This window comes from Rhizobium sp. AP16 (genome assembly GCF_000281735.1).
Taxonomy (GTDB): domain Bacteria; phylum Pseudomonadota; class Alphaproteobacteria; order Rhizobiales; family Rhizobiaceae; genus Rhizobium; species Rhizobium rhizogenes.
In genome coordinates this window covers 229724-286188 of sequence record NZ_AJVM01000001.1, presented here as the reverse complement: position 1 = coordinate 286188, position 56465 = coordinate 229724, and the positions used below count along the sequence as shown (strand labels likewise).

The following is a 56465-nucleotide window of genomic DNA, read 5'->3' as shown; positions in this document are numbered from 1 at the left end:
CTTCCCCCAGGGTCCGGAGAGCGCGCGACTTGCGGCGGAAACGGCACGATCGACATCATCAGCCGTAGCCTCCTCGATCAGCGAAACGACCTCGCCGGTTGCCGGGTTGATGTTCTCGAAGGTATTGTGATCGCCGCCCGTCACGGCAGCCCCATCGATAAAGTTTTGGACACGCTTGTGCCTTGTCACGTCGAGTACTTGAGCGCTGGTGGTCATGGTGCAGACCCTTCCCTTCGATTTCAGAGTGTAGCGTTGTGCTCTCGTGGTGCGGCGCCTGCGCCCGGTATCCACCTAGCAGCCTCTATGGTGCGATTTCTTCGAGAGCCCGTTCGCTCGTTTTGAAAACGATCGCCGCCCGCACATGCCAATGGATTATCGGCATCCGCTCGATCTGCTGAATGATGCACTCGTAAGGCAAGGCGTCGGGCGCGCGCTCCCTTGTTCCAGGTCGGTGGGCCGGCGTTGCGATTGTGTTCATTTTTTCCTCCTCATCGAAATGGGCGAGCCCACTTCCTCCTCTCCCATCGGTCACCACCTCCTGACTTCGGTAACCGCGAGTGCTCTTATGGAAGCAAAAATCGGCGATGTTGTAAATATCGATTTTTTATTGACTGTCGATTTAATTGGAATAATCTACACATTATACGAGGGTGACAATCGTCGTAGGGAGGATTCATGAGCATGTTGAAATTGGGCTCGGGTCGTATCGACGGGAGCAAGATGTTGTTGCTTGCCCTCAACGGCCGCATCTACCGGGCGGCCGATCTCCTGGCAGGAGAGCGTTGGCACGACCTAACCCTGGATGAGCTTTTGGAACATTGGGAGGAGTTCTTCCCGGAGCTTCAGAAGGCTTTGGTGCACTTGCCTGACCCGCAGGTCCGGCCGGTGGAAGAGGCTGCTATCGACTGGCTGCCACCGATCGAGCGCCCGGGAAAGGTCGTCTGTATCGGCACCAACTACCGCGACCATCTTGCCGAGATGCGCGTGGCGGAATTGCCAGCCTTTCCCTATGCCTTCATGCGCCCGGCGGGCAGCCTTAACGGCCATGGCAAGGCCGTGCCCGTGCCGGATTGGCCGCAAATGATCGACTGGGAAGCAGAACTTGGATTCGTTGTCGGGCGACGTGCCCGGAATGTCCCGCAAGAGACGGCGCTTGACATCATCGCCGGTTACACGGTGATCAATGATATTTCCGCTAGGGACTGGATCGAAAGCCGACCATTCGTGGGCGTCGATTGGGTGATGCAGAAGGGCTGGGACGGCTTTCAGCCGACGGGGCCCTGGCTGACGCCGGCATCTCTGGTACCGGATCCGCAGAATCTTGCGATCCGCTGCCTGGTGAACGGCGTCGTCAAACAGGATTCCAATACCAACCAGATGATCTTCGGTGTGCGTGAGATCATCGCTCATCTGACAAAAATCATGACGCTGGAGCCCGGGGACGTGATCGCAACCGGCACGCCGGCAGGCGTCGGCTTCGGCCGGCAACCGCGCGAGGCTCTCCGCACGGGCGACATCGTCCGTGTGGAGATCGAGGGGCTTGGCGCCATCGAAAACCACATGAAGTGACAATCGCAAGACGGAGGAGATGAACCGTGATTGGTGTAAAGAAAATTGGACATGCTACTTTTGAGACACCTGACCTTGAGCGTCAGATTGCCTATTATACCGAGGTCCTGGGCCTCACATTGACCGACCGCGAGAAGGATCGCGCTTATCTGGCGAGCACGCTGGACCACCACTCCGTCGTGCTCACACGAGGCGATGAGGCCCGGTGCAGCAAACTGTCGTTCCAAGTCGCTCCAGGAACCGATCTCAAGGATTATGCCCGCCAGCTCGCCGGGCATGATGTTTCGGCGGAATTGCGCTCCGATCCGGAGCCCGGCATCAGATCACTCCTCTCCTTCTCGGATCCAAAAGGCACCACCATTGAAGCCTATGCCGAGCGGGATTTCGCGCAGCAGAATTATGCCGAGCGCGGGGTCGCTCCGCTGAAGCTTGGCCATCTGGCGTTCAATGTGGACGACGTCCAGCAGATCGTTAATTGGTACGTGAAGGTTCTCGGATTCCGGGAATCGGACTGGATGGGTGATTTCTTCGCCTTCCTGCGCTGCGGACCCGATCATCATACCGTGAACTTTGTCCGGGGCGCTCGGGTGAAGATGCACCACATCGCCTTCGAGCTGCGTGACTGGAGCCACATACAGTCGGCCAGCGATATCCTCGGCCGGAGCGGTCATCCTTTGATCTGGGGACCGGGCCGGCACGGGATGGGCCATAACATCTACACCTATCATCGCGATCCGGACGGGCAGATCGTCGAGCTGTTCACCGAACTGGATCAGATCAACGACGAGGAACTCGGCTACTTCGAGCCACGGCCATGGCACGAGGATCGCCCGCAGCGGCCGAAGGTCTGGAAGCCAGGCGTCTACGCAGCCAACTTGTGGGGTGTCGCACCGCCATCGGATTTCCTCGACTAGAGACTGGTTGGGGAGGAGGAGAATATCATGACTGTTTCTATCGACCGGATGATGAGCCCTCTTAATATCGGGGGAAAAACCATGCGCAATCGGATCGTTCACGCCCCGATGTCGGTTGGTTATGCCGATAGTGCGGGGATCCCCCTGCAGACCATGGTGGAACATTATGGCCGGCGGGCACAAGGCGGTGTCGGGATGGTGATCACCGAGAATGTCGCCATCAGCACTGCCGGACGTCAGATGCCGCATCAACCGATGCTGTCGGACAGGCGTCGGGTTCCGGCCTTTGCGGCGGTTGCAGCGGAGATCAAGCGTCACGGTGCTTTGGCCGTGATGCAAATCGTCCATGCCGGCCGATATGCCGGCCCTTGGGACGTCTACGAAAGTGCCCGCCGGCTGGCCCCCTCGGCCGTGTCTTTCCCGTTGCTTCCAGGCCGAGTGGTCACCCCTGACGAGATCACCGCCGGCGAGATCAAGCAATGCATCGACGAATTCGTCGAGACGGCTTTGTCGGCCGAGCAAGCCGGTTTCGACGGCGTCGAGCTCCATGCCGCGCAAGGCTTCCTGATCTCGTCGTTCCTCTCGCCGCGCTTGAACCGGCGCACGGATCAATGGGGTGGCTCGTTCGAGAACAGGATCCGGCTCCTGATGGAGGTTCTGCGCCGCGTCCGCGCGGTTGTGGCACCAAGCTTCATCGTCGGTGTGCACCTCATCAGTGACGAACTTGCTCCGGGTGGCTGGGCTGTCAGTGAAGCCATTCGGCTATCACCGCTGCTTGAGGATGCGGGAGCCGATTTCATCATGCCGGTGGTCTCCACTTTCGAGACGCTGAAAGCCCCGGAGAACGCCGGCCTCATGAACACACCGTTCTTCCAGCACAGTGCGACCGCCGCCATCAAGAAAGCTGTCGGCATTCCGGTTTTCACGAACGGTCGGATCGATACGCCAGAGGCCATCGATACGGTTCTTGCCGCCGGTGAAGCTGATGCGGTCGGCCTTGCCCGCCCGCTGTTTGCCGATCCGGACTGGGTTGCCAAGGTTATAGCAGGCCGTGTGGCCGATATCCGTGTCTGCGGGTGCCCGACCAGCCTGTGTCTGCGCACGCAGCTGACCGGATCGGTATGCGAATGCTGGCCCGATCCCGCCAAACAGGCCGGATTTCTCGGATACGAGCGGAGCGCGGCGTAGCCATGTCCTCCCTTCTTTCAAAGCCCGCGCTGAGCCTGGTTCTCGCGGAGATGGCGGCCGACCGCGCCCTCGCTGCTGCGACCGGCAGACGGCTTGCAGTAACTGTCGCGGTCGTGGATGACGGCGGCCATCTTCTGGTCCTGAAACGCATGGAGCAGGTCGGGCCAGCAGGTCCGGTTACGGCGACCGCAAAGGCACGCACCGCAGCGTTGTTCCGACGGACAACCGCACAGCTTGCCGAAGCCGTCGCTGCAGGAGCAAGCGGTCTGCTATCGATTTCCGAAGCCTTGCCGCTTGCCGGCGGCATTCCCATCGTTGTCGATGATGTGGTGATTGGCGCGGTCGGCGTCGGTGGCGCGACGCCGGATGAAGACGCGGCGGTGGCGGAGGAGGCCTGCTGCGCGCTCGCAGCATTTTTGCGCCCGTCGGCCGATCGGTAACAAAATCATGGAGAGGACGATGACACCTATCAAGGCAGCAATTATCGGTTCGGGCAACATTGGCACCGACCTTATGATCAAGATCCTGCGGACTGGATCCGGAATCGAAATGGGTGCGCTGGTCGGCGTGGATCCCGCCTCGGACGGGCTGGAACGAGCGCGTCGGCTCGGCGTGTTCACCACACATGAAGGTTTGGACGGTCTACGGCGCAGCCCAATCTACAAAGATATCGGCATCGTCTTCGATGCTACCTCCGCGAAGGCCCACGAGCGCCATGCCGAACAGCTACGGCAGGACGGCAAAAGGGCGATTGATCTCACCCCGGCGGCAGTCGGTCCGTACATCGTGCCGGTCGTTAACCTCGAGGAGAACCTCAATGCGGTGAACGTCAACATGGTGACATGCGGTGGACAGGCAACGATCCCAATCGTTGCGGCAGTCGCTCGGGTCGCTCCGGTACCCTATGCCGAGATTGTCGCCTCGATCGCCTCGCGGTCGGCTGGTCCCGGCACCCGCGCAAACATTGACGAATTCACGGAGACGACCGCCCGGGCCATCGAGGTCGTCGGAGGCGCGCGGCGCGGCAAGGCCATCATCGTTCTCAATCCGGCCGAGCCGCCCCTTATCATGCGCGATACGGTCTATTGCCTCGCGCTGACGCAGGACCAGGACGCGGTGCGTCGATCGATCCATGACATGATCGATCGCGTACGGGGCTATGTTCCCGGCTACCGGCTGAAGCAGGAAGTGCAATTTGAGCCGCTGCGCGATGCCCGCGCTGTTGGCGGCGAGGAGGACGGGCCGGCTCTCAAGGTCTCCGTGTTCCTGGAGGTCGAGGGAGCGGGCCATTATCTGCCCAGCTATGCCGGCAATCTCGACATCATGACCTCGGCCGCTCTTGCGGTGGCCGAGCGCTTCGCCCGTACCCTTATCGAGGAGAATGCCTGATGCCTTCTATCTATGTTCAGGATGTTACGCTTCGCGACGGCATGCATGCCATCAGGCACCAGTACGGGCTCGACGCCATAACGTCGATCGCACGCGCGCTCGATCGGGCGAAGGTCGCCGCCATCGAGATCGGTCATGGCGACGGCCTGTCCGGATCGAGCTTCAACTACGGTATTGGGAGGCACCAGGACGTCGAGTGGATCGCCGCCGTCGCCGATGTTCTTGAACACGCCAAGTGCACCACGCTGCTGTTGCCCGGGATCGGCACGGTTCACGATCTCAAGGCCGCTGCCGCCCTTGGCGTCGCCTCGGTGCGCGTCGCGACCCATTGCACCGAGGCCGATGTGGCCAAGCAGCACATCGAGGCCGCCCGCGCGCTCGACCTCGACGTGGCCGGCTTCCTCATGATGGCGCATATGAATAGCCCTGAGGGGCTGGCGAAGCAGGCGCAGATGATGGAAGCCTATGGTGCCCATTGCGTCTACGTCACGGACTCTGCCGGCGCCCTCACGATGGATGGCGTGCGCGAGCGCGTTCGGGCGCTGCGCCAGGCGCTCAAGCCGGAGACGCAGGTCGGAATACATGTGCATCACAACCTTTCTCTGGGCGTGGCAAATGCCGTCGTTGGAGTGGAGGAAGGCGCTTACCGCGTGGATGCATCACTCGCCGGCATGGGCGCCGGCGCCGGTAATACGCCGATTGAGGTGTTCGCCGCCGTCGCCGATAGGCTCGGATGGCAGCACGGATGCAACCTGTTTGCTTTGATGGATGCGGCCGATGATCTCGTACGCCCACTGCAGGACCGCCCTGTGCGGGTCGACAGGGAAACCCTGTCGATCGGTTATGCCGGTGTCTATTCCAGCTTTCTGCGGCATGCCGAGAACGCATCGAAGACCTATGGCGTCGATGTTCGCGACATCCTTGTCGAACTTGGACGGCGGCGAATGGTCGGTGGACAAGAAGACATGATCGTGGATGTTGCGCTTGATTTGCTGGCCAGCCAACAGCGCGCGTAGGGCGCGCTGTTCCACATTCCGTCGAATGATCAGCCAATCAAATGCATCGAACTTCGGACTTTACCGATATTTGCCAATCAAAATAAAATCTATGAAAAATCGAGAAATATCCTTAATCTCGCAGCTGGAGGTGGCTTCGCAATGCAGGATTCGGGTATGAACACAAAGACAATGTCTGACGTAGCCTATCAAAGAGTACGAGATGATATCATCTCCGGTGCACTTAAGCCTGGCGAGAAGTTGAAGGTTGCAGATCTGGTCGAGCGCTACGATATTGGCGCCAGCCCTCTGCGTGAGGCGTTGGCACGCTTATCCGCCGCCTATCTGGTCAGCTTCGAAGGGCAGCGCGGCTTTACCGTGGCGCCGGTCAGTGCGCAGGAACTCAAGGAGCTATCCGATCTACGTCAAATGATCGAGGCGCTGGCTTTGTCGCGTTCGATCGAGGCAGGCGACGAAGCCTGGGAGTCTCGCATCGTTGCCGCCTATTACCGCCTGCAGAAGGCAGACCACCGTGTCTCCGAGTCTCCGGACGCCTCGTCGCTTTCCGAGTGGGAGGAGCGCAACCGCGACTTTCACGAAGCATTGACCTCGGCTTGCGATTCGGCATGGCTGCTCCGCCTGCAGAAGCTCCTCTACGCTCAACACGAGCGGTATCGACGCCTTGCCGTCATCAACCGCAGGCCCTCGCGCGAAATTGATAAGGAACACAAGGCCCTCCTCGACGCCTGTCTCAGCCGGGATACGGATGTTGCGGCCAAGGTCATGGGCGAACACATCGGCAAGACTGTGTTGTCCCTTTCGCCCCTTCTCGAACAGGGCACACAACAAGAGAGCCCGCGCTCCCGGCGGAAAGTCGGATAACGCCCGTTTGACCAGCCTCGTCGAGCTTAAGGAACCGGTGATGAGGTTCCTTCGAGGCCGAGCCAAATCGGGCCGAGGGGAAACGAGGAGACAGACGATGATCCAGATTCTGCGGGCGAACGCCTCGCGATCCTTCACGCAAGGCCCTTTCACGCTCCGCCGGATCCGGCCGGGCAGTATTATGGGGCCGGACGCGGATCCCGCATTCGGCCCGCTGAGCGTAATCGACCACGCCAATCTGGATGTCGGCACGGTGGTCGGCTTGCACGAACACAAGAACGACGAGATCCTGAGCTATCTATGGCGCGGTTCGATGGTCCATATCGACTCCGCCCGCGGCCGCGTCCCCATCTCAGCCAAGAAGTTGATGCTGATGAATGCCGGGCGCAGCTTTTGGCATGAGGAATCCACCCCCTATGTTGCGGTCGAGATGCTGCAGATCTTCGTCCGGCCATATGAGGCGGATCTGCCTGGCAAGGTACAGTTTTTCGATCGCACAGGGGGGCTTGTTCCCGGTGGATGGCAGTTGATCGCGGGACCTGAGGGAACGGACGCACCGCTCTTGCTCCGTCAGCATGTCAAGGTCTATGACGCGCTTGTTTCCAAAGGTGATGAGCTGCGGGTGCCCACCGCACCGGGCATGGATCCCTGGCTCTATGTCATGGACGGCGCATTGACGATCGACGGCGAGCAACTGGAGACCGGCGACGCCGCCGCGACATCGGGCGAGGATCTTCCAATGATCCGCGTAGAGCGGGATGAAACTACGCTGCTGGCTTTTCTGGTCGACCGGGGTGCTACCGCCTCGACAGCGGGAACCATCAGCGGACAATAGGCGGATGGACGAAGAATTCTTAGGTACCGTCTCATTCGATGGGACCTGAATGAGACGTCGGAGCAAAGGCATGCGCCCGCGATAAGATGTCGTGTACTCAAGCGCTTAAAGCCGGTTTCCTTTAGGCTGCGAACTGATTTCTTATCGCAAAAGCGTACCGCCCGCTTCGCGCTCCGCTCCATAGAGAATTGTCGCAACGAGGTTTGCCGGTCGGCTTGCGCCCGTCGGCGTGTTGTGAATTCGCCTTTGCTCCTGCCGAAATAGAGCCTGAAGCCGTAGGGGGTTGGGGGCAGCCGTCGGCGAGAACACGACAACGGCTGCAAGATAGGCAAACTATCCTTGACCCAAATCAACAGTACCCATCGATGGCAATGGCGGCGCCATTGCAAATGTCAGGACGGGTAATCTTCTTTTCCTGCTGGTGAACCCCGGTCTTCTACCTGTCTTCATTACGGGTTCGGCGACCTCACCGTGGCGTCTGCGATATACGCCATCGCTTGCCAGTGGTTCCGTTCGGAAAAACAATCACTCCGGCTGGAGCGCTTCCATCAAAACCTGGACGAGCTGCCCACCTTCCGGCGTCGCCCAGCTCCCCGCCAGTTCGGCGATCAACTGGTTCGTGCTGGTCAAGGTGACTCCGTTGTGCTCCATGCGTCGCAGGGCAATATCGTCAGCCAGCCTGGTTGGCGAGGCGCCAGCATCGGCCACAACCTGCACTTCAAAACCGTCTCTTACCAGGCTAAGAGCCGGGTAGACCGTGCATACATCATTGGTGACACCGGCTATAATCAGCTTCTTCCGGCCGGTCGCCTTGACCGCTGCGGCAAAGTTCTCGTCATCCATGGCGTTTACAATACCCAGGCGCTGGATGCGCCCAGCAAACTCTTTCGGCAGGATAGTCTCCAGTTCGGCAAGCAGCGGGCCTTGTGCGTATGCTTCCATGCTGGACGTCAAAACAGTGGGTATGCCGAGGATCTTCGCGGTCTTTGCAAGCATCAATGCGTTGCGCTTGAGTTCGTCGAAAGGCAGGGATTTGGCCCAGCTCATAGTGCCGACCTGGTGGTCGATGAGAAGCATGGCAGTATTGTCGGCGGAAAATTTCTCATAAGACATGGTGTTTCTCCTGGTTCTTTGGATAGGATTGATGCAGTGGTCGCCCGCCAAAGAGCGCTACCTTGGCGGGTCGTTGAATAGCCCGAAGAGTGATCCTTTGCGGATCGGCGCGGGCCGGAAAGATCGGAATTTTCAGATCGCCGTGATCAAATCGATTGCCATCCACGTCCACGGCACCGAAGATCGGCATGGCGAAAGCACATTCCCCCGCGGGCACCGGCACAATCAACTCGCTACCTTCGGCGAGAGAGATATCCAGTAATGTCACATCCGTTGACGCCTTCAACGGGGAACGCGCCACTCCGTATCGCCCCAGCAATACGCGTATCCTGGCGCCCGGCAATCGCACAACCGGAACATCCTGCGGCTCGAGACTGGACGTGAATGGAGGCGCGCTCGCGCGCTCATGAGGCGACCGCATCAGGACATGAAATGCGTGTACCGTCTTGTCTGTCTCTAGAGGGACTTCCTCACAGCTTTCGCCGGTGCCGACCATGGACCAAAGAAGGCCACCGGGTCGAATAATGGCGAAGTCATCCGGAGAGCTACCGTGGCGCATACCCGTTTCTGAATCGAGGAACAAATAAGAGGCGGCCTCAAACGAGGCTTGCGGATGTGGCAAGAGCATTCCTGCGCTCACCCATGCATTGTCGAATCCGATGAACGGGTCGATCAATCCCTTCACATCGCCGTCCCGCAAACCGCAAGCGCGAAAATGGCGACCGTGATAGGTTCGTCGAAGAGTGGCAACGACAGACATGGCTAGCGCACCCCTGGCCAATTCGACCTCTACCAAAACGGCATTTTTCAAGATGGCGGCAGACGTGAAAGGCAAGCCTTATCCCGCGCTGCATCTTCCCCGCGCGTTATCGGCGATTTTTCAATCGCGATAAATCCCCACAATACGAAATGACTGATCCATCAATGGGGCAATAGACTTGATACATCTGGCTGGGATGGTGCCGATATCGTGCGTCGGAATTGGCGCATTGCTGCACTGATGGATCAATGTATTCCCGTTTGCCGCCTTTATCTCAAGTGCCGGCGAGTCCATATTTCAGTCAACGCCCAGCGCGGAAGACTGAACTGATTAATGAGCAACGCTCAATGGCAAACTCATCCGCGCGGGTACTCAGCAGCGCCACAATGGCCACCTAAATCCTCGGAGATTTCGTATTCCATGACCCAACAAACAGATCTCACCCACCACACAGCGGTGGTCGATGGCGTGCGCCTTCATTATGTCAGGGCTGGCTCGGGCGACCCCCTTGTCCTGCTACACGGATGGCCGCAAAGCTGGCTCGAATGGCGCCACATAATCCCCACACTGGCTTCACGCTTTACCGTGATTGCCCCCGACATGAGAGGCTTTGGCGACTCGGACAAGCCGACCAGCGGCTATGACAAGCGTACGGTGGCCCAAGATATTCGGAAATTGGTGCAACAGCTCGGCTTCAGTGAAATCAATCTGGTCGGGCATGATATCGGTATGATGGTCGCTTACGAATATGCGGCTTCACATCCGGCTGAAGTTCGCCGGCTCGCTGTGCTTGAAGCTGGCCTTCCAGGATTGGGTCTCGAAGCGCTGTTCGATGCCGCCCTGTTCCCGCAGTTCTGGCACTTCGGCTTCTTCATGGCTCCTGGTGTGGCGGAAACGCTCGTTGCGGGGCATGAGAAGATGTTCCTACGGCATTTCATTCGGCATCTCGCCTACGACACTTATGCCGTGACCGAAGACGACATCAATGAGTATGCGGACCGCATGGGTGCCCCCGGAGCGCTGCGCGCGAGCTTTGAGCATTATCGAGCGTTTCCAATCGATGCACGCAACAACCAGGAAAATGCTCGCACCAAATTGACCATGCCGGTTCTCGCCATCGGTGGCGATCATTGCATGGGCGATCAGGTCGGTCACATCATGCGGCCATTGGCCGACAAGGTCGAGACGGCAGTTATCGAACACAGCGGCCACTGGATTCCTGAAGAACAGCCGAAGCAGCTAGCCGATCTGCTGACCGGGTTTTTCAGCTAGACATTCACCGACACATCACTGTCGGCACAAAGAGGAGACTCAGTATGAGCGCACGAATCGTAAAACCGGGCGAAGGTCAAGCGACCGGCGTTGCAGGGGATATCTACACGATCAAAACCAGCGGGCAGCAGACCGGTGGAGCCTACACCGTCATGGAGGCGATTATTCCGCCCCAGGCCGGACCACCGCCGCACCGGCATACGCATGAAGAGGAATGCTTCTACATTCTCGAAGGCGAGATGGAGCTCTTCGCCGACGGACAGCGGGACGTCGCGGGGCCAGGCACCTGGATCACCCTGCCGAAGGGTTCGCTCCATTACTTCAGGAATATTGGGCAAACGCCGGCCCGGATGCTGATCCTGGCCGTGCCGGCGGGACTTGACGACTTTTTCATCGAAGTCAGCCAGGCGGAAGGAACCTTCTCCGAGAAGAGCCCGCCGGTTGTTACCCCCGAGCAGATCGAAAAAATGGTGGCGACCGCCCCCAAATACGGCCTCGAATTCGCAAAGCCCGATGAATAATCGAGACGCCGGCCGGTTTCGTTGCGTTTAAGTGTGATGTCGGTTCAGGAGAAGGACGCTCATGGTCACTCGTTGGCTTCCGACGGCTCTGATCGGAATATGCAGCGGCTTCTTCTTGATCGGCAGGATCCTGAACATTCTTGAACCAGCGTCGATAGCGGCGGAGTTTCGGCGCTGGGGTTATCCGAGCTGGTTTCACGATTTCGTCGGGACTCTGGAGATTTCGGCTGCCATTCTTTTGCTCATGCCGAGCACCCGCATATTTGGGATTACGATGGCATCCATGGCCATGCTGGGAGCATTGGTCACAGTCATGCTATTCGCTGAGTGGTCGCACACTATTCCTCCCCTCATCGCACTTGGCTTCCTTGCCGGCCTGGCCTTTGTGACCCGCTCCGATTTGCTGCATGTCGGCAGTGTTCGCCCACGGCCCTAGATCGCGACGGCGAAGTCGATGAAAGCCCTGTCGCGCGCCAGAAGAATTCTGCCTTTCTCATAAAGGAGGAGGAGATTTGTTGTCCGGATGCGGGGTTCTCTGCTGAGAGCCAGGAGCCTGCCATCCTGAAGATATTGAGACGCCAGGAATTCATGCAGTTCAAAGGCGCCTGCGCCTAGAAGGGCGGCTTGCAGGCATGCTTCTTCGTCCTCGAGATCCAGTCTTTCAAGCAATTGATGTGCGCCGGACCGACCCGTGAAATTCGGTACCCTTTCCGCATGTTGATCAGTCGATACGCCATCGCTTTCAAATGAAACATCATTGCCTTGGTCAATAAATGAAGGACTTGCGCACACGATTCTCCTCTGCGGCCGCATCGTCAGCATTTCGATATCATCATCCCGCGGAGCTTTAGCGGATATGGCGATATCCAGATTCTCATCACGCGGATCCCTGATATTGTCTCGCAGGATGAGCGCCACCTTCAGCTCCGGGAATAAGCTCAGTAATCTCAGGATCTCTGGCATCAGAACGATTGAGCCAAACGCCTTTGGTGCTCCAATACGCAGGACACCGGAGGGCTCCGGTGGGCGTGTGACGCTCTGCTCGGCTTCCACAACCTGCTCGATCAGGTTCTTGCAGTGCGAATAAAAGAGCTGGCCTCTGGGGGTAAGCTTGACCGAGCGCGTTGTCCGCTCGAGCAATCTGGCGGCGAGGCGATTTTCGAGATCTTGGATATGTTTGCTGACCATTGCAGTCGAGATGCCGCTCGCTTTCGCGGTAGCGGTAAAGCTGCCGAGTTGCGCTACTCTGACGAACATCTCCATTGTCGTTAAGCGATCCATATGCCCGTTATCCAATCACAATGTTCGTGGCTCAATGAGCAGTTCCATGGGCGCGAGAGGCCGCGAATGGGGAGACCGTGACGGCGTGCCTTGGCCGACCGGATCGCGAAATATGTTCGGCACAACGGTGAACCTATTCATCCGATCAAGAATTTCCTGCACGGCTCATGAGATGGGTAGCCGGGTCAGTAACGGTGAAATGCAATTCGTGCTCAGACCGCCTTGGATTGTTCGCGTGTAGCTTTGAGAGCGTTCTGTCTCCCTTGAGGCGTGAAGGGACCGGCAGGCGCCGGACGCATGAAAGCCAGAAGCAGCATTGCGACGATAGCCGCAAAGAACGTGATCCAAAATGCATCGATATAGGAGAGGACATTCGACTGTTTTTGCAGTGCCTGATTGAAGGTCGAAAGTGCCCGTGACGACGCAAGTCCTTGTCCGAATGCCGCGAATTTCCTCGTAAGAAGGAGAATCCTGTCTGTCGTGAGAGCTGCGCCCGTCGGGACATCCATGGTCAGCAGGAAAGAGTGGATCTGCTCCTGCTTGCGCAGGAATGTCGTCATTAAGGTCAGTGCCATTTCCGTCCCGAGCAATCGGATTACCTGTATGTAGGCGGCAAAGGACGTCGATTTCGCGGGATTTGAATTCGCCACCGCAAGCACGATGATCGGCAGAAAGGTGAGGATGTGCCCACATCCCTGAAGGACAGCAAGAAGCCGGAAATTATCCGCCGTCCAATCCGCCGTTACGCGAGTACCAAGCCATCCGGAAAGTGCGAAACAGGTCAGGCCGATCAGGAGAACGATACGTCCGTCGATTCTATTCAAGGCCCAGACGCAAATCGGCGTCATGATAAGCAGTGGAATGCAGGCCCAGACGATCAACATATCGCCCGTCTGTTGCGGCCGCAGCAAGGCAACCGTGGACAGGAAATTGGGAATGAGAGCGGCGTTGGAAAGACTGCTGATCAGATAAAAGAGAGCAATGGTGAGTATGAGAATGAGATTTCTTGAATAGAGTACCGACGCGGAAGCCCAAGGCTGCTTCACAAGACTTTCGTTGATAAAAAACGCAAGCAACAGCACAGCACCGCCAGCCAGGCAGGATTGCACGAAGCCGCTTTCCAGCCAGTCGAGCCGGTTTCCCTGGTCCAGCCCCACGAAAATAAGGGACATGCCGCATCCGAGCAGCAACATTCCTCCCCAATCGGCCTGGGCCAACAGGCCGCGATTCACCTCCTCGCGGGGAGAACCGAGAAGAACGAGTATCGCCATGATCGGGGCCAACAGGACATCCTGCCAATAAACGGCCTTCCATCCCAGGTTCTGGATGTAGAAATCCAGGAGGCCGGTTCCTGCATTGGTCGTGAAGGCAGCGCGAAACGCATAGATCGCAATCGCCGAAGTCCACCATTTGAGCGGCAGGTTGCGAAATATGATCATAAGGGTCGCGGGGACGAATATGCCCAGCAGCAATCCGTGGATGAAATGCAGCACGGCAAGTTCACGAAAATCCGTAACAGTTGGGATGACTGCGGAGACGATGGCGTACAAAAGAGCCGGCGGCACCATAACGCGACGGACGCCGAACGTTGCGGCAAGCCATGCGACGGCGGGAGCAGCCAACATTTGCGGCGCCGTCGAAATCGTATTGAGCCAGGCACCTTCGTCAAAACTCAAGTCGAATGCGCCTCTAAGGTCGGCCAGTCCCGTGCTGAAGAGGCGCGAATGAAATCCCACCATAAAAGGTCCGAGCAGCACTGCGCAGACTGCAAATATGGGATGGTGCGTTTGCGCGCCGAGCGCACGAGCGACGAGTGGAGGAACCTTCGCCGTCATAGCTCAGCCTCCTGTGACGTTATCCACTTGGACCGCCACGACGGATGACATTCCCGGTCGAAGCTTCTCCAACACGGATGCGTCTTCATCAAACGCAATCCGCACCGGAATGCGCTGCGTCACCTTTGTGAAGTTGCCGGTGGCATTATCGGCTGGCAGCAGAGCGAACTGCGATCCCGAGGCCGGTGACAGGCTCTCCACATGGCCCCTGAACACCTGGCCAGGAAAGGTGTCGACCTTGATGATTACCCTTTGCCCGACCGACATCCGTGCGAGCTGTGTCTCCTTGAAGTTTGCGGTGACATAGACGTTCGGAAGCGGCACGACGGTCAGGAGATTGGAGGCCACGGAAATGTAGTCGCCGACATGGACCTGACGTTCACTGACTATTCCGTCGAAGGGAGCCACGACCTTGGTGTAACTCAAGTTCAATTGCGCCGCGTCGAGGTTGGATTTTGCAGCATCGACACTCGCCTGCAGTTGAGCGCGCTGGCCGGAGACGACGTCAAGCTGCGCACGAGCCGACACCACGGATGCTTGCGATGCCTGCGCGGCCGCTGCCGTTTGCTGCTTTTCCGCGTCCGCCTGTTCTTGTTTCTGCTTGGTCCCGCTGCCGCTTTGAAGGAGAGCGGTCTGCCGCACCGCCTCCTGTCGTGCGAGCTCGGCAGTCACGCTTGCCGCCTGGAATTGGGCATTTGCCTGATCGATTGCGGCATGTTGCAATCGCTCTTGATTGGCGAGGTTCTGTAGCTGCGCCACCGCGGAATCCAGCGAAGCTTTTGCCTGGGCAACCTTCACCTCATAGTCCGACGGATCGATCTCCATGAGCAATTGGCCCGCCTTGACATGTTCAAAATCCTGGACCGGTGCACTCTTCAGATTTCCGCTGACGCGCGCACTCAAACGCGTAAGTTCCGCGCGGATATAGGCATTGTCGGTCGACTGAACGCTTGCTTGCGCAGTCCAGCGATCCCAGTTTTCGGTGGCAACAGCGACAAGGGTGCCAACGACGACGATCACCAGGAGGGGCACGAAAAGCCTGCCTAAAGAACTCCAGTCGCGCCGTCGTGGCGACGGGACGCCGCCTATCTCGCCCGCAATTGGACGTTGAGTTTTGGTATCAACGAGATCTGCCGAGGTTCCCTGCTTTTGCACAATCTGCCGCTCCCAGCGCAATTTATAAAATGTGAGTTATCAATGAGCGTCGGAGCGATCATTTTCCAATAGTTTATCTGGTTCGATTAATCACTTTCAATTATAAGTCCAACTATGAACAAGGCCGGCCTAATCATTCGATCACTGGAACTACGTCATGTCCGTTACTTCATCGCGGTGGCGGAGGAATTGCATTTCGGCAGGGCAGCTTTGCGTTTGAATCTCGTTCAACCTGCCCTGAGTGCCCAGATAAAGGCGCTCGAAACTATTCTAGGGGTCATTCTCCTATCCCGTACCCGCCGGCGCGTCGAATTGACGCCGGCGGGAGAGGGATTTCTGAAAGATTGTTACGAGACACTGGCGCATCTGGAAAATGCCGTAACGTCGGTCGTCGATATGGCCAACGGCCGAAGAGGCGAAGTCCGAATTGGCTATGGAGCCAATGCGACGATAGCAGGTTTGCTCGTGCCGACCATCCAGCGGTTCCGCTCCGACGCACCCGACGTCGAGATCAAGCTGACGGAGATGTCGACGCGAAGTGTGCTGGAATCCATCATGCGAGGCGAGATCGATATTGGATATGCATCGCTGTCCCTAGATGCTCTCCCCGAAGGCATCGTGGGACGATACGTTGGCGAATGGCCATGGATGCTTGCGGTTTCCTCGACGCATCCCCTTGCCGGCCGCAAGCACCTGCGCCTGGCCGATCTTGCGAATGAAGCCTTTGTGGTCTACGGCGATAGCGGTGAACATTTTGACCCCGCCGACGTCCAAAGGATCCACGAAAGCATTGAAAGCAGCTTCTTGCGCCGCAGCGGAAATCTCATCAACCTGGCGACGTACGTCGCGGCGGGCCTTGGTGTGGCACTGATGCCCAAGCCGATCACCGAACTTTCACTCCCCGGCATTTGCTACTTGTCCGTCGATGATCTGGTCACGCCGATGACCATGAGCCTGCTTTGGAGCCGCACGACCACCTCTACCGCCGTGAAGAACTACATCGCCGCCGCCGTTGGCGAGGCGACATAGGCACCATTCAAAGAACGAAACCGCCGCCTGCCTTCCAGTGAATAATTTCAAATCGCGGGATTTCGTTGATGTTGCAGACTGAGAAAGCCGTTATCGCTCTCAACGACGGCGAAAATCTCTGGTTCTCTCACGGTCGGTGCTGCGCCCTGTCCTTCTATCGCGGTCATCGCAGTGTCAACCTGCCGTCGATCAGGTTGACCATTCAGCTGGCGCCCTCGTCACGCAATACGGGCCGCCGATCGTTCGAGAGCGCGGCAAGGACCGCGATCAGCCCCATGACGCCGCCAACCGGTGCTATCCAGGCATAGCCAAGTCCGGCGTTTAGAACTGCGCCACCGATCGCCGCCCCGATCGCATTCCCCAGATTGAAGGCGCCGATGTTGACGGATGAGGCGAGGCCTGATGCCTCATGCGCCTCCTGCATAACCCGCATTTGGGCCGGAGTTGCCGCGCCAAACGTGACCGCGCCCCAGATGAGAAGGGCAATGGTGACCCCCACCTGGGTCGTCGCAAAAAGAGGGAATGCCAGGTTCACCACCACAAGGGCAAGCAGAAAGCCGACCAGAGTGGGCTGCAAGGCGCGATCGGCAAGACGCCCGCTCAGCATGTTTCCGATCGTGAAGCCTACGCCAATCATGACCAGCATCGCTGTTACGAATCCCGAGGACGCATGCGTCAAGGCGCCCAAGACCGGAGCGATGTATGTGTAGAGGGTGAACATCGAAGCAGCGCTAAAAGCTGTCGTCGCAAGAGCCATGATAACGGTCGGGCGAGCAAGTATCTTCAGATCGCGCACGATCGAGGGCGGTTGGCCACGCTCGCCGTCCGGCAGGGCAAGCAGAAGGCCAATTGCCGCAACGGCACCGAGAATGGCCGTCGCCCCGAGCGCGAGCCGCCATCCGAGTGCGACACCCAACCAGGTGGCGGCGGGTACACCGCCGATATTCGCAACGGTGAGACCCATGAACATGGTTGCTACAGCGGAAGCCCCTTTCCCTGGCGGCACCAGCTTAGCCGCAACCATTGCTCCCAGACCAAAAAATGCTCCATGGGACAGGCTGGTAAGGACGCGCGCCGCCAGGAGCGTGCCATAGCTGGGAGCGATTGCGGACAGAAGGTTGCCGACGACAAACAGAATCATAAGGGCAATCAGGGACGTCTTGGGCTTCTGCGCACTCAAAAGGAGCGTAACAAGCGGCGCGCCCACCATGACGCCGACCGCGTAGCCGCTGATCAGCAAGCCAGCGGAAGGGATGGAGACCTGCAGGTCAGCCGCGATGTTCGGAAGAAGCCCCATCGGAGCAAATTCCGTTACGCCGATAGCGAACGCCCCGAGGGCGAGGGAAGCGAGTGGAAGTCTCATACCAAAACCTATTCATGAGTAGCTTTTCGGAAATTAGCCAACTTGACGCTCTTGGCAAGACGCATTTATGGGATGCAGGTATGCTTGCAGCAGTGAGGCGCATATGGAAACGAAGAACGGAAAGACCGCGACCGGACGGACCTCCAAAGGCGAGCAGACCAAGTCAAGATTGCGTAAAAGCGCCGCGGCCACCTTTGCCCGCCGCGGTTATCACGACACGAAGGTAAGCGATATCGTGCGCGAGCGTGGCCTCAGTCAGCCGACGTTCTACAGCTACTTTACAAGCAAGGAGGCCGCCTACAACGAGCTTGTTGGCGAATTTCGTGACCGGCTGAAGGCGCTGACCAGGACCTTGCTGATCGAAGCTGAGATTGCCCCGGACGCAGTCATTGAGCGTGTCGGACTGAGCGTCCGGAAGATCCTGGACTTCCTGGCCGAAGACCCTGATCTGACCGAAATCGGATTTTTCCAGCCTCCGGCGTGTGTGGTCACCAAAGCCGAACTGGCCCGCTGGATCGCCGAGAACATTGTCAAGGAGCAGTACAACCTGCTGTTCCGACGCGATATTGCCGCAGACCAGATCGGCCGGCTGTTTGTGGGCATGATCGAAGCGCTGGCGCGCGGGCCGGTGACGGAAGAGGAGCGAGCGCGGAACGCCAGGGACTGCGCGTTGCTGATCTGCGAAGGCCTTTGGCTCAAACCGTAAATGCGATATTCGCTAAGGCCACAGTCAACGTTGTCATTTGCAAGACCGCCCGCAGGGTGTCGCGCTTTGTCAGGATAACGTAGATTGCCTAGGTGGTCGCCTTCAAGCAGGATACCCTATTATTCTTTTGCTACAGGAGAATTCCAGTTGGCTAGCCGCTACCCTCGGATCAATAATCTCAATTGGAATCTGCTTCGAACGTTCCTCGTCATTGTCGAAGAGCGGAATATCACCAAGGCCGCCGACAGATTGCTTCTGCGCCAACCCTCGGTCACGGCGGCACTTCAAAAGCTCGAGGAGACGCTCGGGAGGCAGTTGATCCAGCGAGACAGCCGGCGATTCGTGCTGACGAGCCATGGCGAAATGCTGCGCCAGGAATGCATGGAGATCTTCCGACGCGTCGAGCGCATCGGCGAGAAGTTGTCCGCTGACGAGGACGACCTCACCGGACAGATCAGGATCATGATTGTCACGCATGTCATGATGCCGGGGCTCGATCAGGCGCTTCGCCAAATGCGCCGGCGTCATCCTTCCGTCAGTGTCCGCATCGACGTCGCCCATAGCCAGGATATCGTGCGGGCCGTGGCGCAGAAGCAGTTGCCCTTCGGCTTTTGCCTGCTGCCAAAGCCCCTCGCCCCACTCAACTGCCGTTTTCTGATGCGGGAAGAATTTGGCATCTATTGCGGTGCGACGCACCCGCTTTTCGGCCGCTCCGACGTCGACCTCGCCCAATTGCGGGAGGAGGCTTTTATTGCTTTTGCCTGCAGCCAGGAAGGTGGCGCTCTCGAACCTATGATCGCTTTGCGCGACGGCGCGGGACTCGGCACCTGGACTGTCGGGAGCAGCCCCAACCTGGAAGAAGTCCGCCGCCTGATCGCGGCGGGGCTTGGAATAGGCATATTGCCCAAGGATGCCGCTCAACATGCGGTGGAGGCGGAAGAACTCTGGCTCCTCCCGCCGCTATGCGACAGCCTCGGCGCCGATGTCTATCTCGTGACCAATCCCGAGATGGAACTGGGAGCCGCGGAAACGGCGTTCCTGGACATCTTCAACACCGCCTTGTTCGATGCTCAACATCAGCCGCCCGAGGCTCTCGCCTAGTTCGTCGGCTCAAATCTGATTGGCGCGCTCGACGACGGCCTGCAGCAGCACGTTGACCCCAGGCTCGATGTCGGCAATCGTCACGTTTTCCGCCTCGTTGTGTGATAATCCGCCTTCGCAGGGCGTGAAGATCATCGCCGTTGGAAGAAACTCGGCGACATGCATCGCATCGTGACCCGCCTCGGTCAGCAAGTCCATCGTCGTGTAACCGAGACGTTGCGCCGCATCCCGCACCAGGCCGACGCAGTCCGGATCGTAGCGCATTCCGCCGTAGGACCATGCTTCCTTGATGACGATCCTGCAGCGCGAACGCTCTTCGAGCTGCGGTATCTGTGCCTTGAAGGCTTCCAGCATTTCGATCACCACGGCTTCATCGGGGTGGCGCATGTCACAGGTCATTTCGACATAGTCGGGAAGTGCCCCGAGAAGATTGGGTTCGGCCCGGATCCGCATGGTCGTCGACTTGCTGCCGGTCTCATGATGCGACCAACCGATCGCGTCAATGGCGAGCGTTACGTGAGCGGCACCGACCAGCGCGTTGCGGCGCGCGGGCATCGGAGTCGGCCCGACATGCCCTGTTTCGCCAAATACCTCGACGACGAACCCGCGCACCCCGAAGGCGCCGGTCACGACGCCGACCTGAAGCTTGGCATCGTCAAGACGTGGACCCTGCTCGATGTGAAGTTCGAAAAGACTGTCGAACTGATCCACCGAGACGTGATCCCCGCCCTTGAAGGCCACTTTCTCCAATGCGTCGCCAAGCGAAATGCCATCGCGGTCAAGACGGGAGTAGGCAAACTCCAGCGCCTTTTGACCGGTAAACACGGCCGACCCAATCATCGGCGGCTCGAAACGCGCCCCTTCCTCGTTGGTCCAGTTCACGATGGTGACAGGACGGCGTGTTGCCAGATTGTGCTCGTTGAGCGTTCGGACGACCTCCAATCCGGCGAGAACCCCAAGGATACCGTCGAAACGGCCGCCCCTCACCTGCGTGTCGAGATGACTGCCCACCAGAACCGATTTGGCGTCCGGATCGGTTCCGGCGCGCTCTGCGAAGATATTGCCAAGGGGATCAACGCGAACCGTACATCCGGCCTCCTCGCACCAGTCGATGAATTGCCGGCGCATGACGGCATCCTCCTCAGACAAGGCAAGACGCTTCAAGCCACCCTTCGGCGTCTTGCCGATCTCCGCCGATCGCATCAGGCTCGACCACAGTCTATCAATGTTGGGACGCAAATTGGTTTGACGGCTCATAACGCGGATCTTTCGTTTGTCGGTTCTACAATTCCTCGCATGCCTCTGACCTGTGATAGGACGCATGCCGCAAGGGGGAGGAATGCAAACTGGATACGTGAAAAGGCCGGCGGGAAATAATAGATATAATCAATGCTTAGTATTTCTTTTCCTTCGCAGGCGAATTCGATAGGCCGAGCGATGTCGGCTGCCGCCCATCGAAAATCGACCGAGCGCCCACTGTCTGGGCTGGCTAGTATTTTTCATCGAATTTTGAGCCGATCGCCTAAACTTTATACGGCAACGCGCCGGATATGTAGGCGTTACGCTCAATGTTTCGTCCATCAATACTCCCATCGCCTCACCCTATAGGTAGCATCAGCATTTTCTATTTGTCGCATCGTCTCTTCCCCGGCATGGTTTGAAAAAAAGGGGATAAAGAACCGCATGCCATGCTCTCTCGGACCGACCTCATGGCTCGGAGAGTTCGCGATGAAGCCGCTACTGGGAAACAAGATCACCGGATTGCAATAGCCTCGTGTGACCTTCGATAGTCACATGACATCGGCAATGCACCCGTTCCCTGGACGCGGCCATGAAATATCGCCCTGCTGCGCGCCGCCATCGCAGCGGATACGAGTTTCGGACCGCCAGCCGGTCCTTTGCGATGTCGAGCAACGGAACCAATACCCCTGATATCATCAGAGCTTTCTTGCTCATCGGAACGCGCAAGTCGGAAAGGATTGTACCGTGCAACACGACATCACACTCACCACCGCCCCGGAGGTGGAAAAAACACCCATCAGCATGAGGAAGATAGCCGTCGCGAGCGTCATCGGAACGACGGTCGAATGGTACGATCTCTTCGTCTTCGCGACAGCGTCGGCCCTCGTCTTCAACAAGGTCTTCTTCCCCAGCTTCGACGCCCTGGTCGGCACATTGCTGGCGTTCGGAACCTTTGCCTCCGCCTATCTTGCCCGCATTCTTGGCGCGGCCCTGTTCGGCCATTTCGGCGACCGGCTCGGGCGGAAGTCCATGCTGCTGTTTTCGCTGGTCATGATGGGTGTGGCGACGTTCGCCATCGGCCTCCTGCCAAACTACGACAGCATCGGCATATGGGCGCCGATTCTGCTCTTGTTCCTGCGCGTCATGCAGGGGCTGGCGCTTGGCGGCGAATGGGGCGGCGCGGTGCTGATGGCAGTCGAACACGCGCCAAAGGACAAACGCGGCCTCTATGGCTCGTGGGTGCAGATTGGCGTGCCGGCCGGCACGCTGATCGCCAATCTGGTGTTCCTTGCAATCGCCTCTTCGATGTCGAGCGAAGATCTCCTCGCCTGGGGATGGCGGGTTCCTTTCCTGGCCAGCATCCTGCTTGTGGCCGTTGGCGCCTATGTTCGTCTCAACACTGCGGAAACGCCGTCCTTCGCGAAGGTGAAGAAGGAGGATGCGACCGCCAAGATGCCGTTCCTCGAGCTTTTCAAGAAGTCCTGGAAGACTGTCGTTCTCGGTGGTATCGCGACCATGTCGACCGGGTCGTCATTCAACCTCATCGTTGCCTTCGGCCTGACCTACGGGACCCAGGCGCTGAAGATTTCTCGCAACGAGATGCTGGTGATCGTGCTGATTGCCTGCGCCGTCTGCATCGTGCTTCTGCCGCTCTTCGGCTGGCTTTCCGACCGCATCGGCCGGCGCCCCGTCATTCTCGGCGGCATCATTGCCGAAGCCGTCGTCGCCTTTCCCATGTTCTGGCTGATGGATACCCAGACCTTCATTGGCGCGCTTGCGGGCTATCTCCTGATGATGACCGCCTTTGCCGCGAATTACGGTCCGATCGCCACCTTCCTGGCCGAGCTCTTCGGAACCAAGGTTCGCTATTCCGGCCTTTCTATCAGCTACATGCTTTCCGGCGTTCTCGGGAGTGCCCTGACGCCGATCATCACAACCTGGCTTCTGTCCGCCACCGGCAGCGGCGCGTCCGTCGCCTGGTACATGATCGGATCGGCGCTTCTGTCGGCCGTAGCACTTCTGCTGCTCTCAGAGACGATAAAGCGGGATCTGGCGAAGGCTTAAGACAGCAGACCGCAATAAAGACGGCGCCGGCAGACAATGGCCGGCGCCATTTTGATTTGGAGAAGATCGTGAACGATACCGATATGACCGCAGAAGTCCTGCAGCTTCTCAAAGACGTGGAAACCGCAACCATCGGTCATATCCGCAGCAGCGGTTTCCTGGCGCCGCAGATCCAATGCCTGACCGACGGCGTCAGGATTGTCGGGCCAACACATACCGCCAGTCTTCCCGGCGACGACGGCGCCGCTCTGGCCCAGGCGGTCTCGACCGCAAGGCCGGGGGACATTCTTGTCATAGAGCGCCTGGACGATGACCGGCATGCCTGCTGGGGTGCGGTCATGACCGCGGCGGCACAAGCTGCCGGCATAGTCGGAGTGGTTATTGACGGCTATGTCACGGATCTGGGTGCGATACGCGCTTCCGGTCTGCCGGTATGGTGCCGCGGCCGTTCGCCGCTGACGACGAAGATCCATGGTGGCGGCAGCGTTGGAGGCGCGATCAATTGTGGGGGCGTGGCGATAACAGCCGGCGATATCGTGCTTGCCGACGAGAACGGCGTCTACGCCGCAACGATCACCGAGGCATTGGCTGCCGGAAGGGAAGCGCTCGTCATTCAATCTCGCGAACCGGGCATCATCGCCCGCATCGAAGCGGGCGAGACGCTGGCCGCGATCTACGGCAATCCTGTGCCCCCAGATGAAAGCAACTGAACAGGGGACACGATCGTTTCCCTACCGTGTGGCGATGCACTCGATCTCTATGTCGAAAGGCTGCGCCCACGGCTTGATTGCCGCGGAGGTTCGCGCCGGGAAGCCGTCACGAAAATACGCGCGGTAGACCGCATTCACCTCCGCCATCAGATCCGGATCCGTGACATAGACGGTCGTCTTGATCACCTTGCTCAGCGACGATCCGGCATGTTCAAGAGCAACGCTGAGCGCATCGAGGACGGCGCGGGTCTGTGTCGCGATATCCCCCTTGACGATCTCGCCGCTTACAGTGTCGATCGGCGGCATGCCGCAAGTCGTAACGAGGTCACCCATGCGTACGACGGCGGACGTCGGTGCGCCGAGACGGCGGATTGCCTCCGATATGATCGGCACCTCGATGATTTCTCTTTGCATTCGCATGCCTCCATACATTGCCGTCTCTCACTTGGCGGACAATGAGCCTTCATACACCATCGTCGCGGCCGCAAGATCCGCCAAAGCCGTGCCGACCGCCTTGTAAAGGGTAATCTCGGTATCCGACGACCGCGCGGGCGTATCGCGGCGGCATAACTCATCGAGCGTCGCGCGCACCAGCTCCGCCGAGAAAGCCCCGGCCTTGATCGGTTGAACCAGATCGCCCGCCTCGTGCAGCGCTTCGTGCGTGTCGATATAGACCGAGGATCGCCGCACAGCCTCGTCATCGGCTTCACGCATGGTGGGTGTAAATCCGCCGATGAGGTCCACATGCGTGCCGGGCCGGAGCCACTCGCCCTTGATGAGAGGTACAGTCGAGAGCGTTGCCGCGCTCACGATATCGGCGGAGCCGACAGCGGCCTCGAGATCCGAAACGACCGATGCCTTCAGCCCCTGTTGAGTGAGGGTCTGGGCCAGCCGCGCGGCGCTCTGCGGATCGATGTCCCAGATATCGACCTGCTCGATCTGTCGCACTGCGCGATACGCATCGGGAATGAGGCTTGCGACCCGGCCAGCGCCGATGACCAGAAGCCTGTGGGCATCCTTGCGAGCGAGATAATCGGCAGCAAGCGCCGAGGCCGCGACGGTACGGCGACCGGTAATCGTGTTGCCGTCAAGGAGCGCCAGTTGAGCGCCACCGCGGCCATCATAAAGTATGTAGCTGGAGGTCAGTCCGGGAATACCCCGGGCGGTATTTCCGGGGAACACGGTAACGATCTTGATGCCGAGATAGCGCTCCGGCCTTTGCGTTTCATGCCAGGCAGGCATCAGAAGCAGCGTCGCGTCCGGTTCCGCATCATTGGCGATCGTGTGATGATGCCTGACCGGCACGACGCAACCCTCGGCAAAGGCACGGCGCAAAGCCGCCACCAGTTCGCTGAAGGGCAGAAGCGCGCCCGTCGTCCGGGCATCAAGAATGCGAAGCTGCGTATCGGTCATAGGATCCCCTTGCAAACGCGACGGCCATGGGTCGCACTGCAAATATCCGATATTTTTCAATATCTTAATAATCGATTTTCGCTATTTTATATATAGATGGCACCTATCGTGGCTTGAGGCGGTTTGAAGCTTCCACCCGCATCTAACCGAATTCGAACCCGCTACGCCTTGGCCAGCGGACTAAGCAGGGCCTGTAGACGAAATCTTTAAGCTGGTTCCAGTGAGCACATCGCCCACAGGATGGAAATCGGTGCAGTTTGGATCTGGCGGTGGCAGTCCCCTTGAGCTATCGCTGACGGTCGACCTTCAACGGAGCGCGCGACGCATCGTTGTTCAGTTCGACCAGTTGTGACAGCATCCGCAGGAAGATCTCGCGGTCTTCAGGAGCAAGCGGCGCGAGAATCCGCTCTTGCGCTCGGCTGACGAGAGGTTCGGCTTCGTCAAGCACCTCCTCACCCTTCGGCGACAGGCGCAAAAGCTTGATCCGCTTGTCATCCTTGTCGCCGATCCGCAAAATGAGGCCCTTGCTTTCCATGCGTTCCAGCACGTTGCCGAGCGTCGAGCGGTCGAAAGCGATGAGCGCCGACAGCCGGGTGGCATCGATGCCGGGGTTATCCCGCACCGCGACCAATGCCGCATATTGCACCGGCGTTATATCGACCGACGCACTTTCCTCGAGAAAAATCGATACCGCTATCTGTTGAGCCCGACGAATGAGATGGCCCGGCATCTGGTAGACATGTTGCATCGACATTGTGCGATTGTCCCTCGGCGTCGCTTAATCACTTTCATTTGAGCAGTGCGAGTGCTCGATGTTGCTTTTCCACCTATCCAGGCCGATGGCAAGCTCAACCCGCAATCACCACTGCATCGATCAAAAGCATACGTTCGTTCCGTGGTCTGTCAAACCTATGCGCGTTTACCGCGATTCAGAATCCGATCGAACCGAAGCTTTAGCCGCTGTCTTCGGTCGAAGTCCCAGGATCGTCGCTCTCCCGTCAAAAGATTGCACCGCACGTCGAATTTCGATCTCACCCATTGAGCGATTGGCACTCGATCAACACTTGGCCAATGTTGACACTCGCTAAATAGTATGTATACTGTCAATCAGCATACGGACGATTAGGTTGGAGGACCGAACGTCCGGAATGAAGGGAGGAGCGATGTGTCGGTTTTAGGCTTTGACAGCCGGCGACCCAGTTCGTGCGAAGCGCTGACGCCATAACATCTTCTGCTTTCAATACTTGCTACTGATCAGCCCGACGCACGGCATCACGTCTGCGGGCAGTCGCTGGGCGCCCCGCCGGCGGCGGGATGTTCTCTGGGAGGAGGAACTCACTATGTGCACTTCAGGCCAGCATAGCCATTCCGACCCGATCGCTGTCGATATAGACGATACGGCCGATACGTCGGTCGCGCCGTCCAGAGAACTGATCGAGGAACTCGTCGCCGCCAATCAGATCCTGTTCGATCAGGGTGTCGTCGATGCCTTCGGCCATATCAGCGTTCGGCACGACAAGCGGCCAGACCACTTCTTTCTTGCGCGCAACATGGCACCGAGCCGGGTGACGACTGAGGATATCATCGAGTTCACACTCGACGGTGAGGCGGTGAACGCGAATGGCCGCAAGGTCTATCTTGAGCGCTTCATCCACAGCGAAATTTATCGCGCGCGGCCGGATGTCGTCTCCGTCGTCCATAGCCACTCGCATTCGATAGTGCCGTTGAGTGTCGTCAAGGGCGTACGGTTAAAGGCAATCTTCCACATGGCCGGCTTCGTCGGTCAGGGCGCTCCCGTATTCGAGATCAGGGAAGCGGGTGGCGATGCGACTGACCTGCTCATCAGCAACAACACGCTCGGCAAGGCGTTGGCGAAGCATTTCGATGGGCACGACATCGTGTTGATGCGTGGCCACGGCTCGACCGTCGTCGGCATCTCCATCAAGCAGGCGGTCTACCGGGCAGTCTATGCCGAACTCAACGCCCGCTACCAGCTTCAAGCGATGCAGCTTGGCGAAGTTACCTTTCTCACCGAGGGAGAAAGCCAAGCCTGCGTCCAGAATGTCGAAGGCCAGGTCCAGCGTCCCTGGGACATGTGGCTGGAACAGGCGCGCGCCCGTCGGAATTGATCTTTCGCAGCGATGGGAGGAGCTCGCATTTCGAGCCATTGCCTGACAATCGAGGAACCACGATGAACGAGAGAGTGGAAGCACAATCCGACAGGGTCGAACTGATCCTGCCAACCAGGACCGATCTTTATTACGGTGGCCGCTGGCAGGAGGCGCTGGGCAAGCGCCGCGTCTATGTCAACAGCCCGGCGACCGGCAAACTGCTCGGAAGCGTTGCCGATGCGGATGCGGGCGACGTCGATGCCGCTGTAACGGCAGCGCGGAAAGGCTTCGATGAATGGCGCAAGGTCGCGCCGCTGGAACGCGGGAAAATCCTCAAGGCCATGGCCGAGGTACTGCGCCGCAACGGCCGCGAACTTGCCATGCTGGATGCGGCCGATGGCGGCAATCCCTTTACCGAGATGCAGGGTGACGTGATGATCGCCGCTGCTCAGATGGAATTCTTCGCCGGCCTTGTCACCGAGATGAAGGGCAACTCGATCCCGATGGGGCCAAACGCCGTCAATTTCTCGGTGCGCGAACCGCGTGGCGTCGTGGCGCGCATCATCCCGTTCAACCATCCCTTCATGTTCTGCGCCGGCAAATCGGCGGCCCCGCTCGCGGCCGGCAATGCCGTCATCATCAAGCCGCCGGAGCAAGCGCCACTTTCGGCACTTCGCCTTGCCGAACTGATCGGTGGTATGCTGCCGGCCGGCGTCTTCAACGTCATTCCAGGTGGGCGTGAAGTCGGCGCGGCACTGACCAGCCATCCGCAGGTCGATATGGTCGCGCTGATCGGCAGCGTTCCAACTGGGCGCGCCGTGATGAAGGCCGCAGCCGACACAATCAAGCCGGTGTTGCTGGAGCTCGGCGGCAAGAACGCACTGATCGCCTTCGCGGACGCCGATCCGGAGGAAGTCGCGACGGCCGTCGTCAACGGCATGAACTTCACCTGGTGCGGGCAATCCTGCGGCTCGACCAGCCGTGCCTTCCTACACGAGGATATCCACGACGCCGTGGTCGCGAAGGTTGCCGAGCGGGCCACGCGCTTCAAACCTGGCATCCCGACCGACCCTGCGACAACCATGGGCGCGATTGCCAGCAAAGCGCAATACGAGCGCGTGCTCCGTTACATCGAGACCGCCAAGACGGAGGGTGCACGCGTCGTCTGCGGCGGCAAACGGCCTTCCGCGCCGGAATTGGCCGATGGCTATTTCGTCGAACCGACCATCTTCGCCGACGTGACTATGGACATGACGATCGCCCGTGAGGAAATCTTCGGCCCGGTGCTCTCGGTGCTGCGCTGGAGCGACGAGAGGGCAATGATCGAACAGGTCAACCGACCGGAATATGGCCTCACCTGCTCGATCTGGACCAACGACCTGACGAAAGCCCACCGCACGGCGCTTGAAGTGCAGGCCGGCTATATCTGGGTCAACGAGACGAGCAAGCATTTCCTCGGTGCACCCTTCGGCGGCTTCAAGCAATCCGGCATTGGACGCGAGGAATGCCTAGAGGAGCTGATCGCCTTCACGCAGGAAAAGAACATCCATATCAACCTGCGCCGGGGGAGCACCCCGCAATGAACGATTTCAATACCGACATCGTCGATCTGTCCGGCATCGAACAGCCACAAGCACTCCCGCCGAAACGCGATGCACTTTTCGGCAGCGACGCCGTCGCCGAAGTGCTGCGCTCACTCGACATTCCCTATATCGCGCTCAATCCGGGTGCGAGCTACCGCGGGCTGCATGACAGCCTCGTCAATCATCTCGGCAATGTCCGCCCGCAAATGCTGCTCTGCCTGCATGAGGAACATGCCGTCGCGATCGCGCAGGGTTGGGCCAAGGTGACGGGCAAACCGATGCTGGTCGGCGTGCATTCGAACGTCGGCCTGTTCCACGCGACCATGGCGATCTTCAACGCCTGGTGCGACCGGATGCCTGTCATCGTACTGGGTGCGACCGGTCCGGTCGACGCGGCCAAGCGCCGCCCCTGGATCGAGTGGATTCACACGGCGCAGGACCAGGGTGCGATCGTGCGCCCTTATGTGAAATGGGACGCGCAGCCCGCTTCTCCGGCAGCCGCCCGCGAGGCGCTGCTGCGTGGCGCATGGCTTGCCAAGACCGCACCGCAGGGGCCGGTCTATATCAATCTCGACGCAGGATTGCAGGAAGAACCGCTGGCCGAACCGTTGCCGGAAATCGATCCGAAACGCTTCATGCCCACAGTCGCCGCGACGGTTTCGGAAAACCAGATTAGCGAACTGCTCGATTTGCTGAAACAGGCGAAAAGCCCTGTCTTCCTGATGGGACGCGTCAGCCGCAGCCAAGAAGGTTGGGACGAGCGCGTCACGCTGGCCGAAGCGTTCAACGCCAGTGTCGTGACCGATCTCAAGCTCGGCGCGGCCTTTCCAACCGACCATCCATTGCACGTCGGCAATCCCGGCATATTTCCGTTGCCCGAGGCAATGGTCGTGTTCGCCAAAGCCGATGTCATCGTCAGCCTCGACTGGGTCGATCTTGCCGGCACGCTGCACATGGCTTGCAAGGACGCGCCGCCGGGCAAGATCGTGCAGATCTCGCTCGATCATGCCCTCCATAACGGTTGGAGCGCAGACCATCAGGGCTTGCCGCCGGTCGATCTGTTCCTGGCGGCCGAACCGGATCAGGTTGTCACAAGCCTGGTCTCCAAACTCCCCAAAGTCGATACCCCGAGACTCCCCGCCGTTGCGCTGCCTGACGCGCGCAAGACCACTGGGTCGATTACCGTCCCGGATATGGCTGTGGTGCTCCGGCAGGTCGTCGGCACCCGACCCGTGTCTCTGCTTCACCTCCCGCTCTCCTGGGATGGCGCATCCTGGCCCTTCCGGCATCCCCTTGATTTTCTTGGTTCGGATGGCGGTGGCGGCATAGGCGGCGGGCCAGGCATTGCGGTGGGCGCGGCCCTCGCCCTGCGCGGTTCCGGCCGCCTGCCGATCGCGATCTGCGGCGACGGCGATTTCCTGATGGGTGCAACCGCGCTTTGGACCGCCACGCATTACCGCATTCCAGCGCTGTTCGTGATTGCCAACAACCAGTCCTTCTTCAATGACGAGGTGCACCAGGAACGCATGGCGCGCATGCGCGACCGTCCCGTCGAAAACAAATGGATCGGCATGCGAATGACAGATCCCGAAATCGATCTGGCGGCGATTGCGCGGGCACAAGGAGCAACGGGGATCGGACCAGTGAAGTCGATGGATCAGCTCGAAGCCGTGTTCAAGGAGGCGATCGCGGTGGTCGATGCCGGCGGCGTCGCCGTCATCGATGTCCACGTCGCCACCGGCTATACGCCCGCAATGGCGAGCGCACTGACGAGGGCCAAGCCATGATAGCCGAGAAAGACATCATCGCCAGAGCACAACTCGACGCCGCGCCACCGGTACCGCCACCCTTGACCGTCGAGAATGTCACGAAACGCTTCGGCGAAGGGCCGGGCGCGCTGACGGCTGTCGATTCCGTCTCGTTCACGGTGGCGTCCGGCGAATTCGTCTCGGTGATCGGCCCCTCCGGCTGTGGCAAGTCCACCCTTTTCCACGTCATCGGCGGCCTGACGGATGCGACGCTTGGCAGCGTCCGCGTCGAGGACGAGACCATCAACGGACCACATCCCGCGATCGGCATCGTCTTCCAGGAGGAATCGACCTTCCCTTGGCGTAACGTCATCGACAATGTCGCCTTTCCGCTCGAACTACGCGGCGTCGGCCGCGAGGAACGTTATGCCGCGGCTTCGCGCTACATCGACATGGTCGGCTTGCACGGTTTCGAAAAGCAGCTGCCCTCCGAACTGTCCGGCGGCATGCGCCAGCGTGTCTCGATTGCGCGGACACTTTCCGCCAAGCCGCGCATCCTGTTGATGGACGAACCCTTCGCCGCGCTCGACGAGCAGACGCGCCTGCTGCTCGGCGATAAGGTGCTACAGATTCAGCAGCAGCTCCAGCAGACGACGCTGCTGATCACCCATTCGATCACCGAGGCCGTCCAGCTCTCCGACCGCATCCTGATCATGAGCTACCGGCCGGGCCGCGTGAAACGCATCGTCAAGGTCGATCTGCCGCGCCCGCGCACGTCGGACGTCGTCGGCAGCCGCGAGTTCGGTGCCCTTGTCGCCGATATCTGGGCAGACTTGCGCGAGGAAGCGAGCCGGGGGCTCGCCGAATCCGAGCGCGGATCGGGATGAGCCACATGGCGAGCACACGATCCCCACTCTTCGCTCCCGCGATCAGTTTCGGCACCATCGTCGGGGTGCTGGCCGTGATGCAGGGGCTGATCATGGCCGAGGTCATCAATCCCTATATCGTACCGCTGCCCACCGATATAGCGGCGAGCCTCTGGCGGGTAGTGGTTGAGGAAGGCATTCCCGGCCGTTTCGCGGTCACGGTCGGCGAGACCTTGGCCGCCGGCCTGCTTATCCTGCTCGTCGGCATGCCGATCGGCCTGCTGCTCTACCGTTTTGGACGACTGCGCCTCGCCTTCGAGCCCTGGCTCGCCGCGATGGCGGCAGCGCCGCTCGTACTCGCCTATCCGCTATTTCTGGTGCTGTTCGGGCGCAGCTCGCTGACGATCATCGTCATCGGCTTCGCCGCCGGTGTTGCGCCCGTCGCGCTGAAGACCATCGAGGGCTTCGCATCCACTCGGCGCGTGCTGATCGATGTCGGCCGCAGTTTCCGGCTGACGCCTGCCCAGGAATTCCGAAAGATCCTGCTGCCGGCGGCGCTGCCGCAGATTTTTGTGGGATTGAGGCTCGGCCTGATCTTCTGCCTGATCAACGTCGTGGGTGTCGAGTTTCTGATCAATCTCGGTGGACTCGGCCAACTTATCAACGATCTCGCCGAACGCTACGACCTGCCCGGCACCTATGCCGCGATCTGCTTCGTGGTGCTCGTCAGCATCCTCTTCTTCGCCATTCTCGATCGGGGTGAAAAATGGCTGCAACGACGCGGATAATCGACACTCAAGGGCGGCTCGATCTAAGTGTTTCGACCATTCGTGTGATCGGCGCTCTGGTCCTGCTCGGCATCTGGCAGGGGCTGGCGCTCTCCGGCTTCTTCTTCCGCGACGTGGTGCCGCCACTGCAGAAAATCGCCTACGGTCTGATCGCCCTTTTCGCGAACGGAGCCTTCTACGCCAATCTCACCGTGACCGGTGGGGAACTGGCGCTGGCGCTGGTTATCGGCAGCCTTGCCGGCGTGCTGGCCGGCCTACTGCTCGGCGGCAGCCAGGTGATGTCGGACGCCTATGAAAGCTGGCTGAGCTATCTTGGGCCGACGCCGAAGATCATCCTGTTTCCGGTGATGATCATGCTTTTCGGCGTGGACGCCGGCTCCAAGGTCGCGATGGGCGCAGTATCCTGCTTCTTCCCCATCGCCATCAGCGTTGCATCCGGCATACACGGCGTCGATCCAACGCTGCGCCGTGTCGGGCGTTCGTTCCAGGCCAATGCCTGGCAGGTGTTCCTCAAGATCGAGCTGCCCGCCATGACGGCAACGCTGGTCAACGGTTTCCGGCTCGGCTTCGGTGTCGCGATGATCGGCGTACTGCTGGCGGAGACCAAGCTCTCCAACCAAGGCATCGGCTTCATGATCATCAACGCCTACACGCGGTTCGACATGCCGCAAATGTACGCCCTGCTGATCGTCACCATCGCCTTCGCCGCTGTCGTCAATGCCTTTGCAGTGCGTATGGCGCGACGTTTCGGCGCGCGTGCAATTTGAGGAGAAAGCCATGCTTGAATTAAAACAAGCGCTTTTCGCTCTTCTAGCCCTGGCTTTCACCGGTGCGGCGCAGGCGGAAGAGCTAAAGCTTGCAATCGGACAACGTGGCGCCTGGGATACGGCCATCGCCGAGCTCGGCAACCGCGCCGGCATCTTCAAGAAGCACGATATCGACCTGCGGATTCTCTACACGCAAGGCGGCGCGGAGACCCAGCAGGCCGTTCTCTCGCGCAGCGTCGATATCGGCATCGCTGCCGGCACACTGGGCGCGCTCAGCGTTGCGGCGAAGGGCGCACCGCTCAGGATCATCGGTGGTGAGGCGACCGGCGTCAGCGAGCTTTACTGGTATGTGCCGATGGCCTCGCCAATCAAGACAGTGAATGACATGGCTGGGCATACCGTCGGCTATTCGACCAGTGGCTCCTCCAGTCACACGCCGCTTCTGCTCTTGGCGAAGGAGCACAAGATCGACATCCAGCCTGTCGCGACCGGCGGCCTTGCGACGACGCTGACGCAGGTGATGTCCGGCCAGATCGATGTCGGCTGGGCGGTTGCGCCCTTCGGCCTCGACCAGCTCGACAAGACCATCCGCATCGTTGCCCGCGGCAGCGATGTCGCCGCGACCCGGCAACTGACGACGCGGGTGCTGATCACGCATGCCGAGGTCCTGGCGCAAAAGAAGCTGACAATCGAAAAGTTTCTCGCGGCCTATCGCGAGACGCTCGACTGGATGTATGCCGACCCCGCGGCGATCAAGATCTTCGCGGAGTTCGCCGGCATCAGCGAAAGCGCCACGAAACGTACGCGCGCCGAATTCTTTACCAAGGCGGCGCTCGATCCCGGCACGATCACCGGTTTGCCGGCGATAATGGCCGACGGCGTCCAGTTCAAGTTTCTCCAGGCCCCGCTGACGCGCGAGCAGCTTGCTCAGATCATCCAGATAGAGAGGAAAGCACCATGAAACGTCGCGATATCCTGCGCCTGATCGGCGCTGCTGTGCCAGCCATTGCCCTGGGTTCGAGCCGGGCACTGGCTTCCGAGGACAGTTTCAAACTCGCCATCGGTCAGCGCGGCAACTGGGAGAATTCCGTCTGCGAACTCGGCCAGAACGCCGGCTTCTTCAAAAAGCACGGCATCACGCTTGACCTGCTTTACACGGAGGGCGGCGGCCAGACCCAGCAGGCGGTGATTTCCGGCAGCGCCGATATCGGCATCGGCGTCGGTACCTATGGTGTCATGGGCGCCTTCGCCAAGGGTGCGCCGTTGCGGATCATCGGTTCGTCGATGACCGGCGCGCATGATCTTTATTGGTACGCCAAGGCCGATGGCCCGATCAAAACGATCAAGGAGGCTGTCGACAAGACGGTCGCCTATTCGACGAACGGTTCATCGACCAATCTCGTTGTCCTGGGGCTGCAAAAGACACTCGGCATCCAATTCAAGCCGACGGCGACGGGCAGCCCAGCCTCGACCTTCACACAGGTGATGTCCGGCCAGATCGATGTCGGTTGGAGTTCGCCGCCTTTCGGCGTCGCCGATGTCGATGCAGGTCGCATCCGCATCGTCGCGCGTGGCAGCGACGTGCCGCAATTCGCCAACCAGTCCGTGCGCGTGATGATAGCCAATGCCGCCTCATTCGAGCGTCGGACGGACGCCTATGGCCGTTTCATGAAGGCCTATCGGGAAGCTCTGGATTGGCTCTATGCGGACCCGGCGGCGCTCGACGCCTATGGCGCATGGGCAGGCGTGACACCGGCGCTCGCCAAGCGGGTGCGAGATGAGTTCTACCCCAAGAAAAACCTCGCACCAGACAAGGTCAATGGCCTTGACGAGTTGATGGTCGACGCCGTGGCCTATCGTTATCTATCCGCCGCGCTGCAGCCCGATCAAGTTAAGAAGCTGGTCGTGGCCGACGCTGGGGCACTGGCACCTTAATAGGAAAAGGGCGATCCAAGCTGAGCGGGGATCGGCGGTACACGGCGCTTATTCGATAATTGACAGTATACTGATGATATGTATACTGTCTAATTATGTTCTTTGCAGCACGGCCAGGAGCACTTTCGGCACTCCTTACGATTGAAGGCAGATATCCATGCAATTCCATCTCAATGGGTTCCGCACCGGCGATCCCGCTATTTCAGAGCCACTCGGACAACACATTATTGCGGACACGGTGTCTCTTCCCGACGAAGTCGATGTTCTTATCGTCGGGTGCGGGCCGGCAGGCCTCACTCTCGCGGCACAGCTCGCGGCTTTTCCGGCGATCAAGACGCTGATCGTGGATCAGAAACCCGGCCCGCTGGAGCTCGGGCAGGCAGACGGTATCGCCTGCCGCACCATGGAGATGTTCCAGGCCTTCGGTTTCGCCGAACGGGTGATGAAGGAAGGATACTGGGTCAACGAGACCGCATTCTGGAAGCCCGACGAAGTGCTTCGGGAGAGGATCGTCAGGCAAGGCAGGGTTCAGGACGTGGAAGACGGGCTCTCGGAATTCCCGCATCTGATCCTGAACCAGGCACGGGTGCACAATTTCTTCCTGGATGTCATGCGCCAATCGGCGGCACCGCTAGAGCCGGCTTATTCCCGGCGGCTTCTCGACCTCCAGACAGATGCCGGCCAGGGCACATCAGGCCACCCGGTGACTGCGCGGCTTGAAAGGATCGACCCAGCGCACGAGGGGCAGATCGAGACCGTGAAAGCCCGCTACTTGATCGGCTGCGATGGAGCCCGCAGCACCGTTCGCAAGTCCATCGGCCGCAGTCTGCGGGGGGACTCGGCCAATCACGCCTGGGGAGTCATGGATGTCCTGGCCGTGACCGATTTTCCCGATATCCGTCTGAAAGCGCTGATCCAGTCCGCCGGAGAAGGGAGCATCGTACTCATTCCGCGAGAAGGCGGCTATCTGGTCCGCATCTATGTCGAGTTGGACAAGCTGAACGAGAATGAGCGCGTTGCGAACCGGAAACTCACCGTCGAGGATCTGATCGGGGCGGTGGGCAGGATCCTTCATCCGTATAGGTTTGAGGTGAAAGAAGTCGCCTGGTGGTCGGTCTACGAGATCGGCCAGCGCCTCTGCGACAAGTTCGATGACGTGCCGGAAACCGAGGTCGGGACCCGGCTGCCTCATATCTTCATCGCCGGCGACGCCTGCCATACCCACAGCCCGAAGGCGGGCCAGGGCATGAATGTCTCCATGCAGGACAGTTTCAACCTCGGCTGGAAGCTGGCCGCTGTTCTCCAGGGCCGGTGCGCGCCTGAACTCCTGCACAGCTACTCGGACGAGCGCCAATCGATCGCCAAGGAGTTGATCGAATTCGACCGCGAGTGGGCGAAAATGCTCAGCGCGCCACTCAAATCCTCGCCTGAAGGCGATGGAGTCAATCCAGCGGAGATCCAGCAATACTTCGTCAGGCATGGCCGTTATACTGCCGGAACAGCGACCCGCTATGCGCCATCCCGCCTCACCGGCAAACCGACACACGCGCATCTTGCTCGGGGATTGGAGATCGGCACGCGCTTCCTCTCCGCTCCCGTTATCCGTCTGGCGGACGCCAAGCGCATGCATCTCGGCCATGCGGCTTTAGCGGACGGTCGCTGGCGGCTCTACGCCTTCGCGGGTACCGAAGATACCGCTGTATCCGGCTCGCATCTGCACGCCCTGTGCCAATTTCTTGCGCAATCGCCCGCCTCACCCGTCAGGAAATATACGCCGAGCGGCTCGGACATCGATTCCGTGATTGATCTGCGCGCAATCTTCCAGCAGAGCCATCACGAACTCGCCCTCGAAGATATGCCCGCCTTGCTTCTGCCGGCAAAGGGCCGCCTTGACCTCCGCGACTACGAAAAGATGTTCTGCGCCGACGTAAGGAGCGGAGACGACATTTTCGACATGCGCGGCATTGACCGGGCGCGCGGCTGCGTCATTGTCGTAAGACCCGATCAATATGTGGCGCATATTCTGCCGCTCAACGCTCATTCCGAGCTGAGCGCATTCTTCGATGGCTTCATGATCCAGCCAAGCTCCATTGGTCCGGCCTGACAAGCGGCACCTTCGTCGCAGACCCCAATCGGCGGTCTGGTAACTCTACAATACCTTCAGCACGGCATTGGTGGTGCGTGTATAATGTTCGATCAGAGCATTGCACGCCATGTCAGCATCCCGTGCCAGTGTCGCATCCAGAATGCGCTTGTGTTCCAGATCGATATCCCGTGCCAGATTGCCACCCTCCGCCCGGGCTGCGCGCACAGCGCGATAGCGCTCCGACTGATCAAACAGCAGCCTGGCGAGATGGAGCAACCAGGCAGAGCCCGAAGCCGACAGCAACACCATGTGGAAATTACGATGCGACGCCACCCACTGTTCGGTACCTGTTGCCCCGACCAGCGGAATCTTGTTGCGGGACATGATGTGATAGGCAGACAGGATGCGCCCCTCCCACTCCACCGAACCCAGTTCGATCGAGCGGCGAAGCGCCTTCGTCTCGACCATGATACGGGTTTCCAACACATCAATCACTTCAGACGCATCGATGGGCGCTACACGGAAGCCCTTCTGGCTTTCGGCCACGATCAGGCGCTCGCTGGACAGGCGCGTCAGCGCCTCGCGTAAAGGACTGATCCCCACGGAATACTGCTCTCGCATCCAGTCCGATCGCAGCGTCATGCCAGGTGAAAGCTTACCCGATATGATATCTCCACGGATCCGATGATAAACATCTTCGGCGATTGTCTGTTTTCCGCGAGCTGTGTCAGCATCTTGCATAAGAGTCTCACCAGATTTTCATTGCATTCCGGGGAGCTCCTCCCGGTGAATAGGCTACCTATGCCCTACCCCGCGTTTGTTTCCTAGGGAGAGAATACGGTAGCCTATGTCAAGACCGCATTGATACAGCCGTATTTTAGAAATTCTGCTCACGAATGCGGGCAAACATGTCCTTCACGGCAGGATCAACAAAGAGAATTTCGGTGATCACTCCCGTATCGCCGTCATGCTCATAGTAGTTGAAGCGGGTGTCGCCGAAGCTGCCCTTCTGGACGGCGCGATAGCCGCGCTCATCCATCATGGCAGCAGCCGCGTCGAAATCATCAACCTCGAAGCCTAGATGATGAACGCCACCTTCCGGAAATTTTGCCAGATATTCGGAATAGGTGCTATTCCCCGATATGGGCTGCATCAATTCGACCTGAATGTCGCCCATGTAGCCGAAGGCAAGCGCGTAGCTCATCGTCTCCATGCGCCCACGGTACCAGGACTCCTTGAGATTCGGCGGCAGGGTCATGAATCGTCCCGTACCAATCTTGGCCGTCATGGCCCTCAGCGCAGCGTCCATGTCGGGGACCACAATCCCCATCTGGAAAAACCTTCCGATCATTTTTGGTTCTGACATTTCAATATCCTCCCTTTGCGTTTCGATAACAGGGTGCGCGGATGGCGGTTCAAGCCGCGATCGACCAACATTTGCGCACCGCCAACCTCGTTCACGTCGATCGTCACGACATGAGCGCCCTATCGCGCAGGGGCGAGCACATGCGCATGCCCCGCCGCGCCTGTTGCGATGGCTACCTCGTCTTTCACGCAGTTCATTGGAAACCTCCACCTCGGCTTGCGAGATTGGACCGATGAGGCTGATGGTGATCGTCACCACCGTCGACCCGTATGCCATTCATCGCCGCCACCAGATTATGTTCGGTCAACTGTTCTCCCGACAGTTCACAGAAAGTCGTGCCGTCCACGAAGATTATCACCCGGTGGGCAATGGCCACGTAGTCGGCCGGGTCAGTTGAATGGAAAAGGATCACGCGCGGCTCATTCAGGAGGTCATGGATAATACCGGCAATCTGCCGCTTGGCGTTCACGTCAACACCGCGCATTGGATCGTCGAGCAAGAGCAAGGACGGCCGCGCCTCGAGCCAGCGGGCAAAGACCACCTTCTGCTGGTTGCCACCCGACAATTCTCCGACTACCTGGTCGATGCTCGACATCTTGATGCCGATCGTCTTGCCTCTTTCCTCGGCGCGGTTGCTCTGATGGCGCGCACTTGGCAACAGGCCGTCTCGGCCGAGTGACAAGCTGCGGACTGCCGATATGTTGTCTCGGATCGACTGGCGCAGTGTCAGACCTAGTCGTTTGCGGTCAGCCGGAAAATAAGCGACGCCCGCCTGCACGGCCGCAGGTGTATCGGGTCGCATGACCTGCCCGGACGGCAGCGAGATCTTGCCCGACTTCAGCGGCAGGCGCCCGAAAAGCAACTGGAACAAATCTTCCGGCCCTGCACCCACATGGCCGGCGATACCGACGACCTCCCCACTCTCAGCGCGCAGCTGATCCACTGAAAGTCCACTGCGCGTCGTCGCGTCGGCGATTTCGAGCGCAACCAATCCGGCTCCCCGCTCCTTGCGAAGCGGGGCAACCGTTGCCGCAGCAGGCCTTGAGCCAAGCATTGCCTCGACCAGTTCTGGAACGGTCGGCCGCTCTTTGCGGGTCTGAAAGTTTATGCGTCGACCATCGCGCAGAACGGCAAAGTCGTCGGCGATATCCAGGAGGTGTTCGAGAAAATGGGAAATATAGATGATCGCAACACCACCCTCGCGCAGCTTGCGAATGACATCATGCAGGCGCTCCGTTTCCGCCGGGTGCAGTGCCGAAGTTGGCTCGTCGAGAATGAGTACGCGGGGATTGCGCAGCAACGCTCTGGCGATCTCAACCAACTGACGATCCGCCAGAGAGAGCTCTTGGACCTTGATGTCCAATGGCAAGGTCAGGCCGAGTTCCATCAGGGTTGCAGCAGAAGCACTCTGCAGTGCTGCGTCATGCATGCTACCGGTCTGACCAGGAACCAGAGCCAGGTTTTCAAGGATAGTCAACGCCGGGAAGAGGTTCAGCTCCTGTGATACAAAGCCGATGCCGACGGCCCATGCCTCTTGCATCGAATTCATGAGGCAAGGCTTGCCATCCAGCAGGATCTCGCCCTCGCTGGGGCGCAGGCTGCCCGCCAGTATCTTCATCAAGGTCGATTTTCCGGCGCCATTGGCGCCAATCAGTCCCAAGACTTCGCCCTGCTTCAATGAAAGAGAGACATCGTCTAGAACCTGCACAGGCCCAAACGACTTGCTGACACCGCGCGCCTCGAAAACGATCTTTTGCATGGCTTCCCCGCCTCCAACCAGTCATTCAGATTGAAAAGGACGCACGCGTGGCGCGCCCTTTCCCAGTTTTCAGTGGCGATTAATCGGGTGCCTTGTCGTAATCGGCGGTTGCTGCTGTCTTGCCGGCAGCTACGTCGGCCAGCACCTGCTTGATGTCCGCATCAAAGTAAGCGCGCAGGCCCTTCACCGGCTCTTTCCAGCCCTCGACAAGCTTTCCGACATTCGCGGCATCGATGATAGTTGGAGGCAGCACGACCCAACCCTTGGGCATGGGCTTCTTGTCATGCAGGGCCATCGCGGTGAGATATGTTGAGAAATAGGCCTGCAGATAGTGGTTGGAAGGCACCGAGGCCGGAATGACGCCGCGCGCAACCGCATCGCGAACCTCCGCGGGCGCATCGAACGCAACGGAGGTTGCCTGCAACTTGTCATCCTCGATGATCTTGGCGATGTTCTGCTGACCGGCCTCACAGGCATCAATGAAGCCCAACGCATCCCGGTTGGCCTGAACGGCCTGGTTCCAGTCCACGAAGTTCCCCGAGCGGTCCGGCTTGGTTTCGATGGTGGGCAGAATGCTGACTTTTGGAAGTACCTTGGCCATGCCCTTGCGGAAACCTGCAATCCGGTTTTCCAGCGTAGCAAGACCCGGAACGCAAAGACCGACGACAAATTTCCCCTCGATTTGCGCTGCGGGCTTGCCGGTGCGGGCCTCCAGCACCTTCGCTACTATTTTGGCGCCAGCCATGCCCTGCGCCTTGGGATCGGCCGACACGAAAAGAGAGCCGGCAAAATCCGGGGTCGGTGCGGCGTTGGTCCAGGTCACTGTGATGCCCTGCGCCTGAGCATCTTGGGCCGGCTGCACGAACAGGGCAGAAGCGACATTGGTGACAATCATGCCATTCGGCTGTGTTTGCGCTTCTCGGGTAAAGATGGTTGCTTGCTGCACCGGATCGAAATCGGATGGACCGACGACACGCAAGTTTACCTTGAAAGGCAGGTCGGCAACCGCTGCTTTTGCTCCCGCCACGATCTCCGTGTGCCATTCATTGGCGGTGAAGGCGCCGACATAGGAAATACTGATGGGGTCTTCGGCAAAAGCACTTGCCGCAGATAGCGACAGGGCCAATCCCAGGCCAATGGCCGAGGCATGCATAGTCCAACGGTTACGATTTTTCATGTTTCCCTCCCAAGAAACGATGATGTTGCACGGAGTTAATGAGCGCCTACCATGCGACGGCGTTTCAGAATTCGATCCAGTGCTATGGCCAACACGATGACGACACCCGTGATGAAGCGGCCATAATTCGGATCGACACCAAAGAAGACGATGCCGGACTGAATGATCGAGATGATCAGAACCCCGAGTAGTGCCCCGACAAGCGTACCGGACCCGCCCGCCAGCGACGTTCCGCCGATGACGACCGCCGCAATGACCTGCATTTCCTTCTGGATACCAAGCCCCGGATCGACCGCCTTGAAGTAGGCCATGGTCAAAACGCCCGACAAGGCACACAGGAAGCCCATGATCGCCATCGCAATGATGCGGACGCGGTTGAGGCGAATGCCGATGAATTCCGCAGCGCTGCGGTTCGAACCGATGGCACGCACCGTTGCCCCGAAACGAGACCGGTACAACACGATGTGCATGACGATACCGATGAACAGCATGACCCAGGTCGGTGCCGGCAAGCCAAGGAACTCGCCTCCGAATATCACGAAGAACAGGTGGTCCTTGGGCAGTCCGAACACCGGGTGCGCGCCGGAGATAATCAGATTGAAGCCGAGAAAGACCGACTGCGTACCAAGTGTGATGATGATGAGCGGCACGTCGAGAAGGATGGTGAGCCACGCGTTCATCGCCCCCAGAAAAATGCCGAAGGCAAGCGCCGCGAGCGCTCCGAGCCAAGGATCGTAGCCGGCTTTGATCATCAGTGCTGCGAGCATCGCACAAACGGCGTAGATAGCTCCGACTGAAAGATCAATCTCGATCATGGCAATCAGATAAACCATGCCGAAGGCCATGATTGCGACGAAGGCACCATCACGAAGGATCGATTTGATGGACCCGAGCGAAAACAAAGCCGGATTCGGAAGACCGACCAGCAAGATCAGAATTACAAGGCCAAGAATAAGCCCGATCTCGTCAACGGCGAACACGCGCCGGACCATGGTTCGAACCATCGTCCTCCCCTTTATGATAAGTGTGGATTGGATCGGAGGAAGGACGCGGCGTCTTTTTGCAGCCGCGTCCCGCATTCCTCAGACGAAGCGCCAGCCGCCGTCGACCAATAGTGTCTGGCCCGTGATGAAGGCAGCATCGTCGGATGCGAGGAAGGCCATCGGGCCTACCAGGTCCTCCGGAGTTTCCGTGCGCTTGATTGCTTGCTGCTGGGCCAAGGCGTCGAACCATTGTGCATGCGGGCCTGCCGCAGTCGTTTCGGTCTTTACAAGACCAGGTGCAATGCAATTGACGGTGATGCCATAAACACCGATTTCCGTCGCCAGTCCGCGCGAGAAGCCGATCAGGCCGGCCTTGGAGGCGGTATAATGCGAGTTGTAGGCAATGCCCGAATGGAAGGTGGTCGAGGAGACCGAAATAATGCGGCCCCAACCCTTATCCTTCATTTTTGGCAATACCGCTTTGGTCAGATGAAAGACTGAGTCGAGATTGATCGTCAGAACCCGCTTCCATTCCTCGAACGACATTTCCTCGAAGAGAGTTGCGGGATAGATCCCGGCATTGTGGACAAGGATATCAGCGCCGCCGAATGTCTTGTCGACCTCTGCACCCATGGCGGCGATGGAATCGCCGCTCGACATGTCGCAGCGGATTGCCAGCGTCTTGACGCCTTCTTTTTCGACAGCACCAGCTGTCACGGATCCATCAGCGATATCGGCGATCACCACATTGGCGCCTTCCTGCGCCAGACGCAGGCTGAAGGCACGGCCGATGCCATTTGCACCGCCGGTTACGATCGCAGTCTTACCTTTGAGTCCTCTCATGACCCAACTCCTCCCATTAATAATTTCAGTGAAAGCACGGACAGCACGGCTCCTCTTCCTTACTGCCCGACCATATTCTAGATAAAATCCATAATCACGATATTTTCCAAAATCTGTACTTTTACGGAAATAATGTCAAGCGACTCATTAGAAGCGAGACGAAGCCTTCCGTTCGATCGAGATCGAAGAACAGTATTATCTATATATATCAGTTATTTAATTCTCAAAATTGAGTAGCCGGAAATCACGCAACGGCAAATCTGCAGGTTCCGGTACAACTTCATAACGCGATGATCATCAAAAATGGATGCATGCTGCGTGCTCTTTCCAGGCGGTTTTTTTGTTTTTCGATTTTATTTTGGAAAAATCTTGCATTTTCCAAAAAATGGATAAACAGTTGGCCACGGGAGCCGGGCGGATCAAAGCCGCCTATGTTGAATCGGAGGAGATTCGAAGCACCGGATAGTTTTGGGCCGCCAGGCAGTCGTCCTGGCGGATGCGTTTGCTGATGCCAATCATCGACTCAGCCCGACGGGTAATGAGCCCGACGTAGCTGTGGTCCCGGCATGGAGCGACCCTGGACTGTCCAGTGCTTCGATCTGTCGGGGGGTATCGTGGCCGACAAAATAGGTCTGATCGGGCTTGGCAAGATCGGATTTCCGATTGCCGAAAACTTGATCCGTGGCGGTCTTGTTCCGGCCGGATACCGAAGGGGCGACACATCGAGCTTTGCCTCGATCGGTGGAACCGTTGCAGACAGCCCCCGCTCACTCGCCGAAATGTCCGATATCATCATTTGCTGCCTGCCCAATGAAGCGGCACTTGCGGATGTCATCTCCGGTGCGCGAGGCATCGCCACGGGCGATTGTACGGGCCGCGTCATCGTCGAACTCTCTACGCTTTCGACCGCCGTCAAAGCGCAACAGGCCGCAAGGATCGCCGCGCGAGGTGGCGTTATGCTGGACGGTGCCGTCAGCGGCCTGCCATCCATGGTCGCAGCCCGGGAAGCAACATTCCTGCTCTCAGGGGAAGAAGACGTGTTCCTGCGTGTCAGGCCTGTTCTCGAGCTCCTGACGACCCGACTTTTCTATCTCGGAGCCTTCGGCGCAGCACTAAAAGCCAAGCTCTGCGCCAACATGCTGGTTGCCGCCAATCTTGCAGCAACGGCAGAAATGCTGGCCTTTGCCGCCCGGATCGGGCTGGACCAATTGCGGCTGATCGACGCGCTGAAGACGAGTGCGGGAACCTCAACCCAGTTTCTGGCACGGGCCAACCGCATGGCTCAGGGCGACTGGCATATTGTCATGGGTTCCACGCGGATGCTGACCAAGGACATCCGCCTGATCGAAGAGGCGGCTCGGGCAGCAGACTGCCCCATACCGCTGCTTACCGGCAGCGCTCGATTCTACGATGCAGCCATAGCCGAGGGCTACGGGGATCTGGATGTGGCGTCTCTATACGCTGTTTTTGCAAAGGCCGCCGGGCTGAGAGTTCCGGACGAAAAGAAGGACGATCCAAAATGAACGAATACAAGCTTGGTACGGGCATAATAGACAATCGGCCGATCCCGCTCGTACTGGTCGGAAACAAGGTATTTACCTTGCCTGAGGTTCTGGGCGAGTCCGCCCCGACCTCGCTGGAGGCTGTGTTTGCCGACTGGTCGAACATGGATCCAGTCCTCAGCGCCCGCGCAGCCTCGCTTACCGGTGGCCGGGATCCCGAATCCATCCAGTTTCTGACCCCGGTCGCAAACCCCCGCAAGATTGTCTGCATCGGCATCAACTATCGTGACCACCTCACGGAAATGAAGGTGACCGAGCCGCCGACCTTTCCCTATGGTTTCTTGCGCCCACAGACTTCGCTCGCAGCCCATCAGGAGGAGATTCAGCTGCCTTCCGGCGCCAAGATGATCGACTGGGAAGCCGAACTTGGCATTGTCATCGGTCGGCTCTATGGCCCGGGCGACATGGCCGATCCGCTGGATGCAGTCGCTGGATATACAGTCCTCAATGATATTTCCGCTCGCGACTGGATCGAGACCCGTCCCTTTGTCGGAGTCGACTGGGTGATGCAGAAAAGCTGGAACCAGTTCCAGCCAACCGGACCCTGGATCACGCCGGCGCGCTACGTCGCAGATCCGCAGAACCTGCCGATCTGCCTGACACTGAACGGCGAGATAAAGCAGAACTCCAACACAGGCCAGATGATCTTCGGGGTGCGGGATATTATCCGCCATTTGTCCAACATGATGACGCTGGAGCCCGGCGATATCATTGCGACCGGCACCCCGGCCGGGGTCGGTTTCGGGCGCCGACCGCCGGAATTCACCAAGCCGGGCGACAGGATTGCAATCACCATCGAAGGTCTCGGCACCCTCGAGAACACCTTTGTCTGAACTTAAGGAGAAGAGCCTTGATCAAAGTTAATCGCATTGTCTATGCGGCATTTGAAACGCCGGATCTGGACGGCCAGGTCGATCACTACACCAAGACCATGGGCCTGACGCTGATGGATCGCGACAGTTCTGCGGCCTATCTCTCATCCAGCGGCGATCGCCATACGGTCGTCCTGCGCAAGGGGGCCGAGGCGCGCTGCGACGCGCTGGGCTTCCAGTTACCCCAGGGTACGGACCTTGGAGAATACGCCAAGCAGATCGCTGGTCATGGCATTCAGGCCCAGCGCCAGTCCGATTGCCAGCCCGGCATCAAGGATTCGCTCGTCTTCGTAGACAGCAAGGGCACGAAGGTCGAAACCTTCGTCGAGGCACCGATCGCCGGCATTGGATTCCAGCCCTCCGGCATCTCGCCCAACAAGCTGGGGCACGTAGCCTTCAACGCAGTGGATGTCCAGGCTGCCGTAAAATTCTATTGCGAGGTCCTCGGCTTCAAGGTCAGCGACTGGATGGGTGACTTCTTTGCCTTCCTGCGCTGCGGCCCGGACCACCACACGATCAATCTCGTCTCCGGCGCCAAGAACAAGATGCACCACATAGCCTTCGAGCTGCGGGACTGGACCCACATCCGGGATGCCTGCGACTGGCTGGCGACTGATCGGATCCCGGTTATCTGGGGACCGGTTCGGCACGGTATCGGTCATAACATCTCGACCTACCACCGGAATGCCGACGGTCAAATCATCGAGTTGTTCTGCGAACTTGACCGGGTCAATGAGTCACTCGAAGTTTATGAACCCCGTCGCGTACATCAGGAATTCCCGCAAAAAGGCAAGGTCTGGACCGATAAGCCCATGGCCGCAAACATGTGGGGCTCGATGCCGCCCGAGGGCTTCCTCGACTGACAGGAAATCGGGCGCGGCGCGATGTTGCTCCGCGCCTCGGCGACCAGTTTCGCCAACGGGAGGGAATAATGATCGCAAAATCCGCGCACATTCCGGCTGATGGGGGCGAACAGATCTCCTTCATGGGAATGGACCTTGTCTGGAAGTTGAACAAGGAACGCAGCTCCACCTTGATGACGTTCATTCAGATTGCACCGCCTGGAGGAGGCGTGCCCCTGCATATTCATCACAATGAGGATGAGAGCATCTTCCTCATCGAAGGCAGCCTCATGTTCCAAGTGGGCAGCGAGAAATTCGAAGTCGACAAGGGCGGCACCGTCTACATGCCCAAGGGCGAGACACACGGTTTCCGCATCACCGGAGATAAGCCGGCGCACATTCTCTTCACGCTCGGTCTGAGCCCGCAGAGTAGATACGAGGACATGTTCAATGGCCTCGTTGGACTTAGCCCCGATGATTTCGACCGGATTCAGGAGGTCTGCGGCCGCAATGCAGTGGAGTTCCTGACGCCACCGCAAATGCCGTAGTTTATTTTCGAGGGGAAGAACTGCAATGAACGCACAAGAACTCGCAAAGGCAGTCTTTGCTGCCGTTGACGCCCAAAAGCCGGAAGACTTTGCCAACTTCCTGACCGAAGACGGCACCTTCACCTTCGGCAATTGGCCTGCGACCGAAGGGCGTGCAGCGACGGCCAGGGCCGTCAGTGATTTCTTTGCCGGGATCGACGGTATCCGGCATGACATTTCAGGTGTCTGGGAAGAAGGAGAAACAGTGATCGTTCGTCTCGCGGTGACTTACCGTCGCAAGAACGGTACATCCGTCACGCTGCCCTGCGCCAATATCTGGAAGCGCGTCGGCGACAAGATCCAGGACTATCGCATCTATATGGATGTAAACCCGGCATTCGCCTGGTCGTAAGGCCAGCCAGCGGTTTCAATCCCGCTGGCTCTCCTCTCGATTGAAACCGTTGCAACCGGAATAATGGTTACTCGAGCGACGATCGCGATATCGCGACAAGGGCGCTCCAATAGACGATCAATTAATTCTCGCCAACCCTCAAGGGAGGGTAAAGGCACCCGACAAAGCCGCAATGTCGATGCCCAGCGGCAGGTCGGCACGGCGTGCACCGGATCTAAGATCGAATGCGGCCCTCCAGAGCGACCGGGCACGCAGCATCGGCAACGCACGCAACCCAAGGAGCAAGCCGTCTTTTCCAAAAACGCTTTGATCCCAATGCACATCCGTCATGTCGCGCCATTCGACGTTGAGGTGAACCTCCGCATGGGTGAACAGGTTTCGGAGCGCACGCGCCGGGAGTGTCGCCGTCAGCGCAACATTATCCATATTCAGTTCCAGCGCATCGGGAAAAGCGGTGCCACCCTTTTCCCGGCACCAGGCGATGGCCTCGGCCATATGGCGCGCCTGCAGGCCGACCGCAGCGATGATCGCCCTGCGGGAAGCGACCGCATCGGCGCAGGGTGCATCAAGCTCGGCATCATTCAGATCGTTGAGCAAGCGCGCGAAATAGGCCGTGCCGCGCCGAGCCAGGGCCAGATCCCAACTCGGCGCGGCCGGCGCATCGTAACGCGCGCCCTCTCCCTGCCGTTCACGCAATTCCGCCCGTCCTGCATCCAGGTTCGTCACGGTGCTTCTCCCTCAACGAGAGTGCGCGCGAAATTCAATCGTTCCATGATTGGCGCATCGCTGAAGCGGAACAAATCGAACTGAGTTTCGGCCTGCAATGACCAACGCACCCAGGACGGAATTACGAAGATATCCCCGATGTCCAGCCGATGCGTCGCACCGTCAATCACCACGACCCCGCGCCCTTCGAAGACCTGGAAGACGCTCGAACCTACCTCGCGACGCGTGGCAGTCTCGGTGCCCGCCCGCAACCGGTGGAACTCGCAGCGGATCGTTGACATCACGTCGCCGCCGGTCGTCGGATTGACATAGCGGATGGCCGCGTGTCCTTGCTCGACCGTGGCGGGCTGGCCCTCCTCCTCCAACAACAGCTGCTCAGTCAAAGCCCGGTCAGTGAACTCCCATCGATAGGCACCGATCGGCGAATTCGCAGTATCCTGCAGGCCGGACAGCGGGCGAAGGCCGGGATTGCACCACAGGCGTTCCGATCGTGAGAACCGGGGTGTCGCATAGTCGGTCACTCGTTCGGACCCGAATTCGAAGAAGCCCACATCGTTCTGGTAGGAGAAGGGAATATCCAGCCCGTCGATCCAGGCCATGGCATGATCAGTGTCATTGTGATGACCATGGAAACTCCAGCCAGGCGTTAGCAGAAGATCACCGCGGCTCATGCGAACCGGATCACCATTGACGACCGTCCAGACCCCATCGCCCTCAACCACGAACCGGAAGGCATTTTGCGAATGGCGATGTTCCGGTGCCGTTTCGCGTGGACCGAGATACTGGATAGCGCACCACATCGTCGGCGAAATATAGGTGTTGCCGCCCAGCCCTGGATTGGCAAGTCCAAGAGCGCGGCGCTCTCCACCCCGGCCAACCGGCACCAGTTCACCGGATTTCTGCGCAAGGGGCAGTAAATCCGCCCATTTCCAGATATGGGGAACCGCTTGGGGATGCGGGTGTTTTGGCATCAAGTTGCCAATCTGGGTCCACAGCGGCCTGATGTGCTGTCGCTCAAAGCCGGCATAGAGTTCACGCAGCGCAGGCGTATCTTCGGGCTGCATCGCATGGGGGGTGGGCGTCTTCGATTCCTTACTCATGGCAGGCTCCCGAAAATGGCCGCGTCAGGCGGCATCTGGTTGTCTCGGCGGTGCTGCGTTGGAAAATGCCGGGATGGTGTCCAGGGCAGCAAAAATGCGAGCAATGGTTGGCCAGCGATCCAGGTCGATCTCAAAGCGACGATTGTTCCACACCTGGGCGTAGAGGCAGAGATCAGCCATGCAGGGCGTGTCGCCATGACAGAAGCGCCCGGTTGCGGGATCATTGGCCAATTGGACCTCCAGCGCATCAAAGGTCAGTTCCACCCAGTGCGTGAACCAGACTTTTTGCGCTGCCTCGTCCGCACCGAACTGTTCCGTCAATTGCCCGAGAACCCGCAAATTGTTCAGCGGATGCACCTCACAGGCAATCATGTAGGAAAGCCCACGCACCCGTACTCGCCCCTCGGCATCGGCCGGCAGCAGGGCGGGCTCTGGATGGGTTTCGTCGAGCCATTCGATGATGGCAAGCGACTGGGTCAGAACTTTGCCATCGTCTCGTTCAAGCACCGGCACCAGGCCCGCCGGATTCATCGCCAGGTATTCCGGCCTGCGGGTGTCCCCACGCCGCAGCACGTAGGGTATGTATTCGTAAGACAGCCCCTTCAAGTTGAGCGCGGCCCGCAGGCGGGTCGAGGTCGAGGAGCGGAAGAAATTATGCAGCTTCATCGTCATGATGCAAAACGCTCCGCAATCGGTGTCGAAATGCTGCCGAGACCGTCGATATGCACCGTGCAGATATCTCCTGGAACCAGTGGCCCCACGCCGGCCGGAGTGCCGGTCATGATCAGGTCTCCCGGCTGCAAGGCGACCGAGTGGGACAGGATCGAGATGATTTCGGGAACCGACCAAATCAGCTCGGTAAGGTCGGCATCCTGCTTCACCACACCATTTACGGAGAGCTGGATTGCTCCTTTTTCCGGATGACCGACCTTTGACACCGGATGAACCGGTCCGATCACGGCCGACCGGTCGAAGGCCTTGCCCCAATCCCAGGGGCGCCCCTGGTCACGAGCCGCAAGCTGCAGGTCGCGGCGAGTCAGATCGTTACCGATAGCATAACCCCAGACGTGCGACAGGCTATCGGCCTCCGTTATGTTCCGCCCGGCCCTGCCGATCACCGCAACGAGTTCTGCCTCGTAATGGAAATTTTCCGTGAGCGGCGGATAAGCCACCGTCTCATCGCTATCCACGACCGCATCGGCGGGCTTTGTGAAGAAGAAGGGAGGATCACGATCCGGGTCCTTGCCCATTTCGCGGGCATGGGCAGCATAGTTGCGCCCAACGCAGAAGATACGGCGGACGGGCAGCCGGTCTTCGGATACGGCGATGGCAACGGAAGGGGTAGGTGCGGGTGAGAATACGAAAGCCATTCTGGCGCCTTTCGAGTGGTATTGGATGGATGGACGCAGGGCGGACCGCGATCAGACCATGGATTTTACGGCCTGCCGGTCGATCTTGCCCGTGCCGGTCTTCGGCAATTCGGCAACATAGGTGACCGCGCGCGGATACTTGAAGGGCAGGAGCGTCGTCTTGACGTAGTCCTGCAGCACTTTCGTCATCGTGCCGTCCCCGGCTTGGCCTGCCTTCAGATGCACGACCGCATGCAACGACATGCGCCGATCCTCCATCTCCTGCGCAAGGAGGCAACATTCGTGCACTGCAGGATGTTCGTTCAGGCATCGCTCGATCTCCAGCGGCCAGACCCATTGTCCCGAAACCTTGACCAGGTCATCGGCGCGCCCCTGGAAGTAGTAATGACCATCGCGCTCCACAAAACGATCCCCGGTCCACATCCAGTCACCAAGCATGGTTTCGCGGGTCTTGTCGGGACGGTTCCAATAGCAGGGCGCCGAGGAATTGCCGCGCACCAGCATGATGCCTTCTTCGCCGGGCTGAATAGGATTGCCCTCCGGCGTCACCAGCTTGACTTCATATCCCGGCACGCATTTTCCGGCCGATCCCAGCCGATGATCATCCAACGCATTGGACAGGTAGATATGCAGCACCTCCGTGGAGCCGAGCCCCTCTGTCGGACCATAACCAACCAAAGCCTTCCAAGCGTGGTAGACATCTTCCGACAGAATCTCCGCGGCGGACATGGATTGGCGAATGCTACTGAGATCGCGATGCTGCACCGCATCTGCGCGGCAGAGCGCTGTATAGAGTGTCGGCAGGCCGAAGAACACAGTCGGCCGATAGGCTTCGATGAACGCAAGGATGCTGACCGGATCGGGTCGGCCAGGCATCAGCAAGACCGTCGCTCCGATCGAGAAAGGGAATGTCAGGGAATTGCCGAAACCATAGGCGAAGAAGATCTTCGGTACCGAAAAGACAATGTCGTCCGACCGCAGCTTCAGCACGTTGTCGCCGAAGGAGGCCTGGGTGTAAGCCATGTCATGATGCAGATGAACGATACCCTTTGGCTTGCCGGTCGTGCCCGAAGAATACATCCAGAAAGCCATGTCATCCGGGCCGGTATCGGAGCAGTCGAGCGTTGCCGGCTGGTCGGCAAGGAAGTCCTCTGCACGCACCTGCCTTTCGCCCCGGATCGCACCGTTGGCGACCACGACCGTCTCCAATGCCGTTCCCACCAAAGCCTCGCCGGTGAACCGCGACAGCAGGGCGGCCTCGCTGAGTGCAAGCCTGGCTCCCGTATCCTTCAGGTAATAATTCAACGTGTCGATCGGGGTCATGGTGTTTAGGAGTACCGGAACGAAACCAGCCCTAACGGCCCCGAAGAAGGCGGCCGGATAGGTGGGCGTATCATCCAGGAAGAAGGGTATGCGGTCTCCGCGTTCCAGCCCGGCGGCGCGAAAGGCATTCCCCCAGCGCGCGGCATCGGCGATTAACTCCGCGTAGGTCATGGAACCGGTAGGGCCAATGATGGCGCTCTTGTCCGGATTCCGGGCGAGATTGTCCCACAGGATCGATGAGCAATTCGGGTGGGCGGCTCGGTTGAAGCCGATTTCCAGCTCACCCGGCAGCCCATCGCCCACCGGATCTGTCACCACGCCCTGTTTCGCCGCCTTCTCCGTCTCATAACGAGCGATGAAACCGGGGGCGAGCTGGCGCGCACGGTTTATGTCCATGCGGCCGGAACGCATCAGGTAGTCGAAGGCAAAATCTACGGGCGCCATGGCCATCTTTTCGCCGAAGGTCTCATACCAGCTAGCGGATGTGTTGGCCGCATTGACCAGTTTCCTGGCAATCGGACGGCGCACAGCATCATAGGCTGACAGGGCGTCCGAAAGCTCGCCGTGGGAAGCCAGAGCCTTGACCAGGGCAATCGCGTCGTCAAAGGCGAGCCGGGTGCCGGACCCGATCGAGAAGTGCGCCGTATGTGCCGCATCCCCCAGAATGACGTGATTGCCGGCGAACCACCGATCGCACCACAAACGGGGAAAATTTCGCCACATGGAGCGGTTCGTGATCAATGGCTGTCCATCGAGAACATCCTTGAAAATCTCCGAACAGACGCGGGCGCTTTCCGCCTCCGACATGGCGTCAAACCCCCAGGCTTCGAAAGTCTCCGGCTCGCATTCCACGATGAAGGTGCTGGTCGTTGGGGAAAAGCGGTAATGATGAGCGTTCAGCGGCCCCTTGTCCGTTCGGATGAAAGTCTGCGTCAGCGTATCGAAGACCTTGTTCGTGCCAAACCATGCGAAATGTGCGCTGAAATGCTCCACCGTCGTCTCGAAAACCGTCTCGTCGCTCCGCCGCACCAGAGAATTCAGGCCATCGGCACCGATAATGAGATCGCCCTCAAGCTTATCCAGCGAAGTGATGGGATGCGCAAAGCGCACCTCGACGCCAAGCTCCTGGACCTTCTTGCGTAGAATTTCGATCAGATTCAGTCGCCCGATTGCCGTAAAGCCAACTCCGTCCAGGGTCACCTGACCCTCCGGGTGATTCAGCGTCATATTGCGCCAGCGCTCCATCTGCGGCTCGACGAGGTCATGGATCTCCGGGTCTTCCGCCTTGAGAAACTCCAACGCTTGGTCGGAAAACACGACACCAAAGCCAAAAGTCGCCCCTTGCGGATTCTGCTCCGTCACTCGGACCACCACGTTGGGCAACATCCGCCGCAGCAGGATGGCCGTATAGAGACCCGCAGGCCCCCCTCCAAGGATTTCAACCTTCCCGAGACCTTGCATGCTCATCTCCTCCAGATTCTGCATGGACAGTACACTTACGGAAAGCTACACATGATTTCATATTGTGCAATAGATTTTGGATTGTGAAATGATTGAAATACATGGCTCGCTTGAGCAATGCGTCTCCTTCGGAGATTGCGACCCGACCGGGATCGTCTTTTATCCCCACTTCTACGCTTGGTTCGATCGCACCTTTCACGCACTTCTGGCACGCTTCGGAGGGCACTCCACCCTGTGCGGACAGCTGGGCGCCAAGGGGGTTGGCCTCATCGAAGCGAGCGCTCGTTTTCACCGGCCCTTGCAGGATGGTGACCGAATCCGGATTGATCTCGTAGTGAAGGAATGGGGTGAGAAAACCGTATCCCTCGGCTACGAAGTCTGGAAAGGCGATGTGCTTTGCGCGACAGGCGCTGAAGTGCGCGGCCTTTTCAAGGAAACTGATACCGGTATGATCGCGGCCTCGATCGCTCCACTCAAAAGGGCCCTAGAGGCAGATGGATAACTCCCAAGACGTACCCCAGATGCACGATGGCAGCGGCGGCATCCAGTCGCTGAATGCGGCACTTCGTTTGTTGCAGGCCATGACCACCGTCAAGGGACCACTGACGCTTTCAGAGATTGCCAAGCAGTGCGACATGCCGCTTAGCAAAGCGCATCGCTATCTTGCCTCCTTTGTCCAGGCTGGTCTTGTGGAACAGGCAGGGCGCTCCGGTAAATACAATCTCGGGCGCGGTGCGGTTCTCCTTGGCCTTGCGGCGCTCGAACGGCATGATTTTGTCAACCGCGCGGCGGATGACCTGCCTGACCTGTGCGCCGAAACAGGTTTGACTGCGCTTCTGGCCGTGTGGGGCAATAATGGTGCCACCGCGGTGCGATGGGAACGTGGATCACAACCCACGGTCACCTCGATCGGCCTTGGCACCACCCTGCCTCTACTAAACAGCGCGACAGGTCGTTGCTTCATGGTCTGGGGGCCGCAGGTGCCAATTCGACCCGTACTGGAAGCCGAGCTTTTACGCGCGCGCAAGAGTTCCGGCGTCCTCCCCGACATGACACCGAGCCCAAGCGGCGTGGAAGAGCTTCGCCGTATGATCCGTCAAGCCGGTTACGCATCGGTGGATGGGCGCTTTATTCCGGGCCTGGTCGCCATTGCCGCGCCGATCCTTGACTGGCAGGGAGAGGCGCAGGCGGTCGTGACGCTGATCGGTACCGATCCCGCGACCGCCCGGACCGGTTCCGACGCGGTTACGAAGCTACTTGCCTTCGTGCAACACCAATCGATCTTCCTCCGCGAAAACAGGCAAAAGTGAAAGGCTCTGCATCCGGCGCGCGATAAGGGGGATCACCGACCGCCTGCCATTCCGATGGTCCGAGCATGTAGCTCGTAGCCAGCACCATCCAGCGAATTCACACCGAGAAAGCCAAAGAGTGCCCGAACCGGGGTTGAGGCAGTATTGCGAAAGCCGTGCCATTCCTCACAAGGGACAAAGACGAGGTCGCCGCCTGCCATCGGATATTCGCCATCTTCAGTGAGATGCACCCCCTGCCCTTCGAGAACGAAGAAAAATTCTTCGCCATGCGCATGGCGGTGCAATTCATGGGCGCCGTCGTGCGAAGCAAACGTGCTCTGTCCAATGACCAGCTTGTCCGATCCGATGCCTCCATCAACCAGCCAGCGGGCAGAGAGATGGTAAAAGCCCTGTTCCGGCATATGAAAAGGGTGATCTGGCGCAGTTACGATATCGATCATGCGCGGAGCCACGGGTGCTTTGCCGTCAGCCGCAGAGAGATCACCTGCTATCACCAGAAGCCGAAAGTGCTCCGATGCACGGATCGTGACCGCAGCCTGACCGATATAGAAGCATTGAAACGGCCCTATGACATGGGGTTTGCCATCCACCTCTAGGCGTGCTGCTCCCGCGAGCGCCACCAGCGCGAGCTCACATCGCGCAGTCGCTACAGAAGACAGGACGCCACCCCTTGCCAGGGTCACCAGGGCGATCGACCCGGATCGGGATCCGCCCGCCGTTTGCGGCATCAGGGTGACAACGGTGCCATCCTCCACCCGCAGCGCCTCGTGTCCGGTGGTACCGGTTTCTTCATTGGCCAAAATCATCTTTTCCTCCTCCCGGCAACGGCGGGTGACCGGCCGCCGGCGTTGGTGTGGACAGGGATCCCCTGCTCAACCAAGCCCTGACCGACATCCCGCATTGCCTTCCTCATTCTCCCGGAAACGAAGATAAGAGCGAAAGATTCAAAGCTCAAACATTATTTGGAAAATAATGCAATATATCCGAAATTTCTATATTTTGGAATTTCCATCGTCGACCGAATGCTGGTTCGCATCTCAAAAAACCGGCGGCGACCTAGCCCATAGCCTCTGTCGCCGGCAACTTCAGGAAGTCGCGTATATCGGTCTCTTGAATCGGCGGTGAGTAGAAATAGCCCTGCACTATAAGCCCCCCGAGCTCCTTAAGCGCGTCCATTTCCTCCCTTGTCTCGACCCCCTCGATAACGCAGTCGAGACCCATATCACGTCCGAGCGCCAATAGAGACTTGACGATCTTGTAGCTGGCCGGCTTTTCATGCAAGTCAGTCACAAAACTCCGGTCAATCTTGATTTTAGTCAACGGCAGGGAGTGAAGGCGAGATAGGCTCGAGTAGCCAGTCCCAAAATCGTCAAGCGATATGCCGCAGCCAAGCGCTTTCAAAGTGGTGATTGCGCTTTGGATCTGTCCGAAGTCCGCTGTAAAGGCTGTCTCGGTAATTTCCAGATCAAGACGTCTGGGATCAAAACCACTTGCATGAATAATGGCTATAAGGTGCAGTAGACCTTCTGGTGACGTCAGGTCTTGGGCCGACAAGTTGAAGGAAAGACGAATCCCCATTGGCCAATCAGCAGCAGCAGCGAGCGCCTTTTC

At 59.1% G+C, this 56465-nt stretch carries 57 protein-coding genes (2 of these 57 running past the window's edge); 32 read left to right on the top strand and 25 right to left on the bottom strand.

Annotation, left to right across the window (positions count from 1 at the left end; translation table 11 throughout):
- Both PMI03_RS01280 and PMI03_RS31430 read right to left on the bottom strand, forming a co-directional pair.
- Positions 1-216, bottom strand: the start of a protein-coding gene (locus PMI03_RS01280) for a 2-hydroxymuconic semialdehyde dehydrogenase (protein ID WP_007689088.1). 1281 nt of this gene lie to the left of the window's left edge; 216 of the gene's 1497 nt are visible here — the first part of the coding sequence; it begins with the start codon at positions 214-216; the stop codon falls past the left edge of the window.
- Between the two features lie 85 nt (positions 217-301).
- Entirely contained in the window at positions 302-478 is a 177-nt protein-coding gene (locus PMI03_RS31430) for a hypothetical protein (protein ID WP_007689087.1), read from the bottom strand.
- 197 nt (positions 479-675) lie between these two features.
- On the opposite strand from PMI03_RS31430, the gene PMI03_RS01270 reads away from it, so the two are divergent.
- From PMI03_RS01270 to PMI03_RS01235, 8 genes are all read left to right on the top strand, one after another.
- Positions 676-1569, top strand: a complete 894-nt coding sequence (locus PMI03_RS01270) for a fumarylacetoacetate hydrolase family protein (RefSeq protein WP_012649216.1) — start codon at positions 676-678, stop codon at positions 1567-1569.
- 26 nt (positions 1570-1595) lie between these two features.
- Complete coding sequence (locus PMI03_RS01265; protein ID WP_007689085.1) at positions 1596-2483, top strand: VOC family protein; 888 nt, start codon at positions 1596-1598, stop codon at positions 2481-2483.
- A gap of 27 nt (positions 2484-2510) precedes the next feature.
- A complete protein-coding gene (locus PMI03_RS01260; protein WP_007689084.1) occupies positions 2511-3671 on the top strand; it encodes an NADH:flavin oxidoreductase in 1161 nt (386 codons plus the stop codon).
- Positions 3672-3673: 2 nt separating this feature from the next.
- Positions 3674-4111 (top strand): heme-binding protein, encoded by a 438-nt coding sequence (locus tag PMI03_RS01255; RefSeq protein WP_007689083.1) that lies wholly within the window; start codon positions 3674-3676, stop codon positions 4109-4111.
- Positions 4112-4130: 19 nt separating this feature from the next.
- On the top strand, positions 4131-5060 hold the full coding sequence (locus PMI03_RS01250; protein ID WP_007689082.1) for an acetaldehyde dehydrogenase (acetylating): 930 nt from the start codon (positions 4131-4133) through the stop codon (positions 5058-5060).
- Positions 5060-6076 carry a 4-hydroxy-2-oxovalerate aldolase gene (gene dmpG / locus PMI03_RS01245; RefSeq protein WP_007689081.1) on the top strand — a complete coding sequence of 339 codons (1017 nt, stop codon included), beginning with the start codon at positions 5060-5062 and terminating at the stop codon, positions 6074-6076. The genes PMI03_RS01250 and dmpG overlap by 1 nt, the downstream gene beginning before the upstream one ends.
- Positions 6077-6232: 156 nt before the next feature.
- Positions 6233-6937, top strand: coding sequence for a GntR family transcriptional regulator (locus PMI03_RS01240; RefSeq protein WP_234908730.1), 705 nt, complete (start codon positions 6233-6235; stop codon positions 6935-6937).
- A 97-nt stretch (positions 6938-7034) separates the two neighbouring features.
- Entirely contained in the window at positions 7035-7772 is a 738-nt protein-coding gene (locus PMI03_RS01235; protein WP_007689079.1) for a pirin family protein, read from the top strand.
- Positions 7773-8297: 525 nt separating this feature from the next.
- Here the strand turns inward: PMI03_RS01235 and PMI03_RS01230 are convergent.
- The gene (locus PMI03_RS01230; RefSeq protein ID WP_007689078.1) at positions 8298-8885 is read right to left on the bottom strand and encodes an isochorismatase family protein; all 588 of its coding nucleotides are present in this window, start codon (positions 8883-8885) and stop codon (positions 8298-8300) included.
- Positions 8875-9645, bottom strand: a complete 771-nt coding sequence (locus PMI03_RS01225) for a pirin-like C-terminal cupin domain-containing protein (RefSeq protein ID WP_007689077.1) — start codon at positions 9643-9645, stop codon at positions 8875-8877. Before PMI03_RS01225 ends, PMI03_RS01230 begins: the two co-directional genes overlap by 11 nt.
- Before the next feature lie 420 nt (positions 9646-10065).
- On the opposite strand from PMI03_RS01225, the gene PMI03_RS01220 reads away from it, so the two are divergent.
- From PMI03_RS01220 to PMI03_RS01210, 3 genes are all read left to right on the top strand, one after another.
- Positions 10066-10917 carry an alpha/beta fold hydrolase gene (locus PMI03_RS01220; RefSeq protein ID WP_007689075.1) on the top strand — a complete coding sequence of 284 codons (852 nt, stop codon included), beginning with the start codon at positions 10066-10068 and terminating at the stop codon, positions 10915-10917.
- A 44-nt stretch (positions 10918-10961) separates the two neighbouring features.
- Positions 10962-11438, top strand: a complete 477-nt coding sequence (locus PMI03_RS01215) for a cupin domain-containing protein (protein ID WP_007689073.1) — start codon at positions 10962-10964, stop codon at positions 11436-11438.
- 61 nt (positions 11439-11499) lie between these two features.
- Positions 11500-11874: a DoxX family protein gene (locus PMI03_RS01210; protein ID WP_007689070.1), complete on the top strand. Its 375-nt coding sequence runs from the start codon at positions 11500-11502 to the stop codon at positions 11872-11874.
- On the opposite strand, the gene PMI03_RS01205 is transcribed toward PMI03_RS01210, so the two are convergent.
- The 3 genes from PMI03_RS01205 to PMI03_RS01195 all read right to left on the bottom strand — a co-directional run bounded on the left by PMI03_RS01205 (position 11871) and on the right by PMI03_RS01195 (position 15730).
- Complete coding sequence (locus tag PMI03_RS01205) at positions 11871-12719, bottom strand: LysR family transcriptional regulator (protein WP_007689068.1); 849 nt, start codon at positions 12717-12719, stop codon at positions 11871-11873. The two genes, PMI03_RS01210 and PMI03_RS01205, sit on opposite strands and share 4 nt — an antisense overlap.
- 212 nt (positions 12720-12931) lie before the next feature.
- Positions 12932-14554 carry an MFS transporter gene (locus tag PMI03_RS01200; RefSeq protein WP_007689066.1) on the bottom strand — a complete coding sequence of 541 codons (1623 nt, stop codon included), beginning with the start codon at positions 14552-14554 and terminating at the stop codon, positions 12932-12934.
- 3 nt (positions 14555-14557) lie between these two features.
- Positions 14558-15730, bottom strand: a complete 1173-nt coding sequence (locus tag PMI03_RS01195) for an HlyD family secretion protein (RefSeq protein WP_178132732.1) — start codon at positions 15728-15730, stop codon at positions 14558-14560.
- Positions 15731-15823: 93 nt separating this feature from the next.
- On the opposite strand from PMI03_RS01195, the gene PMI03_RS01190 reads away from it, so the two are divergent.
- Positions 15824-16738: a LysR family transcriptional regulator gene (locus PMI03_RS01190; protein WP_007689062.1), complete on the top strand. Its 915-nt coding sequence runs from the start codon at positions 15824-15826 to the stop codon at positions 16736-16738.
- 202 nt (positions 16739-16940) lie between these two features.
- Here the strand turns inward: PMI03_RS01190 and PMI03_RS01185 are convergent, their stop codons facing one another.
- Positions 16941-18101: an MFS transporter gene (locus tag PMI03_RS01185; RefSeq protein WP_007689058.1), complete on the bottom strand. Its 1161-nt coding sequence runs from the start codon at positions 18099-18101 to the stop codon at positions 16941-16943.
- A gap of 103 nt (positions 18102-18204) precedes the next feature.
- Between PMI03_RS01185 and PMI03_RS01180 the strand changes: the two genes are divergently transcribed.
- Together PMI03_RS01180 and PMI03_RS01175 are read left to right on the top strand one after the other, a co-directional pair.
- Positions 18205-18807 (top strand): TetR/AcrR family transcriptional regulator, encoded by a 603-nt coding sequence (locus PMI03_RS01180; protein WP_007689056.1) that lies wholly within the window; start codon positions 18205-18207, stop codon positions 18805-18807.
- Positions 18808-18954: 147 nt separating this feature from the next.
- Positions 18955-19908 (top strand): LysR family transcriptional regulator, encoded by a 954-nt coding sequence (locus PMI03_RS01175; protein WP_007689054.1) that lies wholly within the window; start codon positions 18955-18957, stop codon positions 19906-19908.
- Between the two features lie 9 nt (positions 19909-19917).
- On the opposite strand, the gene PMI03_RS01170 is transcribed toward PMI03_RS01175, so the two are convergent.
- A complete protein-coding gene (locus tag PMI03_RS01170; RefSeq protein ID WP_012649211.1) occupies positions 19918-21165 on the bottom strand; it encodes a Zn-dependent hydrolase in 1248 nt (415 codons plus the stop codon).
- Positions 21166-21951: 786 nt separating this feature from the next.
- Here PMI03_RS01170 and PMI03_RS01165 point away from each other — a divergent pair.
- Positions 21952-23214, top strand: coding sequence for an MFS transporter (locus tag PMI03_RS01165; RefSeq protein WP_012649209.1), 1263 nt, complete (start codon positions 21952-21954; stop codon positions 23212-23214).
- Between the two features lie 68 nt (positions 23215-23282).
- Entirely contained in the window at positions 23283-23924 is a 642-nt protein-coding gene (locus tag PMI03_RS01160) for an RraA family protein (RefSeq protein WP_007689048.1), read from the top strand.
- A gap of 21 nt (positions 23925-23945) precedes the next feature.
- Here PMI03_RS01160 and PMI03_RS01155 read toward each other — a convergent pair whose 3' ends face one another.
- From PMI03_RS01155 to PMI03_RS01145, 3 genes are all read right to left on the bottom strand, one after another.
- Positions 23946-24338: a RidA family protein gene (locus PMI03_RS01155; RefSeq protein WP_007689045.1), complete on the bottom strand. Its 393-nt coding sequence runs from the start codon at positions 24336-24338 to the stop codon at positions 23946-23948.
- Between the two features lie 27 nt (positions 24339-24365).
- Positions 24366-25337: an ornithine cyclodeaminase family protein gene (locus PMI03_RS01150; protein ID WP_007689044.1), complete on the bottom strand. Its 972-nt coding sequence runs from the start codon at positions 25335-25337 to the stop codon at positions 24366-24368.
- A 286-nt stretch (positions 25338-25623) separates the two neighbouring features.
- Positions 25624-26091, bottom strand: coding sequence for a MarR family winged helix-turn-helix transcriptional regulator (locus tag PMI03_RS01145; protein ID WP_007689042.1), 468 nt, complete (start codon positions 26089-26091; stop codon positions 25624-25626).
- A 586-nt stretch (positions 26092-26677) separates the two neighbouring features.
- On the opposite strand from PMI03_RS01145, the gene PMI03_RS01140 reads away from it, so the two are divergent.
- The 9 genes from PMI03_RS01140 (at position 26678) to PMI03_RS01100 (ending at position 37239) form a co-directional block, all read left to right on the top strand.
- On the top strand, positions 26678-27466 hold the full coding sequence (locus PMI03_RS01140; protein WP_007689039.1) for a class II aldolase/adducin family protein: 789 nt from the start codon (positions 26678-26680) through the stop codon (positions 27464-27466).
- Between the two features lie 62 nt (positions 27467-27528).
- Entirely contained in the window at positions 27529-29031 is a 1503-nt protein-coding gene (locus PMI03_RS01135; RefSeq protein ID WP_007689037.1) for an aldehyde dehydrogenase family protein, read from the top strand.
- Positions 29028-30818: a thiamine pyrophosphate-binding protein gene (locus tag PMI03_RS01130; RefSeq protein ID WP_007689035.1), complete on the top strand. Its 1791-nt coding sequence runs from the start codon at positions 29028-29030 to the stop codon at positions 30816-30818. The genes PMI03_RS01135 and PMI03_RS01130 overlap by 4 nt, the downstream gene beginning before the upstream one ends.
- Positions 30815-31666, top strand: a complete 852-nt coding sequence (locus PMI03_RS01125; protein ID WP_007689033.1) for an ABC transporter ATP-binding protein — start codon at positions 30815-30817, stop codon at positions 31664-31666. Before PMI03_RS01130 ends, PMI03_RS01125 begins: the two co-directional genes overlap by 4 nt.
- A 5-nt stretch (positions 31667-31671) precedes the next feature.
- Complete coding sequence (locus PMI03_RS01120; protein ID WP_141685911.1) at positions 31672-32433, top strand: ABC transporter permease; 762 nt, start codon at positions 31672-31674, stop codon at positions 32431-32433.
- A complete protein-coding gene (locus tag PMI03_RS01115) occupies positions 32412-33200 on the top strand; it encodes an ABC transporter permease (protein WP_007689029.1) in 789 nt (262 codons plus the stop codon). The genes PMI03_RS01120 and PMI03_RS01115 overlap by 22 nt, the downstream gene beginning before the upstream one ends.
- A gap of 10 nt (positions 33201-33210) precedes the next feature.
- Positions 33211-34161, top strand: coding sequence for an ABC transporter substrate-binding protein (locus tag PMI03_RS01110; RefSeq protein WP_007689027.1), 951 nt, complete (start codon positions 33211-33213; stop codon positions 34159-34161).
- A complete protein-coding gene (locus tag PMI03_RS01105; protein WP_007689025.1) occupies positions 34158-35135 on the top strand; it encodes an ABC transporter substrate-binding protein in 978 nt (325 codons plus the stop codon). The genes PMI03_RS01110 and PMI03_RS01105 overlap by 4 nt, the downstream gene beginning before the upstream one ends.
- Before the next feature lie 157 nt (positions 35136-35292).
- Positions 35293-37239 (top strand): FAD-binding monooxygenase, encoded by a 1947-nt coding sequence (locus PMI03_RS01100; RefSeq protein WP_007689023.1) that lies wholly within the window; start codon positions 35293-35295, stop codon positions 37237-37239.
- 45 nt (positions 37240-37284) lie between these two features.
- Here PMI03_RS01100 and PMI03_RS01095 read toward each other — a convergent pair whose 3' ends face one another.
- From PMI03_RS01095 to PMI03_RS01070, 6 genes are all read right to left on the bottom strand, one after another.
- Entirely contained in the window at positions 37285-37962 is a 678-nt protein-coding gene (locus PMI03_RS01095; RefSeq protein ID WP_007689021.1) for a GntR family transcriptional regulator, read from the bottom strand.
- A gap of 136 nt (positions 37963-38098) precedes the next feature.
- Positions 38099-38587, bottom strand: a complete 489-nt coding sequence (locus tag PMI03_RS01090) for a VOC family protein (RefSeq protein WP_007689019.1) — start codon at positions 38585-38587, stop codon at positions 38099-38101.
- A 193-nt stretch (positions 38588-38780) separates the two neighbouring features.
- The gene (locus PMI03_RS01085) at positions 38781-40346 is read right to left on the bottom strand and encodes a sugar ABC transporter ATP-binding protein (protein ID WP_007689017.1); all 1566 of its coding nucleotides are present in this window, start codon (positions 40344-40346) and stop codon (positions 38781-38783) included.
- Between the two features lie 79 nt (positions 40347-40425).
- The gene (locus PMI03_RS01080) at positions 40426-41523 is read right to left on the bottom strand and encodes a sugar ABC transporter substrate-binding protein (protein WP_007689015.1); all 1098 of its coding nucleotides are present in this window, start codon (positions 41521-41523) and stop codon (positions 40426-40428) included.
- A gap of 35 nt (positions 41524-41558) precedes the next feature.
- Positions 41559-42527 (bottom strand): ABC transporter permease, encoded by a 969-nt coding sequence (locus tag PMI03_RS01075; RefSeq protein ID WP_007689013.1) that lies wholly within the window; start codon positions 42525-42527, stop codon positions 41559-41561.
- A gap of 78 nt (positions 42528-42605) precedes the next feature.
- A complete protein-coding gene (locus PMI03_RS01070; RefSeq protein ID WP_007689012.1) occupies positions 42606-43349 on the bottom strand; it encodes an SDR family NAD(P)-dependent oxidoreductase in 744 nt (247 codons plus the stop codon).
- A gap of 614 nt (positions 43350-43963) precedes the next feature.
- Between PMI03_RS01070 and PMI03_RS01065 the strand changes: the two genes are divergently transcribed.
- From PMI03_RS01065 to PMI03_RS01045, 5 genes are all read left to right on the top strand, one after another.
- Positions 43964-44872 carry an NAD(P)-dependent oxidoreductase gene (locus PMI03_RS01065; protein ID WP_244421279.1) on the top strand — a complete coding sequence of 303 codons (909 nt, stop codon included), beginning with the start codon at positions 43964-43966 and terminating at the stop codon, positions 44870-44872.
- On the top strand, positions 44869-45744 hold the full coding sequence (locus PMI03_RS01060; RefSeq protein ID WP_007689008.1) for a fumarylacetoacetate hydrolase family protein: 876 nt from the start codon (positions 44869-44871) through the stop codon (positions 45742-45744). Before PMI03_RS01065 ends, PMI03_RS01060 begins: the two co-directional genes overlap by 4 nt.
- 17 nt (positions 45745-45761) lie before the next feature.
- Complete coding sequence (locus PMI03_RS01055) at positions 45762-46646, top strand: VOC family protein (RefSeq protein WP_007689006.1); 885 nt, start codon at positions 45762-45764, stop codon at positions 46644-46646.
- Between the two features lie 68 nt (positions 46647-46714).
- The gene (locus PMI03_RS01050; RefSeq protein WP_007689004.1) at positions 46715-47173 is read left to right on the top strand and encodes a cupin domain-containing protein; all 459 of its coding nucleotides are present in this window, start codon (positions 46715-46717) and stop codon (positions 47171-47173) included.
- A 25-nt stretch (positions 47174-47198) separates the two neighbouring features.
- Entirely contained in the window at positions 47199-47564 is a 366-nt protein-coding gene (locus PMI03_RS01045; RefSeq protein ID WP_007689002.1) for a nuclear transport factor 2 family protein, read from the top strand.
- A 138-nt stretch (positions 47565-47702) separates the two neighbouring features.
- On the opposite strand, the gene PMI03_RS01040 is transcribed toward PMI03_RS01045, so the two are convergent.
- From PMI03_RS01040 to PMI03_RS01020, 5 genes are read right to left on the bottom strand one after another with little or no spacing between them, the layout of a single operon-like run.
- Positions 47703-48290, bottom strand: coding sequence for a hypothetical protein (locus PMI03_RS01040; RefSeq protein ID WP_007689000.1), 588 nt, complete (start codon positions 48288-48290; stop codon positions 47703-47705).
- The gene (locus tag PMI03_RS01035; protein WP_007688998.1) at positions 48287-49390 is read right to left on the bottom strand and encodes a cupin domain-containing protein; all 1104 of its coding nucleotides are present in this window, start codon (positions 49388-49390) and stop codon (positions 48287-48289) included. Before PMI03_RS01035 ends, PMI03_RS01040 begins: the two co-directional genes overlap by 4 nt.
- A 24-nt stretch (positions 49391-49414) precedes the next feature.
- Positions 49415-50062: a maleylacetoacetate isomerase gene (maiA, locus tag PMI03_RS01030; protein WP_007688996.1), complete on the bottom strand. Its 648-nt coding sequence runs from the start codon at positions 50060-50062 to the stop codon at positions 49415-49417.
- A complete protein-coding gene (locus PMI03_RS01025) occupies positions 50059-50760 on the bottom strand; it encodes a fumarylacetoacetate hydrolase family protein (protein ID WP_007688994.1) in 702 nt (233 codons plus the stop codon). The genes maiA and PMI03_RS01025 overlap by 4 nt, the downstream gene beginning before the upstream one ends.
- A 51-nt stretch (positions 50761-50811) precedes the next feature.
- Positions 50812-53544 carry a benzoate-CoA ligase family protein gene (locus PMI03_RS01020; RefSeq protein WP_007688993.1) on the bottom strand — a complete coding sequence of 911 codons (2733 nt, stop codon included), beginning with the start codon at positions 53542-53544 and terminating at the stop codon, positions 50812-50814.
- An 88-nt stretch (positions 53545-53632) separates the two neighbouring features.
- On the opposite strand from PMI03_RS01020, the gene PMI03_RS01015 reads away from it, so the two are divergent.
- Together PMI03_RS01015 and PMI03_RS01010 are read left to right on the top strand one after the other, a co-directional pair.
- A complete protein-coding gene (locus PMI03_RS01015; protein WP_007688992.1) occupies positions 53633-54046 on the top strand; it encodes an acyl-CoA thioesterase in 414 nt (137 codons plus the stop codon).
- A 19-nt stretch (positions 54047-54065) separates the two neighbouring features.
- Entirely contained in the window at positions 54066-54854 is a 789-nt protein-coding gene (locus tag PMI03_RS01010; protein WP_234907784.1) for an IclR family transcriptional regulator, read from the top strand.
- 32 nt (positions 54855-54886) lie between these two features.
- Here PMI03_RS01010 and PMI03_RS01005 read toward each other — a convergent pair whose 3' ends face one another.
- Both PMI03_RS01005 and PMI03_RS01000 read right to left on the bottom strand, forming a co-directional pair.
- Positions 54887-55660, bottom strand: a complete 774-nt coding sequence (locus PMI03_RS01005) for a cupin domain-containing protein (RefSeq protein ID WP_007688990.1) — start codon at positions 55658-55660, stop codon at positions 54887-54889.
- Positions 55661-55910: 250 nt separating this feature from the next.
- On the bottom strand, positions 55911-56465 hold the end of the coding sequence (locus tag PMI03_RS01000) for a bifunctional diguanylate cyclase/phosphodiesterase (RefSeq protein WP_012649200.1). It continues 1353 nt past the right edge of the window; the window shows 555 of its 1908 coding nt (coding positions 1354-1908); its start codon lies off the right edge, out of view; the stop codon is at positions 55911-55913.

What these genes read in the sequence shown, in the direction of transcription:
- PMI03_RS01105 (WP_007689025.1), top strand. Translation starts at nt 34,158, where the DNA reads ATGAAACGTCGCGATATCCTGCGCCTGATCGGCGCTGCTGTGCCAGCC.
- PMI03_RS01235 (WP_007689079.1), top strand. Translation starts at nt 7,035, where the DNA reads ATGATCCAGATTCTGCGGGCGAACGCCTCGCGATCCTTCACGCAAGGC.
- PMI03_RS01140 (WP_007689039.1), top strand. Translation starts at nt 26,678, where the DNA reads ATGTGCACTTCAGGCCAGCATAGCCATTCCGACCCGATCGCTGTCGAT.
- PMI03_RS01200 (WP_007689066.1), bottom strand. Translation starts at nt 14,554, where the DNA reads ATGACGGCGAAGGTTCCTCCACTCGTCGCTCGTGCGCTCGGCGCGCAA.
- PMI03_RS01075 (WP_007689013.1), bottom strand. Translation starts at nt 42,527, where the DNA reads ATGGTTCGAACCATGGTCCGGCGCGTGTTCGCCGTTGACGAGATCGGG.
- PMI03_RS01020 (WP_007688993.1), bottom strand. Translation starts at nt 53,544, where the DNA reads ATGCAAGGTCTCGGGAAGGTTGAAATCCTTGGAGGGGGGCCTGCGGGT.
- PMI03_RS01125 (WP_007689033.1), top strand. Translation starts at nt 30,815, where the DNA reads ATGATAGCCGAGAAAGACATCATCGCCAGAGCACAACTCGACGCCGCG.
- PMI03_RS01050 (WP_007689004.1), top strand. Translation starts at nt 46,715, where the DNA reads ATGATCGCAAAATCCGCGCACATTCCGGCTGATGGGGGCGAACAGATC.
- PMI03_RS01240 (WP_234908730.1), top strand. Translation starts at nt 6,233, where the DNA reads ATGAACACAAAGACAATGTCTGACGTAGCCTATCAAAGAGTACGAGAT.
- PMI03_RS01220 (WP_007689075.1), top strand. Translation starts at nt 10,066, where the DNA reads ATGACCCAACAAACAGATCTCACCCACCACACAGCGGTGGTCGATGGC.
- PMI03_RS01225 (WP_007689077.1), bottom strand. Translation starts at nt 9,645, where the DNA reads ATGTCTGTCGTTGCCACTCTTCGACGAACCTATCACGGTCGCCATTTT.
- PMI03_RS01165 (WP_012649209.1), top strand. Translation starts at nt 21,952, where the DNA reads ATGAGGAAGATAGCCGTCGCGAGCGTCATCGGAACGACGGTCGAATGG.
- PMI03_RS01080 (WP_007689015.1), bottom strand. Translation starts at nt 41,523, where the DNA reads ATGAAAAATCGTAACCGTTGGACTATGCATGCCTCGGCCATTGGCCTG.
- PMI03_RS31430 (WP_007689087.1), bottom strand. Translation starts at nt 478, where the DNA reads ATGAACACAATCGCAACGCCGGCCCACCGACCTGGAACAAGGGAGCGC.
- PMI03_RS01085 (WP_007689017.1), bottom strand. Translation starts at nt 40,346, where the DNA reads ATGCAAAAGATCGTTTTCGAGGCGCGCGGTGTCAGCAAGTCGTTTGGG.
- PMI03_RS01005 (WP_007688990.1), bottom strand. Translation starts at nt 55,660, where the DNA reads ATGATTTTGGCCAATGAAGAAACCGGTACCACCGGACACGAGGCGCTG.
- PMI03_RS01120 (WP_141685911.1), top strand. Translation starts at nt 31,672, where the DNA reads ATGGCGAGCACACGATCCCCACTCTTCGCTCCCGCGATCAGTTTCGGC.
- PMI03_RS01110 (WP_007689027.1), top strand. Translation starts at nt 33,211, where the DNA reads ATGCTTGAATTAAAACAAGCGCTTTTCGCTCTTCTAGCCCTGGCTTTC.
- PMI03_RS01060 (WP_007689008.1), top strand. Translation starts at nt 44,869, where the DNA reads ATGAACGAATACAAGCTTGGTACGGGCATAATAGACAATCGGCCGATC.
- PMI03_RS01115 (WP_007689029.1), top strand. Translation starts at nt 32,412, where the DNA reads ATGGCTGCAACGACGCGGATAATCGACACTCAAGGGCGGCTCGATCTA.
- PMI03_RS01145 (WP_007689042.1), bottom strand. Translation starts at nt 26,091, where the DNA reads ATGTCGATGCAACATGTCTACCAGATGCCGGGCCATCTCATTCGTCGG.
- PMI03_RS01135 (WP_007689037.1), top strand. Translation starts at nt 27,529, where the DNA reads ATGAACGAGAGAGTGGAAGCACAATCCGACAGGGTCGAACTGATCCTG.
- PMI03_RS01270 (WP_012649216.1), top strand. Translation starts at nt 676, where the DNA reads ATGAGCATGTTGAAATTGGGCTCGGGTCGTATCGACGGGAGCAAGATG.
- PMI03_RS01095 (WP_007689021.1), bottom strand. Translation starts at nt 37,962, where the DNA reads ATGCAAGATGCTGACACAGCTCGCGGAAAACAGACAATCGCCGAAGAT.
- PMI03_RS01010 (WP_234907784.1), top strand. Translation starts at nt 54,066, where the DNA reads ATGCACGATGGCAGCGGCGGCATCCAGTCGCTGAATGCGGCACTTCGT.
- PMI03_RS01015 (WP_007688992.1), top strand. Translation starts at nt 53,633, where the DNA reads ATGATTGAAATACATGGCTCGCTTGAGCAATGCGTCTCCTTCGGAGAT.
- PMI03_RS01170 (WP_012649211.1), bottom strand. Translation starts at nt 21,165, where the DNA reads ATGAGCCGTCAAACCAATTTGCGTCCCAACATTGATAGACTGTGGTCG.
- PMI03_RS01260 (WP_007689084.1), top strand. Translation starts at nt 2,511, where the DNA reads ATGACTGTTTCTATCGACCGGATGATGAGCCCTCTTAATATCGGGGGA.
- PMI03_RS01090 (WP_007689019.1), bottom strand. Translation starts at nt 38,587, where the DNA reads ATGTCAGAACCAAAAATGATCGGAAGGTTTTTCCAGATGGGGATTGTG.
- PMI03_RS01045 (WP_007689002.1), top strand. Translation starts at nt 47,199, where the DNA reads ATGAACGCACAAGAACTCGCAAAGGCAGTCTTTGCTGCCGTTGACGCC.
- PMI03_RS01025 (WP_007688994.1), bottom strand. Translation starts at nt 50,760, where the DNA reads ATGGCTTTCGTATTCTCACCCGCACCTACCCCTTCCGTTGCCATCGCC.
- PMI03_RS01215 (WP_007689073.1), top strand. Translation starts at nt 10,962, where the DNA reads ATGAGCGCACGAATCGTAAAACCGGGCGAAGGTCAAGCGACCGGCGTT.
- PMI03_RS01255 (WP_007689083.1), top strand. Translation starts at nt 3,674, where the DNA reads ATGTCCTCCCTTCTTTCAAAGCCCGCGCTGAGCCTGGTTCTCGCGGAG.
- PMI03_RS01100 (WP_007689023.1), top strand. Translation starts at nt 35,293, where the DNA reads ATGCAATTCCATCTCAATGGGTTCCGCACCGGCGATCCCGCTATTTCA.
- PMI03_RS01250 (WP_007689082.1), top strand. Translation starts at nt 4,131, where the DNA reads ATGACACCTATCAAGGCAGCAATTATCGGTTCGGGCAACATTGGCACC.
- PMI03_RS01155 (WP_007689045.1), bottom strand. Translation starts at nt 24,338, where the DNA reads ATGCAAAGAGAAATCATCGAGGTGCCGATCATATCGGAGGCAATCCGC.
- maiA (WP_007688996.1), bottom strand. Translation starts at nt 50,062, where the DNA reads ATGACGATGAAGCTGCATAATTTCTTCCGCTCCTCGACCTCGACCCGC.
- PMI03_RS01190 (WP_007689062.1), top strand. Translation starts at nt 15,824, where the DNA reads ATGAACAAGGCCGGCCTAATCATTCGATCACTGGAACTACGTCATGTC.
- PMI03_RS01150 (WP_007689044.1), bottom strand. Translation starts at nt 25,337, where the DNA reads ATGACCGATACGCAGCTTCGCATTCTTGATGCCCGGACGACGGGCGCG.
- PMI03_RS01035 (WP_007688998.1), bottom strand. Translation starts at nt 49,390, where the DNA reads ATGAGTAAGGAATCGAAGACGCCCACCCCCCATGCGATGCAGCCCGAA.
- PMI03_RS01230 (WP_007689078.1), bottom strand. Translation starts at nt 8,885, where the DNA reads ATGTCTTATGAGAAATTTTCCGCCGACAATACTGCCATGCTTCTCATC.
- dmpG (WP_007689081.1), top strand. Translation starts at nt 5,060, where the DNA reads ATGCCTTCTATCTATGTTCAGGATGTTACGCTTCGCGACGGCATGCAT.
- PMI03_RS01205 (WP_007689068.1), bottom strand. Translation starts at nt 12,719, where the DNA reads ATGGATCGCTTAACGACAATGGAGATGTTCGTCAGAGTAGCGCAACTC.
- PMI03_RS01210 (WP_007689070.1), top strand. Translation starts at nt 11,500, where the DNA reads ATGGTCACTCGTTGGCTTCCGACGGCTCTGATCGGAATATGCAGCGGC.
- PMI03_RS01185 (WP_007689058.1), bottom strand. Translation starts at nt 18,101, where the DNA reads ATGAGACTTCCACTCGCTTCCCTCGCCCTCGGGGCGTTCGCTATCGGC.
- PMI03_RS01070 (WP_007689012.1), bottom strand. Translation starts at nt 43,349, where the DNA reads ATGAGAGGACTCAAAGGTAAGACTGCGATCGTAACCGGCGGTGCAAAT.
- PMI03_RS01130 (WP_007689035.1), top strand. Translation starts at nt 29,028, where the DNA reads ATGAACGATTTCAATACCGACATCGTCGATCTGTCCGGCATCGAACAG.
- PMI03_RS01180 (WP_007689056.1), top strand. Translation starts at nt 18,205, where the DNA reads ATGGAAACGAAGAACGGAAAGACCGCGACCGGACGGACCTCCAAAGGC.